The sequence below is a fragment of the Cupriavidus sp. GW821-FHT07C08 genome, assembly GCF_059419025.1.
On sequence record NZ_JBWKQZ010000018.1, the window covers coordinates 1 to 56,606 of the forward strand.

Annotated in this window: 50 protein-coding genes and 1 rRNA gene (1 of these 51 running past the window's edge); 16 read left to right on the forward strand and 35 right to left on the reverse strand. The window is 67.6% G+C overall.

Annotation, left to right across the window (positions count from 1 at the left end):
• Nucleotides 1-166 precede the first annotated feature (166 nt).
• Nucleotides 167-279, forward strand: a 5S ribosomal RNA gene (rrf, locus tag AC07UK_RS21645).
• Between the two features lie 62 nt (nucleotides 280-341).
• On the opposite strand, the gene AC07UK_RS21650 is transcribed toward rrf, so the two are convergent.
• From AC07UK_RS21650 to AC07UK_RS21685, 8 genes are all read right to left on the reverse strand, one after another.
• The gene (locus AC07UK_RS21650) at nucleotides 342-1,520 is read right to left on the reverse strand and encodes an MFS transporter (RefSeq protein WP_436223879.1); all 1,179 of its coding nucleotides are present in this window, start codon (nucleotides 1,518-1,520) and stop codon (nucleotides 342-344) included.
• Between the two features lie 281 nt (nucleotides 1,521-1,801).
• Nucleotides 1,802-2,809: a tripartite tricarboxylate transporter substrate-binding protein gene (locus AC07UK_RS21655; RefSeq protein ID WP_436223878.1), complete on the reverse strand. Its 1,008-nt coding sequence runs from the start codon at nucleotides 2,807-2,809 to the stop codon at nucleotides 1,802-1,804.
• 174 nt (nucleotides 2,810-2,983) lie between these two features.
• Nucleotides 2,984-5,713, reverse strand: coding sequence for a molybdopterin-dependent oxidoreductase (locus AC07UK_RS21660; protein WP_436223877.1), 2,730 nt, complete (start codon nucleotides 5,711-5,713; stop codon nucleotides 2,984-2,986).
• A 45-nt stretch (nucleotides 5,714-5,758) separates the two neighbouring features.
• Complete coding sequence (locus AC07UK_RS21665) at nucleotides 5,759-7,000, reverse strand: NAD(P)/FAD-dependent oxidoreductase (RefSeq protein WP_436223876.1); 1,242 nt, start codon at nucleotides 6,998-7,000, stop codon at nucleotides 5,759-5,761.
• Nucleotides 7,001-7,058: 58 nt separating this feature from the next.
• Nucleotides 7,059-7,442 (reverse strand): nitrite reductase small subunit NirD, encoded by a 384-nt coding sequence (nirD, locus tag AC07UK_RS21670; protein WP_436223875.1) that lies wholly within the window; start codon nucleotides 7,440-7,442, stop codon nucleotides 7,059-7,061.
• 26 nt (nucleotides 7,443-7,468) lie between these two features.
• A complete protein-coding gene (gene nirB / locus AC07UK_RS21675) occupies nucleotides 7,469-10,030 on the reverse strand; it encodes a nitrite reductase large subunit NirB (protein ID WP_436223874.1) in 2,562 nt (853 codons plus the stop codon).
• 65 nt (nucleotides 10,031-10,095) lie between these two features.
• On the reverse strand, nucleotides 10,096-11,415 hold the full coding sequence (locus tag AC07UK_RS21680) for an MFS transporter (RefSeq protein ID WP_436223873.1): 1,320 nt from the start codon (nucleotides 11,413-11,415) through the stop codon (nucleotides 10,096-10,098).
• Between the two features lie 320 nt (nucleotides 11,416-11,735).
• The gene (locus AC07UK_RS21685) at nucleotides 11,736-12,221 is read right to left on the reverse strand and encodes a winged helix-turn-helix transcriptional regulator (RefSeq protein ID WP_436223872.1); all 486 of its coding nucleotides are present in this window, start codon (nucleotides 12,219-12,221) and stop codon (nucleotides 11,736-11,738) included.
• A gap of 78 nt (nucleotides 12,222-12,299) precedes the next feature.
• Between AC07UK_RS21685 and AC07UK_RS21690 the strand changes: the two genes are divergently transcribed.
• Nucleotides 12,300-12,881, forward strand: a complete 582-nt coding sequence (locus AC07UK_RS21690) for a GNAT family N-acetyltransferase (protein ID WP_436223871.1) — start codon at nucleotides 12,300-12,302, stop codon at nucleotides 12,879-12,881.
• Nucleotides 12,882-12,890: 9 nt separating this feature from the next.
• On the opposite strand, the gene AC07UK_RS21695 is transcribed toward AC07UK_RS21690, so the two are convergent.
• Both AC07UK_RS21695 and AC07UK_RS21700 read right to left on the reverse strand, forming a co-directional pair.
• The gene (locus AC07UK_RS21695) at nucleotides 12,891-13,766 is read right to left on the reverse strand and encodes an EamA family transporter (RefSeq protein ID WP_436223870.1); all 876 of its coding nucleotides are present in this window, start codon (nucleotides 13,764-13,766) and stop codon (nucleotides 12,891-12,893) included.
• A gap of 131 nt (nucleotides 13,767-13,897) precedes the next feature.
• Nucleotides 13,898-14,320, reverse strand: coding sequence for a Fur family transcriptional regulator (locus AC07UK_RS21700; protein ID WP_494686423.1), 423 nt, complete (start codon nucleotides 14,318-14,320; stop codon nucleotides 13,898-13,900).
• A 99-nt stretch (nucleotides 14,321-14,419) separates the two neighbouring features.
• Here AC07UK_RS21700 and AC07UK_RS21705 point away from each other — a divergent pair, with 99 nt between their 5' ends.
• Together AC07UK_RS21705 and AC07UK_RS21710 are read left to right on the forward strand one after the other, a co-directional pair.
• Nucleotides 14,420-16,603, forward strand: a complete 2,184-nt coding sequence (locus AC07UK_RS21705) for a TonB-dependent siderophore receptor (RefSeq protein ID WP_494686424.1) — start codon at nucleotides 14,420-14,422, stop codon at nucleotides 16,601-16,603.
• A gap of 2 nt (nucleotides 16,604-16,605) precedes the next feature.
• Nucleotides 16,606-16,893 carry a hypothetical protein gene (locus AC07UK_RS21710; protein ID WP_436223867.1) on the forward strand — a complete coding sequence of 96 codons (288 nt, stop codon included), beginning with the start codon at nucleotides 16,606-16,608 and terminating at the stop codon, nucleotides 16,891-16,893.
• A gap of 28 nt (nucleotides 16,894-16,921) precedes the next feature.
• Here the strand turns inward: AC07UK_RS21710 and AC07UK_RS21715 are convergent, their stop codons facing one another.
• The 11 genes from AC07UK_RS21715 to AC07UK_RS21765 all read right to left on the reverse strand — a co-directional run bounded on the left by AC07UK_RS21715 (nucleotide 16,922) and on the right by AC07UK_RS21765 (nucleotide 31,288).
• The gene (locus AC07UK_RS21715; protein WP_436223866.1) at nucleotides 16,922-18,709 is read right to left on the reverse strand and encodes an efflux transporter outer membrane subunit; all 1,788 of its coding nucleotides are present in this window, start codon (nucleotides 18,707-18,709) and stop codon (nucleotides 16,922-16,924) included.
• 39 nt (nucleotides 18,710-18,748) lie between these two features.
• On the reverse strand, nucleotides 18,749-20,710 hold the full coding sequence (locus tag AC07UK_RS21720; protein ID WP_436223865.1) for a glycosyltransferase: 1,962 nt from the start codon (nucleotides 20,708-20,710) through the stop codon (nucleotides 18,749-18,751).
• Between the two features lie 2 nt (nucleotides 20,711-20,712).
• A complete protein-coding gene (locus AC07UK_RS21725) occupies nucleotides 20,713-22,059 on the reverse strand; it encodes a hypothetical protein (RefSeq protein WP_436223864.1) in 1,347 nt (448 codons plus the stop codon).
• 27 nt (nucleotides 22,060-22,086) lie between these two features.
• A complete protein-coding gene (locus tag AC07UK_RS21730; protein ID WP_436223863.1) occupies nucleotides 22,087-23,478 on the reverse strand; it encodes an HlyD family secretion protein in 1,392 nt (463 codons plus the stop codon).
• A gap of 516 nt (nucleotides 23,479-23,994) precedes the next feature.
• Nucleotides 23,995-25,461 (reverse strand): MFS transporter, encoded by a 1,467-nt coding sequence (locus AC07UK_RS21735; RefSeq protein ID WP_436223862.1) that lies wholly within the window; start codon nucleotides 25,459-25,461, stop codon nucleotides 23,995-23,997.
• Nucleotides 25,462-25,505: 44 nt separating this feature from the next.
• Nucleotides 25,506-27,419: a TRAP transporter large permease gene (locus AC07UK_RS21740; protein ID WP_436223861.1), complete on the reverse strand. Its 1,914-nt coding sequence runs from the start codon at nucleotides 27,417-27,419 to the stop codon at nucleotides 25,506-25,508.
• Complete coding sequence (locus AC07UK_RS21745; protein WP_494686425.1) at nucleotides 27,416-28,045, reverse strand: TRAP transporter small permease subunit; 630 nt, start codon at nucleotides 28,043-28,045, stop codon at nucleotides 27,416-27,418. Before AC07UK_RS21745 ends, AC07UK_RS21740 begins: the two co-directional genes overlap by 4 nt.
• Nucleotides 28,046-28,065: 20 nt before the next feature.
• Nucleotides 28,066-29,109 (reverse strand): TRAP transporter substrate-binding protein, encoded by a 1,044-nt coding sequence (locus AC07UK_RS21750; protein WP_436225324.1) that lies wholly within the window; start codon nucleotides 29,107-29,109, stop codon nucleotides 28,066-28,068.
• A gap of 366 nt (nucleotides 29,110-29,475) precedes the next feature.
• On the reverse strand, nucleotides 29,476-30,177 hold the full coding sequence (locus AC07UK_RS21755; RefSeq protein ID WP_436223859.1) for an intradiol ring-cleavage dioxygenase: 702 nt from the start codon (nucleotides 30,175-30,177) through the stop codon (nucleotides 29,476-29,478).
• Nucleotides 30,178-30,244: 67 nt separating this feature from the next.
• Entirely contained in the window at nucleotides 30,245-30,454 is a 210-nt protein-coding gene (locus AC07UK_RS21760; protein ID WP_041228569.1) for a hypothetical protein, read from the reverse strand.
• 366 nt (nucleotides 30,455-30,820) lie between these two features.
• Nucleotides 30,821-31,288 carry a nucleoside deaminase gene (locus AC07UK_RS21765; protein ID WP_436223858.1) on the reverse strand — a complete coding sequence of 156 codons (468 nt, stop codon included), beginning with the start codon at nucleotides 31,286-31,288 and terminating at the stop codon, nucleotides 30,821-30,823.
• A 264-nt stretch (nucleotides 31,289-31,552) separates the two neighbouring features.
• On the opposite strand from AC07UK_RS21765, the gene AC07UK_RS21770 reads away from it, so the two are divergent.
• A complete protein-coding gene (locus AC07UK_RS21770; RefSeq protein ID WP_436223857.1) occupies nucleotides 31,553-32,224 on the forward strand; it encodes an ankyrin repeat domain-containing protein in 672 nt (223 codons plus the stop codon).
• A gap of 75 nt (nucleotides 32,225-32,299) precedes the next feature.
• Entirely contained in the window at nucleotides 32,300-32,830 is a 531-nt protein-coding gene (locus AC07UK_RS21775; protein WP_436223856.1) for a MarR family winged helix-turn-helix transcriptional regulator, read from the forward strand.
• Nucleotides 32,831-32,869: 39 nt separating this feature from the next.
• On the opposite strand, the gene AC07UK_RS21780 is transcribed toward AC07UK_RS21775, so the two are convergent.
• The 10 genes from AC07UK_RS21780 to AC07UK_RS21825 form a co-directional block, all read right to left on the reverse strand.
• Complete coding sequence (locus AC07UK_RS21780) at nucleotides 32,870-33,385, reverse strand: aromatic-ring-hydroxylating dioxygenase subunit beta (RefSeq protein WP_436223855.1); 516 nt, start codon at nucleotides 33,383-33,385, stop codon at nucleotides 32,870-32,872.
• A gap of 36 nt (nucleotides 33,386-33,421) precedes the next feature.
• Nucleotides 33,422-34,711, reverse strand: a complete 1,290-nt coding sequence (locus AC07UK_RS21785; protein WP_436223854.1) for an aromatic ring-hydroxylating dioxygenase subunit alpha — start codon at nucleotides 34,709-34,711, stop codon at nucleotides 33,422-33,424.
• Between the two features lie 12 nt (nucleotides 34,712-34,723).
• Nucleotides 34,724-36,004, reverse strand: a complete 1,281-nt coding sequence (locus AC07UK_RS21790; RefSeq protein WP_436223853.1) for an NAD(P)/FAD-dependent oxidoreductase — start codon at nucleotides 36,002-36,004, stop codon at nucleotides 34,724-34,726.
• An 11-nt stretch (nucleotides 36,005-36,015) separates the two neighbouring features.
• Nucleotides 36,016-36,321, reverse strand: coding sequence for a non-heme iron oxygenase ferredoxin subunit (locus AC07UK_RS21795; protein ID WP_013952434.1), 306 nt, complete (start codon nucleotides 36,319-36,321; stop codon nucleotides 36,016-36,018).
• Between the two features lie 82 nt (nucleotides 36,322-36,403).
• Nucleotides 36,404-37,450: a branched-chain amino acid ABC transporter permease gene (locus tag AC07UK_RS21800; protein ID WP_436225323.1), complete on the reverse strand. Its 1,047-nt coding sequence runs from the start codon at nucleotides 37,448-37,450 to the stop codon at nucleotides 36,404-36,406.
• The gene (locus AC07UK_RS21805; RefSeq protein WP_436223852.1) at nucleotides 37,450-38,334 is read right to left on the reverse strand and encodes a branched-chain amino acid ABC transporter permease; all 885 of its coding nucleotides are present in this window, start codon (nucleotides 38,332-38,334) and stop codon (nucleotides 37,450-37,452) included. Before AC07UK_RS21805 ends, AC07UK_RS21800 begins: the two co-directional genes overlap by 1 nt.
• Before the next feature lie 11 nt (nucleotides 38,335-38,345).
• Nucleotides 38,346-39,083, reverse strand: coding sequence for an ABC transporter ATP-binding protein (locus AC07UK_RS21810; protein WP_436223851.1), 738 nt, complete (start codon nucleotides 39,081-39,083; stop codon nucleotides 38,346-38,348).
• On the reverse strand, nucleotides 39,080-39,886 hold the full coding sequence (locus tag AC07UK_RS21815) for an ABC transporter ATP-binding protein (RefSeq protein WP_436223850.1): 807 nt from the start codon (nucleotides 39,884-39,886) through the stop codon (nucleotides 39,080-39,082). Before AC07UK_RS21815 ends, AC07UK_RS21810 begins: the two co-directional genes overlap by 4 nt.
• A gap of 7 nt (nucleotides 39,887-39,893) precedes the next feature.
• Complete coding sequence (locus AC07UK_RS21820; protein ID WP_436223849.1) at nucleotides 39,894-41,111, reverse strand: ABC transporter substrate-binding protein; 1,218 nt, start codon at nucleotides 41,109-41,111, stop codon at nucleotides 39,894-39,896.
• A 170-nt stretch (nucleotides 41,112-41,281) separates the two neighbouring features.
• Entirely contained in the window at nucleotides 41,282-42,886 is a 1,605-nt protein-coding gene (locus AC07UK_RS21825) for an MFS transporter (protein ID WP_436223848.1), read from the reverse strand.
• A 438-nt stretch (nucleotides 42,887-43,324) separates the two neighbouring features.
• On the opposite strand from AC07UK_RS21825, the gene AC07UK_RS21830 reads away from it, so the two are divergent.
• Genes AC07UK_RS21830 through AC07UK_RS21865 form a run of 8 tightly spaced genes read left to right on the forward strand, consistent with a single transcriptional unit; the run spans nucleotide 43,325 to nucleotide 52,039 of the window.
• The gene (locus AC07UK_RS21830) at nucleotides 43,325-44,287 is read left to right on the forward strand and encodes an amidohydrolase family protein (protein WP_494686426.1); all 963 of its coding nucleotides are present in this window, start codon (nucleotides 43,325-43,327) and stop codon (nucleotides 44,285-44,287) included.
• A 21-nt stretch (nucleotides 44,288-44,308) separates the two neighbouring features.
• Nucleotides 44,309-45,061, forward strand: a complete 753-nt coding sequence (locus AC07UK_RS21835; RefSeq protein ID WP_436223846.1) for a maleate cis-trans isomerase family protein — start codon at nucleotides 44,309-44,311, stop codon at nucleotides 45,059-45,061.
• Nucleotides 45,062-45,070: 9 nt separating this feature from the next.
• Complete coding sequence (locus AC07UK_RS21840) at nucleotides 45,071-45,898, forward strand: alpha/beta fold hydrolase (protein WP_436223845.1); 828 nt, start codon at nucleotides 45,071-45,073, stop codon at nucleotides 45,896-45,898.
• 16 nt (nucleotides 45,899-45,914) lie between these two features.
• Nucleotides 45,915-46,970 carry a 2,5-dihydroxypyridine 5,6-dioxygenase NicX family protein gene (locus AC07UK_RS21845; RefSeq protein ID WP_436223844.1) on the forward strand — a complete coding sequence of 352 codons (1,056 nt, stop codon included), beginning with the start codon at nucleotides 45,915-45,917 and terminating at the stop codon, nucleotides 46,968-46,970.
• 2 nt (nucleotides 46,971-46,972) lie between these two features.
• Nucleotides 46,973-47,599, forward strand: coding sequence for an N-carbamoylsarcosine amidohydrolase (locus tag AC07UK_RS21850; protein WP_035819447.1), 627 nt, complete (start codon nucleotides 46,973-46,975; stop codon nucleotides 47,597-47,599).
• Nucleotides 47,600-47,632: 33 nt separating this feature from the next.
• The gene (locus tag AC07UK_RS21855) at nucleotides 47,633-50,029 is read left to right on the forward strand and encodes a xanthine dehydrogenase family protein molybdopterin-binding subunit (RefSeq protein WP_494686427.1); all 2,397 of its coding nucleotides are present in this window, start codon (nucleotides 47,633-47,635) and stop codon (nucleotides 50,027-50,029) included.
• A 3-nt stretch (nucleotides 50,030-50,032) separates the two neighbouring features.
• A complete protein-coding gene (locus tag AC07UK_RS21860) occupies nucleotides 50,033-50,860 on the forward strand; it encodes an FAD binding domain-containing protein (RefSeq protein WP_494686428.1) in 828 nt (275 codons plus the stop codon).
• Between the two features lie 9 nt (nucleotides 50,861-50,869).
• Nucleotides 50,870-52,039, forward strand: a complete 1,170-nt coding sequence (locus AC07UK_RS21865) for a xanthine dehydrogenase family Fe-S subunit (RefSeq protein WP_494686429.1) — start codon at nucleotides 50,870-50,872, stop codon at nucleotides 52,037-52,039.
• A gap of 35 nt (nucleotides 52,040-52,074) precedes the next feature.
• Here AC07UK_RS21865 and AC07UK_RS21870 read toward each other — a convergent pair whose 3' ends face one another.
• On the reverse strand, nucleotides 52,075-52,671 hold the full coding sequence (locus tag AC07UK_RS21870; RefSeq protein WP_436223840.1) for a helix-turn-helix domain-containing protein: 597 nt from the start codon (nucleotides 52,669-52,671) through the stop codon (nucleotides 52,075-52,077).
• A 104-nt stretch (nucleotides 52,672-52,775) separates the two neighbouring features.
• Between AC07UK_RS21870 and kbl the strand changes: the two genes are divergently transcribed.
• Nucleotides 52,776-53,975: a glycine C-acetyltransferase gene (kbl, locus tag AC07UK_RS21875; protein ID WP_436223839.1), complete on the forward strand. Its 1,200-nt coding sequence runs from the start codon at nucleotides 52,776-52,778 to the stop codon at nucleotides 53,973-53,975.
• Nucleotides 53,975-54,931 (forward strand): L-threonine 3-dehydrogenase, encoded by a 957-nt coding sequence (locus AC07UK_RS21880; protein WP_436223838.1) that lies wholly within the window; start codon nucleotides 53,975-53,977, stop codon nucleotides 54,929-54,931. The genes kbl and AC07UK_RS21880 overlap by 1 nt, the downstream gene beginning before the upstream one ends.
• Before the next feature lie 4 nt (nucleotides 54,932-54,935).
• Here AC07UK_RS21880 and ccmI read toward each other — a convergent pair whose 3' ends face one another.
• The 3 genes in view from ccmI to AC07UK_RS21895 are tightly spaced (each overlapping or abutting the next) and all read right to left on the reverse strand, a layout consistent with a single transcriptional unit that may run on beyond the window.
• A complete protein-coding gene (gene ccmI, locus AC07UK_RS21885; RefSeq protein ID WP_494686430.1) occupies nucleotides 54,936-56,141 on the reverse strand; it encodes a c-type cytochrome biogenesis protein CcmI in 1,206 nt (401 codons plus the stop codon).
• Entirely contained in the window at nucleotides 56,138-56,605 is a 468-nt protein-coding gene (locus tag AC07UK_RS21890) for a cytochrome c-type biogenesis protein (RefSeq protein ID WP_436223836.1), read from the reverse strand. Before AC07UK_RS21890 ends, ccmI begins: the two co-directional genes overlap by 4 nt.
• Nucleotides 56,598-56,606: the 3' portion of a DsbE family thiol:disulfide interchange protein gene (locus tag AC07UK_RS21895; RefSeq protein ID WP_494686431.1), read on the reverse strand. It continues 534 nt past the right edge of the window; 9 of the gene's 543 nt are visible here — the last part of the coding sequence; its start codon lies beyond the right edge, outside the window; its stop codon occupies nucleotides 56,598-56,600. The genes AC07UK_RS21890 and AC07UK_RS21895 overlap by 8 nt, the downstream gene beginning before the upstream one ends.

Consider the following 56,606-nt stretch of genomic DNA (forward strand, 5'->3'; position numbering starts at 1 on the left):
GCGCAGTAATGCGTTAAGCTAACCAGTACTAATTGCCCGTAAGGCTTGATCCTATAACCAGTGTGTTTTGCCTGGTGAGTCGATCGCCTTGTGCCAGATACGCACAACCCCAACTACATCCCTATTCGCAGCGTTGACCTCAACCTCAGCGCTGCAACCCCTTATGCCTGGTGACCATAGCGAGCTGGAACCACCCCTTCCCATCCCGAACAGGTCCGTGAAACAGCTCCGCGCCGATGATAGTGCGGATACCCGTGTGAAAGTAGGTCATCGCCAGGCTCTTATACCGCAGAACCCCCAGCCCCAAAGGCTGGGGGTTTTTGCTTTGGCGCGGCGGAATATCACACCCGCGCCCCTCGTGCCGTCATCAGCCGGTCCGCAACAGTCAGCGCAACGCCGGCCAGGCAGCAGCCTCCAACCAGCAATGCGGCTGGCACTGTACCGTGCACTGCCAGTGAACCGGCCGCGACCGGCATCAGCATCAGCACAGCCAAGTTGTTGAAGCTTTCCGAGATGGCCAGAACCTGTCCCTTTGCCGCGGCAGCCCGCCGAGCCAGTATGGCGGTGCTCGATGGCGCCGCGATGCCGATTGCCGCGCCCCATGCCAGCAGGCAGACAAGCGACCCGGGCAACCCCAAGATGGCTGCCGTGAACAGGGTCATGGCCACGGTGACAAGCGCGGTGGCCAACATCAGAACACTTTCCTCGCGCGCGAAGCACTGGCTGGCACGTCCTGCCAGCAGATTGCCGACGGCCATGCCGAGGCCGAACACCGACAGTGTCGCGCCGATGCCGGCCACGTCGAGCCCGTAACGCAGCCGCAGCACTTCCCCCGCCAGTACATAGCCCGCCAGTACATAGCCCGCGACGGCGCTTCCATTCCAGGCGCCTTTCGCGATCAATGGCAGCAGAATGCCTGAAGATGTTTGGGCGTTCCTGAATTTTTCCTGGGAATCGCCGCTACGCGGGAAATTGCGCGGAAGTACGTGGCAGCCGGCAAGAAAGGCTGCCAGGCAACCACCGGCGGTGACAAGGAAGGGTGCGCGCCAGCCGAATCCATCGGCCAGCACCCCAGCCACTGCCGGGCCTGCGGCAATGCCAGCGGTCATGCCCAGCATGACGCCGCCCATGGCGCCGGCCTGCCGTGCCGGAGGAACCAGATCTGCGATCAATGCGAAGACGGTGGGAATCGTGGCCGCGGCAGCGAGCCCGCCGAGGATACGCAATGCCATGGCGACATGCAGCGTAGGCGCGAGCGTAAGGGCAATGCCATCCAGCGCGAACAGCAGCAATGCAGTCAGCAGCACGCGGCGCCGTCCTGCACGATCGGAGAACCAACCCATCAGCGGCGCGGCGACGGCATAGGAAAGGGCATAGGCGGAGACCAGTCCTGATGCGCGTGCCGGGGTGGTGGCAAAGGCGTCTGCAAGTGGCGCCAGCATCGGTGACAGCATGAATTCGGCAGCGCCGACCATGCACACGGCGAGGGCAAGCACGGGCAGCAGGCAGGGAAATGCCATGGGGGAAGCCTCCTCGGACTTCAACATTGAGGGAACGTGGCGATACCGGCCGAGGCGCGCAAAACGCGACGCAACAAGACGGCATCACCGCCTAACAGTGGGTAAATCCGGAAAGTGAATGCACCGCTGAGTCGGGCGCGAAGAGGCGGTGCGAGCTGGCACCGGGTACGGCGAGAATGGGCGATCCAGAAAGATCGCCGAGAAGTCGGGGACGATTCTATCGTATTGCCAGCAATTAGGGCCACCGGTTCCTGGCACCGGCGGCATGACCGATAAGAGGCTTAATCGGCTTCGATCTGCATCGACTTCAGCAGCGGCTGCCACTTGTCGCTTTCAGCCTTGAGCAGCGTGCGCAGGCCTTCCGGCGTCTGCTTGTCGACCGGCACGATTTCCGCGCCCAGGCCATCGAGCTTCTTGATCACCACGGGATCTTGCAGCCCCTTCTGCAGGGCCTTGGTCAGCCGCGCCACCACAGCGGGCGACGTGCCCTTGGGCGCGTAGATGCCATGCCAGACCTTGACGTCAAAGCCCTTGAGACCGCCTTCCTGCAGCGTTGGCGCACTGGGCAGCGCCTTGATCCGCGCCGGCGTGGTCACGCCGAACAGGCGTACGCGGTCGGCCTGGATATGCGGCAGCGTGGCCGTGGTCTGGTCGCACAGCAGGTCGACCTGGCCGCCCAGCAGCGCGGTCAGCGCGGGGCCGGCGCCCTGGTAAGGGATCGCATTGAGCTTTACGTGGACCGATTGCTCGAACAGCACGCCGCATAGCTGCGACACGGCGCCCAACCCGGCATTGGCCAGCGACACCTTGTCCTTGTTCTGCGTCACGTAGCGGATCAGTTCCGGCACGGTCTTGGCTGGCAGGTCCTTGCGGCCCATCAGGGTCATCGGCACGTCCGCCACCTGGCCGACATACTCGAAGTCCTTCAGCGGCGTGTAGGACAGCTTCTTGTACAGTGCCGGCGCGGTCGCCATGCCGTTATGGTGGATCAGCAGCGTATAGCCGTCCGCCTGTGCGCGGGCGACAAAGGCGGCAGCCACAGTGCCGCCGGCGCCGGTGCGGTTTTCCACCACCACGCTCTGGCCGAGATCCTGCGACATCGCCTGCGCCAGTGTGCGTGCCACGACATCGGTCGGGCCGCCGGCGGAGTAGGGGACGACCAGCGTGATCGGCTTGCCGGGGTAGGCGTCAGCCGCCGCCGCACCGCTTGTGCCAGCCAGCGCCGAAGCCATCACCATCACGCCCGCCAGCCATCGTGGCGCGGCGTGCAAATCCTTCGCATCCTTCATTGCTGTCTCCAGATTGGTGCCGCACCGTGAGTCCGGGGCGGCTTGTCGGGGGTGCGCGGCTAGCATGGGGGCATGCCGCGGCGACCACAATCTGGTTCTCGTGAAGGGTGCCTAATCCCTGATGAAAGATCAGGCCGGCTGGCTGCTAACCCGGTTGCCTCGCTACCGCACCGCTCAGGCGACTTCGGCCACGCGCACTTCCACCAGCAGCTTTTTCAGTTCCGGCACGCACGAGCCGCAGTTGCCGCCGGCCTTGACGCAGGCGGTGATCTCCGCAGGCGTCTTCAGGTCGTGCTTGCGCACGGCGTCGCAGATGGTGTTGCGGCCCACGCCAAAGCACGAGCACACCGTCGGGCCGGTGTCGGCGCCTTTCTCCATCGGCTGGCCGAGCAGCAGGCCGATGCGGTCGGCGTCTTCCAGCCGCTCGCGGCCGAACAGGCCGGCGAGCCACGCGCGCGAGGGCAGCTCGGGCCGCGTCGACACGTAGACGCACGCTTCAAGCCGGTCGTTGACTACATAGCCCGCATGGTAGACGCCGGCGGTGCGGTCCTCGTACTCGAGCCAGTCGGCGTCCGGGTCGGTCACGCCGAGCAGCGCTCGGGCCCAGGCGGTGCGGTCGGCCACGGTGTCGCGGCCGGCGAATTCATAGCGCTGGAACTGTCGGCCCTGCACGCGCGTCCAGTAGGTCAGCGCTTCAGCAGGCAGCGCGCCGCGGCTCAGCACGAAGCCATGCCAGTTCACGCCGAATGGCTCCACGCGTACCGGCGTGTGCTTGAATTCGGGCTCGCCGGAAACGGGATCGACCACAGGATTGACCAGCGCGCCGACGCGTGCGTCAGAGCTGAACTGGCCGTTCCAGTGGATCGGCACGAACACGCTGCCGCGCGGGATGCCACCGCCATGGCGCACGCGTGCCACCATCGCGCCCCAGCGCGTGCTGACGCGCGCGAGCTTGCCTTCGCCCACGCCGGACAGCAGCGCGTCCTGCGGGTGCATGTCGACGAAGGGCTCGGGCAGGTGGTCGGCCAGCTTGGCCGACTTGCCGGTGCGCGTCATGGTGTGCCACTGGTCGCGCACGCGGCCGGTGTTGAGGATCAGCGGGAAATCGTCGTCGGGCGCGTGGGCCGGCGCGCGCGGCGGCGTGGCGACAAAGCGGGCCAGGCCGTCGGCATGGGCGTAGCGTCCGTCGGCAAACAGGCGCTGCGTGCCGGCGCCGGCCGGTGCGCCCGCGGGAAGCGGCCATTGCACGGGCTCCAGCGCGTCATAGTGCGCCTGGTCCAGCCCGACCAGCCCGCCGATGTCGAACACGCGCGGTGCGGCATCGTTGCGCCAGGCGCTCAGGCGCGCGTGCTCGTCGAAAATTTCATGCACGCCCGCATATTCGAAGCCGTCAAAGCCCATGCGGCGCGCGACGTCGCACAGGATCCGCCAGTCGGCGCGCGCCTCGCCAGGCGCGGGCAGGAAGGCTCGTTGACGGGAAATGCGCCGTTCCGAGTTGGTAACGGTGCCGTCTTTCTCGCCCCAGCCCAGCGCGGGCAGCAGCACGTGCGCAGCGGCGTTGGTGTCGGTGCGCTCGATGATGTCGCTGGTGACTACCAGTTCGCACCTGGCCAGCGCGCGGCGCACCTGGTCGGCGTCGGGCAGGCTCACCACGGGGTTGGTGGCGATCACCCAGACCGCCTTGACGCGGCCGGCTTCGATGGCCTCGAACAGTTCCACCGCCTTCAGGCCCGGGCGGTCGGCCACCACCGGCGATTGCCAGAAGCTCTGCACGACGTCGCGATGCAGCGGGTTGGCCAGTTCCATGTGCGCGGCCAGCATGTTGGCCAGGCCGCCGACCTCGCGCCCGCCCATTGCATTGGGCTGGCCGGTGAGCGAGAACGGTCCCATGCCCGGGGCGCCGATGCGGCCGGTCAGCAGGTGGCAGTTGATGATGCTGTTGACCTTGTCGGTGCCGGCCGACGACTGGTTGACGCCTTGCGAGAAGGCGGTCACGGTCTTTTCGGTCTGCGCGAACAGCTGGTAGAACGCCAGCACGTCCTGCACGTTCAGCTTGCAGGCGCGGGCCACGGCAGCGGGATCGGCGCAGGCCGCATCCGCGGCCTGCAGGGCTTCGTCCAGCCCCGCGGTGCTGGCGGCGACGAAGGCTGCGTTGGTGCGGCCTTCGCGCGCCAGGTAGCTCAGCAGCCCGTTGAACAGCCACACGTCGGTGCCCGGGCGGATGGCCAGGTGCAGGTCGGCCAGTTCGCAGGTGGCGGTGCGGCGCGGGTCGATCGCCACGATCTTCATGTCGGGGCGCGCTTCCTTGGCCTGGGACAGGCGCTGGAACAGGATCGGATGGCACCACGCGGTGTTGGAACCCACCAGCACCACCAGGTCGGCCAGTTCCAGGTCTTCGTAGTTGCCCGGCACCAGGTCTTCGCCGAAGGCGCGCTTGTGGCCGGCCACGGCCGACGACATGCACAGGCGCGAGTTGGTGTCGATATTGGCGCTGCCGATGAAGCCCTTCATCAGCTTGTTGGCGATGTAGTAGTCCTCGGTCAGCAGCTGGCCCGAGACATAGAGCGCGACCGAATCCGGGCCGTGGCGGCGGACGATGTCCGAGAAGCCTTGCGCTACGGTGTCCAGCGCATGGTCCCAGGAGACTTGCTGCAGCGAGCCATCGGTGCCGCGCACCTTGGGGTGGAGCAGGCGGCCTTCCAGGTCCACGGTTTCACCGAGCGCCGAGCCTTTCACGCACAGCCGGCCGTGATTGGACGGGTGCTGCGCGTCGCCCGCGATCTCGACCTGGCCGTCGGCACGCACGGTGGCGCGCACGCCGCAGCCGACGCCGCAGTACGGGCAGGTGGTGGCGGTGGTGGTGGTCAGTGTCGCCGAGACGACCGGGATGTCGGACAGGTTCACGCGTTCTCCGTGCGGGGGCGTTGTATAGCTTACTTACGGTGATGCTTATGCGGCGAGCGCTTCGCACTGCGCCTGACCGAACAGCAGGCGCTGGCGCAGCGCGCCCACCGGCGTGCGGCGCTGGATCATGTCGAAGTACCAGGGGCCGTCCTGCACGTCGCCGTACAGCACGGCGCCGACCAGATAACCGTCCTGCAGCACCAGGCGCTTGTAGACGCCGCGGCGCGGATCGCGCAGCACGAGGTCTTCACTGCCTTCGGCGCCGATGAAGTCGCCGGCGGAATACAGGTCGACGCCGGTCACTTTCAGTTTAGTCGCGGTGGCCTGCTGCACGTAACGGCGATGGCCGGCACCGGCGAGGTGCGCGGCGCACACGCGCGCCTGGTCCCAGATCGGCGCCACCAGGCCGAAGGTGGCCTGGCGATGCTGCACGCACTCGCCCACGGCGTAGATGCGCGGATCGTAGGTCTGCAGCGTGTCGTCGACGACGATGGCGCGCTCGCAGTGCAGGCCGGCGCCGGCCGCCAGCTCGATATTGGGGCGCACGCCCGCGGTCATCACCACCAGGTCGGCGGGGATCTCGCAGCCGTCCTTGAAGCGCACGCCGGTGACGCGGTCGGTGCCGAGGATCTCCGCGGTCTGCGCGCCCAGCAGGAAGCGCAGGCCCTTGCGTTCGAGCGCGCTCTGGAGCAGCGTGGCGGCGGGCTTGTCGAGCTGGCGCTCCATCAGGCTGTCGGGCAGGTGCACCACGGTCACGTCCATGCCCTGGCGCAGCAGCCCGTTGGCGGCCTCCAGGCCGAGCAGGCCGCCGCCGATCACCACCGCATGGCGGTGGTCGCGCGCGGCTTGCTGCATGGTCTCCACGTCCTGGATATCGCGGAAGGCGATCACGCCTTCGAGCTGGTGACCCGGCACCGGCAGGATGAAGGGCTTGGAGCCGGTGGCCAGCAGCAGGCGGTCGTAGCGCACTTCGCGCCCCGAGGCTGAACGCACGATGCGGCGCGGGCGGTCGATGGCCACCACCGGATCGCCGGCAAGCAGTTCGATGCCACGCTCGGTGTACCACTCGCGCGTATTCAGCATGATGTCCGCCACCGACTTTTCGCCGGCCAGCACCGGCGACAGCAGGATGCGGTTGTAGTTGCCGTGCGGCTCGGCCCCGAACACCGTGATGTCGTACAGGTCCGGGGCGAGCCTGAGCAGCTCCTCCACAGTGCGCATGCCGGCCATGCCGTTGCCGACGACGACCAGGCGCGGGCGGGCTTGGGGGTTGGCGGAAGGCGTCATGCCGGCATCTCCGTTGGCGTGGCTTGAGGACAGGGGGAACATCAAATGGGCGCCGGTGTCAGGCGGCGAGTTCTTCCTCGGCCTCGCTCACGGTCACGCCGGCGGCAATCCAGACCTTGCCGTCATAAACGCGTGCGGCGTAAGCGTTGACCGAATGCTCGGGGGCTTCCAGGCACTCGCCGGTGCGCAGGTCGAAGTGATGCTTGTAGATCGGCGAAGCCACCACCAGGCGCTCGCCCAGGTTGCCGACCAGCCCGCGCGACAGCACCGCGGCCTGCGAGTTGGGATCGAAGTTGTCGATGGCGTAGACCTCGTCGCCACGGCCGATGCGGAACACGGCGACCTGCTTGTCGTCCACCAGCGCGCACACACCAGTGTTGGGCACGATATCGCGTACGGTGCAGACGGCGGTCCAGGTCTCAGGATGGTGGGGATGGCTCATCACGTTCTCCTTGTTTGCGGGCACGGTCAGGCTGCTTTCGCGGGCATGGACACCACGGGAATGTGGCTCAGGCGGGAACGATGCAATTTCCGTTCCTCCGGCGTGGCCGGGCGGATCTGCCCGCGCTCTTCGATGAAGGCGACGTTGTCGTCGCGGCGGTCGCTGTTGACGAAGTGGCGGAAGCGCTTGCGTGTCTCGGGATCGGTCACGGCCTTCTTCCACTCGTCTTCGTAGGTGTCGACCACGTGCTGCATCTCGGCTTCCAGTTCGGCGGCGAGGCCCAGCTTGTCGTCCAGCACCACGGCCTTGAGGTAGTCCAGGCCGCCTTCCAGGTTGTCGCGCCAGACGCTGGTGCGCTGCAGGCGGTCGGCGGTGCGCACGTAGAACATCAGGAAGCGGTCGATGTAGCGCACCAGCGTGTCGTGGTCCAGGTCGCTGGCCAGCAGCTCTGCATGGCGCGGCTTCATGCCGCCGTTGCCGCACACGTACAGGTTCCAGCCCTTGTCCGTGGCGATCACGCCAACGTCCTTGCCCTGCGCCTCGGCGCATTCGCGGGTGCAGCCGGACACGCCGAACTTGATCTTGTGCGGTGCGCGCAGGCCCTTGTAGCGGTTCTCCAGCTCGATCGCCAGGCCCACTGAATCGCCCACGCCATAGCGGCACCACGTGGAGCCCACGCACGACTTCACGGTGCGCAGCGCCTTGCCGTAGGCATGGCCAGATTCAAAGCCGGCGGCGATCAGTTCTTCCCAGATGAAGGGCAGTTCCTCGGCGCGTGCACCAAAAAGATCCACGCGCTGGCCACCGGTGATCTTGGTGTACAGGCCATATTTCTTGGCGACCTGGCCGACCGCGATCAGGCCTTCGGGCGTGACTTCGCCGCCCGGCATGCGCGGCACCACCGAATAGGTGCCGTCCTTCTGGATGTTGGCCAGGTAGTAGTCGTTGGAGTCCTGCAGGCTGGCGTGCTCTTCCTTGAGCACGAACTCGTTCCAGCACGAGGCCAGGATGCTGCCCACCGCGGGCTTGCAGATGTCGCAGCCCATGCCCTTGCCGTGCGCTTCCAGCAGCGCGTCAAAGGTCTTGAACTTGCCAACGCGCACCAGGTGATACAGCTCCTGGCGCGAGTAGGGGAAGTGCTCGCAGAGATGGTTGTTGACGGCCATCCCTTGCTTCTTCATCTCGGCCTTCATGATCTGCGTGACCAGCGGCACGCAGCCGCCGCAGGCGGTGCCGGCCTTGGTGCAGGTCTTGAGCGCGCCGATGCTGGTGGCGCCGTCGCACACGGCCGCGCAGATCTCGCTCTTGGAGACGTTGTTGCACGAGCAGATCTGGGCAGTGTCGGGCAGGGCGTCGGCGCCCAGCGCGGGCCTGGCCTTGCCGCTGCTGTCGGGCAGGATCAGGAATTCGGGCGACTCGGGCAGCTCGATCTTGTTCAGCATCATCTGCAGCAGCGTGCCGTACTCGCTGGCGTCGCCGATCAGCACGCCGCCCAGCAGGTACTTGCCGCAGTCGGACACCACCAGCTTCTTGTAGACCTCCTTGCGGTCGTCGCAGAACTGGTAGAAGCGCGCGCCCGGCACAGTGCCGTGCGGGTCGCCGATGCTGGCCACGTCCACGCCCATCAGCTTGAGCTTGGTGCTCATGTCGGCGCCGGCAAACTCGGCGGCTTCGCCCTGCAGGTGGCGCGCGGCGACGCGGGCCATGTCATAGCCCGGCGCCACCAGGCCGTAGATCTTGCCTTGCCACAGCGCGCATTCGCCGATGGCGTAGATGTCGGGGTCCGAGGTGAGGCACTGGTTGTCCACCACGATGCCGCCGCGCTCGCCCACCGCCAGGCCACTGGTGCGCGCCAGTTCGTCGCGCGGGCGGATGCCGGCCGAGAACACGATCATGTCGGTGTCGAGGTGGGTGCCGTCGGCAAACACCATGCGGTGGGTGCCGTCTTCGCCGTCGATGATCTCCACCGTGTTCTTGCCGGTATGCGCGGTCACGCCCAGGCCATGGATCTTCTGGCGCAGCATGCGGCCGCCGCCTTCGTCGACCTGCACCGCCATCAGGCGCGGCGCAAACTCCACCACGTGCGTCTGCAGGTCCATGTCGCGCAGCGCCTTGGCGCACTCCAGGCCGAGCAAACCACCGCCAACCACCACGCCGGTCTTCGAGCGCGCACCGCATTCGCGCATCGCTTCCAGGTCTTCGATGGTGCGATAGACAAAGCAGTCCTTGCGGTCCTTGCCCGGCACCGGCGGCACGAAGGGGTAGGAGCCGGTGGCCAGGATCAGCTTGTCATAGGAGAGGGTCTCGCCGGTCGACACCTTCACCGTGCGCGCGGCGCGGTCGATCTCCACCGCACGCGCGTTCAGGCGCAGCAGCATGTTGTTGTGCTGCTCGAAGAAGCCGGCAGGCACCAGCGACAGGTCCTCGGCTGACTTGCCGGCGAAGAATTCGGACAGGTGCACGCGATCGTAGGCGGGACGCGGTTCTTCGCACAGCACGGTCACTTCCACGTTCTGCGCGCCGGCTTCCGCCAGGCATTCCAGGAACTTGTGACCCACCATGCCGTGGCCGACGATGATCAGTTTCATGATGCTTTCCTTGTCCGGTAGTCAGTCTTTGCTGCTTGTTGTGCTGTGGGGGCGATGCTTCAAAATCAGTTGGCCAGCGCGCTGTCGTACAGCGCCTGCTCCTGGGCCTTGTGCTCGGCGCTGAAGCGGATGGCGATGGCGCACAGTGCGGCGATGGTGGCGAGCACGCCCAGCACCGTCAGCGTGTGCTGCAGGTCGCCCAGGCCCTTGAGCAGGAAGCCCGCGGCGACGGCGCCCACGTTGCCGCCCGCGCCGATGATGCCGGCTACGCCGCCCAGCGCCTTGCGGTCGATAAAGGGCACCAGGGCGTAGGTCGCGCCGCAGGCCATGTGGGTGAACAGGCCGAACAGCAGCATCGCGACCACGGCCAGCGTCACGTTGCCGGCCTGCGCGAACCACAGCAGGCCCAGGCCTTCGCCCAGGATCAGCACGAACAGCAGCGTGGCGCGTGCGTCCAGGCCGCGGCGGCGCGCCGCCTTGTCCGACAGCCAGCCACCCAGGGCGCGGGCAAACAGCGCCAGCAGGCCAAAGCTCGCGGCGGCCATGCCGGCGGCCTTCAGGCTCAGGCCAAAGCGGTCCACGTAATACGAGGCGGCGATGTTGTGGATGAAGATCTCAACGCCGAAGCAGGCGCCGTAGGTGATGAACAGCAGCCACACGCGATAGTTGGCGCTGGCGGCGCGGAAGCTGGCCCAGCCGCCGCCCTTGCCGCCGTCCTTGCCGGTGATGGCGATGCCGCGGGCGCGCAGGTCCGAGTAGTTGCCTTCCGGGCAGTCCTGGGTGAAGCGCCAGTAAATGACGGCCATGATCAGCATCAGCACGCCCGGCACCAGCAGGGCGAAGCGCCAGCCGAACGCGTGGTCGGCGCCGAGCATCAGCACGGCAGCCAGCAGCAGCGGCATGATGGCCTGCGCGGCGCCGCCGCCGGCATTGCCCCAGCCGGCCGCGGCCGCGTTGGCGGTGCCGACCACGTTGGGCGCGAACATCACCGAGGTGTGGTACTGCGTGATCACAAAGCTGGCGCCGACTGCGCCGATCAGCAGGCGGAAGGTCAGGAAGGTCTCGTAGTTCTGCGCCAGCGCCACGCCCAGCACCGGCAGCGCGCCCAGCGCCAGCAGGCCGGTATAGGTCTTGCGCGGGCCGAAGCGGTCGCACATCGGGCCGATCACCAGGCGCACCAGGATGGTCACCGCCACCGCCGCGATATTGATGTTGGCGATCTGGCCCGGGGTCAGGCCGAACTCGCCCTTCAGTACCGGCATCAGCGGGGCGCAGGCAAACCACGCAAAGAAGCAGACGAAGAACGCCATCCAGGTCAGGTGGAAGGCGCGCATCTGCGGGGTCTTAAAGCTCAGCAGCTCGATGCGGGTGGCTTTGGCGGTCATCGTCCTTGGCTCCAAAAAACAAATGGCGTCCCGCAGACCAGGCCGCTCAGGCCTAGTTCAGGGGACGCCGTTGTCCTGACAGCCACTACATGGGATAGGGGCTGCGTATGTGGGGTGGGCCGGTCGCCGTTGACGGGCCCGTACCCTGTTACGCAAGGGGTGTGCCAGGCCGGTATGTGACGGTGAGTGGGGGTTTGTTGCGCTGAGGTGCGGCGAAGTGATGCCGGGATGCGCTGTGGTGGGGCGGCCGCCGGGCTGGCAGCACACTCATGGTGCAGTGCGGTGGGCTGCGCTGGTGCGGTGCAATACCGCGGTCGGTGCTACTGGTCCGAAGCCGGCGACTGGGCGTTGACGGGGACGATCCGCATATCGCGCGGCGATACTTCCGCGCCGTCCTCGTCGACCAGTGCCGCGCGCACCAGCTTGCCGCTGGCGCGCGAGCGGATCTGCACCGGGCCTTCGCCGGACGGGGCCATGTGGCTGTCGCCCCACTGCATCAGGCCGACCAGCACCGGCAGCAACTCCACGGCGGCGCGGGTGGGGCGGTATTCGGAGCGTTCGCGCTCGCCAGGCTCGCGGTAGCCGACCTTGCGCAGCAGACCGGCGTCGGTCAGCGTCTTCAGGCGAGCGGACAGCACCGCGGGCGAGCATTCCAGCCGGCGCAGGAAGTCGTCGAAGCGCGTCACGCCGTGGAAGACGTCGCGCAGGATCAGGATTGTCCACTTTTCGCCGATCAGCGACAGCGTGGCGGCAATCGAGCAGTGGCGGAGGTCAGACGCATTGGGGGTCATGATGCGGGCAAGCATAGCATGCTGACTTCATTTGCAAAAGTCAGGTTATCTCCTATACTCTGACTACAAAGTTTGAATCCAGATGGTGCCAGGATGGATGATCAAAGCGAAGCCCGCACGGGCAAGGCGGAAAGCTGGATGGTGGGACGGGGCGTGCAGGTCACGCTGCGCCGCACGCGGCCACAGGATGGCGGGGCGCTGCGCGCGCTGGTGGACGGTCTCTCGCGTGAAAGCCGCTACTTCCGGTTCCTGAGCGGCGGGCGCGTGGTGGACCAGATTGTCGACGGCCTGGCCGCGCCAGGACCTGGCGGGGTGGCGCTGGTGGTAGAGGCGCCCGACGACGAGGGCATATCAGCCATTGTCGCCAGTGCGGAATACGTGGTGTCCGGGCAGGTCGGGGAATTTGCCGTGGTCGTTGCCGACGGCTGGCAAGGGCAGGGACTGGGGCGGCGCCTGATCGCCAGGCTGTGCGAGCTGGCCCGCGCGGCCGGCCTGCGCACCCTGCGCGGCGACGTGCTCAGCGAGAATCGCCGCATGCTGGCCATCCTGCGCGGCCTCGGCTTTGCCAGCCGCCGCAATCCGGAGGACAGCTACCTGCATGAAGTCACGCTGGCGCTTGGCCAGCCGGCGCGCAGCGAGCTGCGGCTGCCGGCGGACTGGTTCAGCGCGCCCTGATCCCAGCGGTCAACCGGCTTCGCGCTTGCCGCGCGAGGTCATGGTGCAGCCGACCGAGGCCGTGATGATGCTGGCAATCGCCAGCCATTGCAGCGCGCTCAGCTGTTCATGCAGGAACGCCAGCCCGGCCAGCGCGCCCATCGCCGGCTCCATGCTCAGCAGGATGCCGAAGGTGCGCCGGTGCAGGCGCTTGAGCGCCACCATCTCCAGCGAATAGGGAATCGCGCTCGACAGGATGCCCACCGCCAGCCCGAACAGCAGCAGCGTCGGGCTGAACATCGCGGTGCCCGCATGCGCCAGCCCGAACGGCAGCACCACCAGGGCCGCCATGGTCAGCCCCAGCGAGGTGGCCTGCCCGCCGTGGGCGTTGCCCGCCATCTGCCCGAACACGATATACAGCGCCCAGCCCACGCCCGCGGCCAGCGCATAGCCGATGCCCACCGGATCGAGCGTGCCGGCGGCATCGCCCACCGGCAGCAACAGCAGCAGCCCGGCCACGGCAAATCCAATCCACAGGAAATCGATCGCGCGCCGCGACGACAGCACCGCGACCGCCAGCGGCCCGGTGAACTCGATCGCGATCGCCAGCCCCAGCGGGATGGTGCGCAGCGACATGTAGAACAGCAGGTTGGTCGCGCCCAGCGCCGCACCGTACAGCGCGATCGCGCGCGCGTTGGCCCGCGTCAGCGGGATGCGCCACGGGCGCCAGACGCACAGCAGGATCAGCGCCGAGAAACTCACCCGCAGCGCCGTGGTGCCCTGTGCCCCAAGCGCCGAGAACAGGCTCTTGGCAAACGAGGTGCCGATGCACAGCGAAGCCATCGAGCCGGTCAGGGCCAGCACGGCGATCAGGGTCGAGCGACGGTGGGCGGCGGTTTGCGGCAATTTGGAAATCCTGTTTGATGGCGTGGCCTGTGCAATGCTGCCGCATCATGCGGCAAGCACGGCGCAAGCGCCATATACAGGTGTGGACCAGTGGCTCAGTACAGTTGGCCGTGCCCCGAGCACGCCGCTGTTCAGTGGTCCAGAGCCGCCGCCTTGCGCCGCTTGCCGGACTTGCTGGCGCAGTCCGGGCAACGCCCCAGCAGCGTCAGCTCGTGGTGCTCCACCTCGAAGCCCGGCGGCGTGATGTCTTCCATATGCCCGGGGCACCCTTCCAGCGGAAATACGCGATCGCACGTCAGGCACTGGAAGTAGTGGCGGTGCGTCACGGCACCGGGTTCGTCCGCCAGTTCATAGCGGTCGGGCTGGCCCGGCAGTTCCACCGCATGCACCTGCGCATCGTCCAGCAGGGTGCGGATGTTGCGATAGACCGTGGCCAGACCCAGGGACGGCACCTGGCGCTGGGCCGCGGCCAGGATCTCGGCCGGGCTCAGGGGCCGGCCGGCTTCGCGCAGCGCGTCGATGACGGCGCCGCGTTGACGGGTCATGCGTTCCATGCCTAAAGTCTTAATGAGAAATTATTATCATTAGTGAGTCGCTGCGGTTTGCCAGTCGGATGGCCGCCGCCGCGACTCGTTTTTATTGGGGTGTTCCTTATGCTGCTTGCGCAGCCCAGCCGTGCCCGGCACCGCATGCCGTTTTCGTTCCTGCCTGCTGTACCAGACTTGCGCCCGGTCCAGGCGCGCTCATTGCGGCCGGTGGCCGCCCTGATGCTGGCGATGTCCGGTCTGGCCGAGGCGGCGGATACCGCCGAGGCCTCCGATATTACGCTGCCGGCGGTGTCGGTGGTCGGCACGGCCTCCGCATCATACAACCCGCCCGACGCCTCCGGCGCCACCCGCACCGACACGCCGCTGCGCGAAATTCCGCAGTCAGTGCGCGTGGTGCCGCGCGCCATGCTGGACGACATTGCCGCGACCCGTTTCGACCAGACCTTCGACTATGTCAGCGGCATCGCGCGCCAGAACAACTTCGGCGGGCTGTGGGACAACTTCGCCATGCGCGGCTTCACCGGCCATGAGAACACCGGCGCGGGCTACCTGGTCAACGGCTTTGCCGCCAACCGCGGCTATACCGCGCCGATGGACGCGGCCACCATCGAGCGCGTGGAAGTGCTCAAGGGTCCGACGTCATCGCTGTACGGCACCAGCGAGCCGGGCGGCACCTTCAACGTGGTCACGCGCCAGCCGCAGTTCCGGCCCGCGCAGCGCTATGGCTTCGAGCTTGGCACGCGCGACGGCTATCGTGTCACCGTCGACGTCACCGGCCCGCTCGGCGAGAACGTGGCCGGCCGGCTGATCGCCGTGGCCGACCACCAGGGCAGCACGCGCGACTACATCAACAGCCAGCGCTACCTGGTGGCGCCGTCGTTCACCTGGACGCTCGGTAACGACACCGTGCTGCAGTACGCGGCTGAATTCCAGCGCTACACCACGCCGATGGACCGCGGCGTGGTGGCCGTCAACGGCCAGCTGGGGCGCATCCCGCGCTCGCGCTTCCTGGGCGAGCCCGGCGACGGCGACATGCGGCTGGACAGCCAGTCGCACCAGCTCAGCGTGGAGCACCAGTTCAATCCAAACTGGAAGGGCAGGCTCGGCCTGTCGTATCGCGGCGGCGCACTGACGGGGCACAGCAGCGAGGCGGCTTCACTGGCCGCCGATGGCCGCACGCTCTGGCGCCAGCGCCGCTACCGCGACTTCCAGTCGGACGATGTCTCGCTGCAGGCCAGCGTGACCGGCAAGTTCAGCACTGGCCCGGTCGGGCATGAGCTGCTGATGGGGGTGGATGCCTACCGCTTCGGCAATACCATGGCGATCCTGCGCAAGAACCCCAGCGCCGCGGCGCCGTACGCGATAGACATCTACGAGCCGGCCTACGGCCAGCCGGCGCCGCCGATGCTGTGGAACATGGACACGTACGAGCGCCAGCGCAATCTCGGCGCCTACGCGCAGGACCAGCTGAGCCTCGGCGAGCGCTGGCGCGTGCTGGCCGGCGTGCGCTTCGACGTCTTCGACCAGTCGCTGGACAACCACCTGCGCGGCACGCGCACCACGCAGCACCAGGACGCGGTGTCGCCGCGCGTGGGCGTGAGCTACCTGGCCAGCCAGAACGTGTCGCTGTTTGCCAATGCCAGCCAGTCATTCCGCCCCAATGCCGGCGCCGACGCCGCGGGCCAGCCGTTCGACCCCGAGCGCGGCCGCGCCGTGGAGGCCGGCATCAAGTTCGACAGCGAGGACCGCCGCACCGGCGCCACGCTGGCCATCTTTGAGATCCGCAAGCGCAATGTGCTGGCCGCCGACCCGTCCGATCCGTCCTTCTATATCGCCGCCGGCGAAGCCCGCAGCCGCGGCCTGGAGCTGGACGTGGCCGGGCAGCTTGGCTCCCACTGGCGGGTGTCGGGCAGCTTTGCGCTGACCGATGCCGAGATCACGCAGGACACGCGACTTGCCGCCGGCACGCCGCTGTCCAACGTGCCGCGCACCAGCGGCAGCGTGCTGGCGGTGTACGAGGATGCCGCGCCGGTGGGCCAGCGCTATGGCGTTGGTGCCGGCCTGCGCTACGTGGGGCGGCGTACGGGCGATGTGCAGGACAGCTTCTCGCTGCCAGCCTATGTTCTGGTGGACCTGCATGGCTACTGGCAATACAGCCGCAACGTGCGCGTGTCGCTCAACGTGGGCAACCTGTTCGACAAGACCTATTACGCCAGCTCGTACAGCAGCCTGTGGATTGCGCCGGGCGCGGGCCGCACCGTGCGGCTGGGCGTGCAACTGAGCTATTGACGATGCTGCCAGCCAAGGCGCGCACTGCCGCGCCGCTGTCCTTTCCGACAGTCTTCCCTTCTGCCGCGGTCGCGCGGCCGGCCGGCGGCAGGCTCTACGTGCTGCAGGGGCTGTACCAGGCCTGCGTGCACCGCTGGGGCCTGAACAAGGGCAAGGTGTTCGGTCTCGACCACATCTGGCAGCTGTGGCTGGGGGCGGCCGTGCTGGCCCTGGCGCTGTGGCCGGCGGTGCGCTGGTTCGCGGCGCTGAAGGCAAGGCGGCGGGACTGGCGCTGGCTGAAGTACTTCTGACCAGCGCCTGGGTCCCGCACGCCCCGGCTCAGCGCGGCGTAGCCGCGACGGGTGCCGGCTGTGCCGCCGCCGGGGATTGCGCCGGAGCCTGGGGTTGCGCTACGGCCTGGGGCTGGGCTGCGGCCTGAGCCGGTGCCACGGCTTGCGGCTGTGCGGCGGCTTGAGGCTGCGCCACGGCCTGGGGCCGCGCTACGGCTTGAGGTTGCGCCACGGCTTGAGGCCGTGCTGCCGCCTGGGGCTGTGCCGCGGCTTGCGGCCGCGCGGCGGGTGCCTGGCGTGCGCCGCCATTGGTCGCCGGGGCGGCCTCGGTCACCTCGCGCCAGCCGCCGCCCAGCGACTTGTACAGCGATACGCGGCTGGTCAGGCCGGCCAGCTTGTACGTGATCAGCGCCTGCTGCGCGGTGTAGAGCTGGCGCTGCGCGTCGAACACGCCGAAGTAGTCGTCCACGCCGTTCTTGAAACGCATTTCCGACAGCCGCCGGGTCTCGCTGCCTTCGCGCACCAGGGCTTCCTGCGCCTGCACCTGGCGCTCATAGGTGGCGCGTGCCGCCATGCTGTCAGCGACCTCGCGGAACGCGGTCTGGATGGTCTTCTCGTAGTTGGCGACGTTGATGTCCTTGCGCACGTTGGCCGCATCCAGCCCGGCACGGTTGCGCCCGGCGTCGAAGATCGGCACGGTCAGCTGCGGCGCGAACACCCATGCCATGCCGCCGGAGAACAGCCCCGCCAGGCTGCTGCTGGCCACGCCCAGCGCGCCGGTCAGCGAGATGCGCGGGAAGAACGCCGCGCGCGCCGCGCCGATATTGGCATTGGCCGCCTTGAGGCGGTGCTCGGCGTTGAGGATGTCAGGCCGGCGCACCAGCACGCTGGACGGCAACCCTTCGGGGAACTCGCTCACCAGGGTGCGCGCGTCCAGCGGATCCTGCGCGGCCGCGTTGGCGTTGGCAGTTGCCGCGCCGGCATCGGTCACGGATTTCGGCAACGGGCCGCCGATCAGCAAGGACAGCGCGTTCTCATCCTGCGCCACCTGCCGCGTGTATTGCTCAACGCCCACCTGCGAGGTCTGCACCTGGGTTTGCGCGCGATGCTGGTCCAGTTGCGCCATCGCACCGGCTTGCCGCCCGCGCCGCACCATCTCTGCCGCGTCCTGCTGCGTCTTCAGCGTGTCCTGCGACAGCTTCAGCAGCGCGCGGTCGGCCAGCAGCGTCAGGTAGGCGTTGGCCACCTCGGACACCAGGCTGATCTGCGCGCTGCGGCGCGCTTCTTCCGTGGCCATGTATTCCTCGAGCGCGGCATGCTTGAGGCTGCGCACCCGGCCGAAGAAATCAAGCTCGAACGCGGTGAAGCCGATGCCCGCGTTGTAGGTGGTGATCTGCGGCGACTGGCCCGCCGCGCGCAGCCGTTGCGGCAGCCGCTGCGAGACCATGCCGGCATTGCCCTCCACCGTGGGGAATTGCGCCGCGCGCTCGATCTGGTACAGCGCGCGCGCTTCGTCGATGGCAAGCGTGGCCATGCGCAGGTCGCGGTTGTTGGCCAGCGCCAGTTCGATCAGCTGGCGCAGTTGCGGGTCGACGAAAACATCGCGCCATCCCAGGTCCGCGGCCGAAGGGCCGGCGGGTTGGGCCGGCTGGCCCGGCTGTGCCGCACCGGCCTGCGGGGTGCGGTAGGCAGCGCCCTCCGGCCACGCCGACGGGACCGGCGCGTCGGGGCGCTGGTATTGCGGTTCGAGCGAGCAGGCCGCAAGGGCCAGCACGAGCGCGGCGGGCAGCAGCAGGCGCGGCGGGGGCAGGGTACAGGGGCGTGGCAAGCTTCGCATGGATGGTTCCGGAGAGTGGGGATTGTTATCTGGCATGGTTCAGCCCAGCAGCGCGCGCCGCACAAAGCGCGACAGCGCCAGCTTGGGCCGCCCCTGCCGGGCGATGTTGTGTGCGGGATCGGTGAACAGCAGCCGGATCAGCGCGTGGCGCGCCGCCATGCCGGCGTTCAGGGCAATGCCCAGCAACTGGCCGTCGCGGCGCACCACGCGGCACGGGATCCAGCCGGTCTGCGCCAGCCACAGCGCGCCCTCGGTGCCGGCGGGGATGGCCGGCGCCAGCGGCGTGGTGACGGCAACGCCGTTGCAGGACAGGTCCCTGGTGGTCACGCGGTATTCCTTGCCATCCACGCGCAGCAGCGCCGCCGCGCGGTGCGGGAAGCGCTCTTCCTTGCGCGGGCGCGGCAGTTCCACGCAGACCAGCAGCGAGGCCAGGTACAGCATCAGCGCCACCCCGGTCCAGATGGTGTTGAAGGCGAGTCCTTGCGCATCGGGGTCCACCACCAGGGCGCGGCCCAGTCCCAGCGCGGAGAAGCCCAGCAACCCCGCGTACAGCGCAACGAACTTGCCGTGGATCACGAGCTTGGAGCGGTCCAGCCCCTTGTTCGTCACCTTGAATGGCCGCCCGAATGGCTTGAACATCGCGCTCACCAGCGACGCGGTAACGGCCAGCGCCGCCACGATCTGCGTGACTTCGGTGAAGATCGGCAGCGCGCGCTGGCCGGTGATCCAGATGCTGTACGCCCAGTACGCCACCAGCGCCGGCAGGCCGTAGGCGAGGAACTGCAGCGGCTCGCCGTACAGCGTGGAGACGCCGAGGTACCAGTACAGCAGCGGTCCTGCCAGCAGCATCAGCGTGAATGGCCGCGACAGCCAGTGCAGCAGGCCGTGCACATAGTGCAGCCGCTGCATCCCGGTGTAGCCGCGCCCGCGCAGCGGACCGTCCGCGGTCAGCGCCACCTGGATCGTGCCCAGCCCCCAGCGGCTGCGCTGGCTGATGTACTCGGGCAGGCCTTCGGCGGACAGCCCAACGCTCAGGCGCTCATTGAGCCAGCGCGTGATATAGCCGTGCGGCAGCAGCCGGTAGGTCAGGTGGATGTCCTCGGTCACCGTGCCGGTGGGGAAGCCGCCGATCAGGTCGATCAAATCGCGCCGCACCACGAACGAGGTGCCGATGCAGAACGCCGCGCCCCAGGCGTCCTTGGCCGGCTGCATCACGTCGAAGAAGGCGCGTTGCTCATCGACCCAGCATTCGGTGGCGCGCAGGTTGTACTGGATTGGATCCGCGTTGTAGTAGAACTGGGGCGTCTGCACCACGCCCACGCGCGCATCGCTGAACAGGCCCACGGTGCGCAGCAGGATATTGCGATGCGGCGCGAAGTCGGCGTCCAGCACCAGGATGTAGGGCGCGCCGCCGGCCGCGGCGCTGTGGCGCAGGCCGTTGTTGAGATTGCCGGCCTTGGCGTGGGCATTGTCCGGGCGTGTCACGTAGTGCGCGCCGACGCGTTCGCAGAACTCGCGCAGCCAGTCGCGGCGGGTGTCGTCCAGCACCCAGACGCGGAAGTCGGGGTAGTCGATCGCCAGCGCCGAGACAATGGTCTTCTCCAGGATGTCCAGGCCTTCGTTGTAGGTGGCGATGAAGATGTCCACCGGCGGCACCTGCTTGGCGCGGCGCAAGGCGGCCTCGCCCGCGTCGGCGTCGGGGGTGTGGTTGCTGGTGCGCGCCAGCACCACGATCGACAGCAGCGTATAGGTCAGCGTCATGCATTCGAAGGCAAAGAACACATGGGCCCATACGCTGGCGAAGGTCATCTGCCAGTCCGGCAGCGTTTCGCGGATGCGCCAGGTCAGGTACACCGCCAGCAGCAAGGCGGCGACGCCGCCGAACAGCACGCGGTCCGCCGGCCGGTCATGCCGGCACAGCATCGAGAGCAGCACCATCGCCAGCAGCACGCCGCCGTTGATGACCAGCAGCGTCTGGTTTTCCAGGAAGAGGGCGAACATCGTCAGTCCTTGGTGGTGTTGGTGCTTGCATTGGCCGGCGCGGCCGCAATGGCCGGAGGCGGGCAGGACGGTTCCAGGCATCCGCCCGGACGGAAGGGGTTCCAGCGCGCCGCGGCCAGCACGGCCCATGCGGTGGCGCCCAGGTGGGGCAGGTGGAAGTAGTGGAAGTCCTCCGTGGTCGAGGTGGGCCCGATCGACAGCCCGGTGCTGATGCGTGCCTCGGGCGTGGCGTAGAGCATCCCGGACGGCGCCCGCTGCGACAGCAGCAGCTGCCACAGTGGCTGCGCCTGTTGCGCCTGCCCGGCGGCTTGCAGCACCAGCGCGGCCTGCCCGGTGCCTTCGGTCCAGATGCCGTCGGGGCCGCCTTTGAAGCCATAGCCTGGGCCGGCGCGGTGCTTGGCCTCCACCCACGCCAGGTTGCGGCGCCAGTCCTGCGGCGGGTCCGGGATCGCAATCAGCGGCCACAGCACCGCATCCAGCGCGGACGGGCCGGCGTTTGGCGCGCGGCCATCGTCGCGCGTGCCGATGATGAAGCGGCCCTCGCGCGCCTGCCACATGGCGCCGACAAAGCCGCGCGAGCGCGCCGCGCCATCGCGCCAGCGCGCATCATTGCGCTGGCTGGCGAGCCAGCTGAAGGCGGCGTAGGTATCGACGTTGTGCTCGGTGGACTTCCAGCCCTGGCGGGTCTGCTTCGGCTCATGGCCGAAGAAGCCGCCGATATAGCCGGCGGGCGCGCCGGTGTCGGGCACGGTGGCATGCACCCAGCCCATCAGCGCGGCGGCTCCATCCAGGTAGCGCGCATCGCGCGTGGCGTCATGCACGGCCAGCAGCAGCAGCGCGGCCCAGGCCACGTTGCCGGTGGCGGTGCCGGCCTGGTAGGCATCTTCAAACCAGCGCTTGCTGGGTTCGTCCCACCAGCCTGGCAGCGGCACCGGGCCAGCCGGCAGCGGGCCGGCGCGGTAGGCGTTGCGCAGGCGCGCATCGCGGAAGTGGCGGTCCTGGCGGGTCGCCTGCAGCACGGCGTCGGCAATGCGGCGCGCTTCGGCGGGACGCTTGCAGGCCACCAGCGCGATGCCGGCCAGCGCGTTGTCGTAGACGAAGGCGGCATTGCGCAGCGCCGGGGCCAGAGGCTCGCCGCCCGGCGCGGGTTCATAGCTGGCGAGGAAGACGGGGCCGTTGCCGCTTTCACGGCTGACGCGCTCGGCCAGCGTCTTGCAGCCGTCGGCCAGCAGCGTCTGCTGGGCAGGCTCGGCAGCGCGCGTCGCGCATGGCGCCAGCGCGAGCACGGCGGGAAGCAGCGCGCCGGCAACCAGGCGGGGCAGGCGTGCAGTCGGGATCGGCAGTCGCATCCGGGTCTCCTTTGCCTGCGTCGGCGGTTATGTCAGCGATGCCCGCAGCTGGCCCAGCCAGCTCTGGTTCAGCGTCACGCGCGCCCAGCGGCCCATGCCGCAATGGCCGGACTGGCTTGGCCCTGCCGCTGCCCCTGCCGCTGCCCGTGTTGCTGTCCCTGAGGCAGCAGCCTTGCCCGGCACGTTGTCCAGCGGGCGGTCGAGCTTGGCGATCACGTAGATCTCGTTCTTCTCGATCGGCGGGAATGGCACGAAGTAACGCGCCTGGTCGCCGTCCGGCGCGCGCGGCAGCACCTCTGCCACCGATGCCGGCAACGCCGTGGGCACGCCGTCGACATGCACGTTCAGCCGTGCACCGGGCAGCAGGTTGTCGCTGAGGCTGCGCGGGAACACCGCCACCACGCGCGTCTGCGCGCAGTTGCTGGCGCGCGCCAGCGTGGCGCCGGCGGCCACGCGCATGCCAGGCTGCGCGATCAGGTCTTCGATGGTGCCGGGTTCGGTCGAGCGGATCTCCAGGTTCGAGAGCCGGTCGAGGCGTTCCTGTTCCGTGGCGATCATCTCGTCGACCGACTTGCCATAGGCCTCCAGTTGTTCCAGCTCTGCCGTCAGCTGTGCCGATTCCGCGCTCAGTACCTGGCGCCGCTGGGCCAGCGTGGCACTGGGGCCGTCGGTGGACGAGGCATAGACCTTGTTGCGCGCGGCCTCGCTCACGCCGACGGCGTTATCCAGCTCGGCCTTGGCCGCCGCCTTGGCATTGGAAAGCATCGACAGCTGGTAGCGCGAGGCATTGGTGTAGGCCTCGCTGACCGCCCCGGCCCACTGCATGTTCTGGTTGCGGTTGACCACTTCCTGCTGCTGGTCTTCCTGTGCCTTGGCCGATGCCAGGCGCGCCTCCAGCGCGCGTACGCGCGCCCCGTGCTCGCGTTGCGCAGCGCTGTTGTAGCGCTGCAGGTCCTGCTCGGTGGCGGCCATCAGCCGGCGGTTGCTTTCCAGCCGCGCCTTGGCAGAGTCATAGCGCTGCTGGTTGTCGAGCTTCTTGCCGGTCAGGTCGACCAGCAGCGAACGGTCGATGTTCGGGTTCTGCACGATCATCAGCGCCTGGTTGGCCGAGAACGGCTGGTCCGCGGCCACCATCTGCTTCATCACGATGCCTTCCACGGGAGACGTCACCAGGCTGACCGGGCTGTTCACCACGGCCCGCTCCGATGAGCGCGTAAACACATTTGGAAACATGATTGTCAGCACGGCCCAGATGATGAACAGCACCACGCCGTAGCCCGCCATGCGCGGCACGATGTGCCACAGCGGTACGGGAACGGGCTGCGGGCGTTGCACCAGGCCGTCGCCGTGGGGCTGGCGCAGCGTAGCCGGTGTCAGCGGGTGTTGTCTTGGTGGCGGATTATTGCGCTGGTCGCCCATGGTGTTGTTCTCCGGCAAGCAAAGTCAAAAAGCGTCCCCGCCGGCATGCACAGGGTGCAGGCCGGGCGAGCGAAATTCCAGGCAAGCGGGTAGCGTCGCGCAAGGGCTGTCGCGCGGTGCCCGGCTTGCATGTCCCCAATTCAGTTTGTTGTCTGCAGCACGCGCGATGTGGCCAGGCCGTATCGGCGCACCTTGCAATCGGGCCGACAAGCAGCCCATGGATTAGCCCGGCTTCATCCGGGCAGAGTTGAACAATGGCCAGTCAATGACCAAGAAGTGGCAGCCCGCTGACGCAAAGATTCATGCACTCAGGCCGCCGCGTGTGAGTTAAAGGCTAGTCAGTTGCCCCGTCCCTTGCTGTAAAAATGTGTAAGGGGAGGCTGTAGCACTGCTTAACACGGCGGTAACATGGCATGCGATGAACGACGAATGCAGCACACATTGACGGGGTGTTGACGCCGGTGAAGGCGTTGAGTCCGGCAGCGATGGCAGTTGCCCAGCGCTGCGGTGACGCGGCTAATCGTCGGCAGCGAGCGGCGGCGCGATGTGCTCCAGCGGCCGGCGTTCGGCGTCGATGCCGAAGCGCAACGCCAGCAGCCCGGCAACGATCACCAGCACCGCGCCGAAGCCGTAGCCTGCCGCCACGGCTTCGCGGCTGCCGCTTTCAATCAGCGCGCCCAGCAGCACCGGCGCGATAAAGCCGCCGGTGCCGGTGCCCACGGCATAGAACACCGAGATCGCCAGCGCGCGCATTTCCAGCGGGAATACTTCGCTGGCGGTCAGGTAGGCGGAACTGGCCGCGGCCGAGGCCAGAAAGAACACCGCTGACCAGCACAGCGCCTGGGCGCGCGCATCGAGCCAGCCTGCAACGAAGGCCCAGCCGGTCAGTGCCAGGCCGATGCCGGACAGCACGTAGGTGGCGCCAATCATGCGCCGGCGCCCGATATGGTCGAACAGCGGGCCAAGCAGCAGCGGTCCCAGGGCGTTGCCCAGCGCAAAGGGAAAGATATACAGCGCCACGCGCGCTTCCGGCACGGCATAGAAGCGCGTCAACACCAGCGCATAGGTGAAGAAGATCGCGTTGTAGAAGAAGGCTTGCGCCACCATCAGCGCCAGCGTGATCACGCTGCGGCGGCGGAAGCGCCGCAACAGCAGGCGCATGACTTCGCCCACGCCCGGCGCGGCGCGCCGGCGCATGGCCATCGCCACGCAATCGGGTGCCACCGGCGGCAGCGGGCCGTGGCGGGCGCGCACCTCGGCCTCGATCGCGGCGATCACGCGCTCGGCCTCTACCAGGCGGCCGTGAGTGGCAAGCCAGCGCGGGCTCTCCGGCACATGCCTGCGCACCAGCACGATTGCCACGGCCAGCACCGCGCCCAGCGCAAAGCAGACGCGCCAGCCCCAGACCGGGCCGAACACGCGCGCATCGAGCAGCACCAGGCTGAGCCCCGCGCCCAGCGCCGCGCCCAGCCAGAAGCTGCCGTTGATGGCCAGGTTGACGCGCCCGCGCACGCGCGCGGGGATCAGTTCGTCGATGGCGGAATTGATGGCCGCGTATTCGCCGCCGATGCCAAGGCCGGTGAAGAAGCGGCAGGCCGCAAAGAAGGCAAAGCCGGGTGAGAATGCGGTGGCCAGCGTCGCCACCATGTAGACCGCGAGCGTGGCCAGGAACAGCCGCTTGCGCCCGAGGCGGTCGGCCATGCGCCCGAACACCAGCGCCCCCAGCACCGCGCCGGCGATATACAGCGACCCCGACCAGCCCACCTGCGTCGCGGTCAGGCCAAGCGTATCGGGGCGCTCCAGCACGGCGCCGACCGAGCCCACCAGCGTGACTTCCAGGCCATCGAGCACCCAGGCAATGCCCAGCGCAATCGCCACGCGCCAGTGCCAGCGCGACCATGGCAGGCGGTCCAGCCGCCCGGGAATGTCGGTGCGGAATGCGGTGTCGACGGGAAGGCTGGCGAGGGCGGTATCGGTTGGCATCGCCAACCAGTATAGGAAACGGGCGCAAACGGGTGCCGCCGCGCTCAGCGGTACAGCACCGTGGGCAGCCAGAGGCCGATGCCGGGGAAGACGTAGAGCAGCACCAGCGCAATCAGCTGGATGCCCATGAACGGCAGCATGCCCAGGAAGATCTGGTTCAGCGTGACATGGGGCGGCGCGACGCCCTTCAGGTAGAACGCGGCCATTGCCACCGGCGGCGACAGGAAGGCGGTCTGCAGGTTCAGCGCCACCAGCAGCCCGAAGAACAGCGGGTCAATGCCGAAGTTGTCCAGCAACGGGATAAAGATCGGCATGAAGATGATGATGATCTCGGTCCATTCCAGCGGCCAGCCGAGCAGGAAGATGATCACCTGGGCCAGGATCATGAACTGCACCGGCGACAGGTCCAGCGACAGCACCCATTGCTCGACCAGCGCCTGTCCGCCCAGCAGCGCGAACGCGGCAGAGAAGATCGACGAACCCACGAACAGCCAGCACACCATGGCGCTGGTCTTGGCCGTCAGCAGCACCGATTCCTTGACCACGCGGAAGTTCAGCTGCCGGTACGCGGCCGCCAGCAGCGCGCCGCCGAGCGAGCCCACCGCCGCGGCCTCGGTCGGCGTGGCCAGTCCGAACACGATCGAGCCCAGCACCGCTAGGATCAGCAGCGCCAGCGGGAAGAACGATGCCAGCAGCATCTTGAAGATTTCCAGCCGCGCGAAGCTGAAGCGCCAGTAGAAGTACACCAGCACCGCCGCCACGGCCGCCAGTGTGATCCAGAACCAGCGCGGTGCAGATACCGCGGCCGCCGCCGGCGCTGGCTGCGCCCCGGCTGGAGCTGCGGTCGTGGGTGCAGGGGTGGCAGCGGCGGAGGCGGCCGGTGCGGCGGGCGCAGCGGATTCTTCCACCGGTGGCGCCTGCAGGTCGTCGAGTGCCGCGCTGCTTTCCTCGGTGCCGCCCAGCGACAGCGGTGCTTCCACGGCGACGCTGGCGGCGGGCGCGGTGACCGCGCCGTATAGCGTTCCCATCACCAGCACCACGGCGAGCGCTGGCAGCAGCACGATGCCCAGCTGGCGCGCGAACACTGCCGTCGGCAGGTCGGCATTGCGCGGGCCCTTGAGCGCGCGCATCAGGCCGGCACCGAGCGCAGGCAAGGCATGGGTGGCGCCGCCGGCTTCCAGCGTGCGCGCCACCGGTGGCAACGGCACCACCCGCTCGGCTTCCGGCAGCGGCGGCGCCAGCGCAGGCTTGAGCTTGGCCACGATCAGGATGTAGACGATATAGAGGCCGGTCAGCATCAGGCCCGGGAAGAACGCGCCCGCATAGAGCTGCACCACCGACACGCCCGCGGTGGCGCCGTAGACGATCAGCAGCACCGACGGCGGGATCAGGATGCCCAGGCATCCGCCCGCGGTGACCGCGCCGGCCGACAGCGACGTGCTGTAGCCCGCGCGCAGCATGGCGGGGAAGGCCAGCAGCCCCATCAGCGTGACCACGGCGCCGACGATGCCGGTGGCGGTCGCGAAGATCGCGCAGGTCACCAGCGTGGCGACCGCGAGCGAGCCGGGAATCCACGCCAGCGCAAGGTGCAGGCTGCGGAAGAGCTTCTCGATCAGGTTGGAGCGCTCGACCAGGTAGCCCATGAACACAAACAGCGGGATCGAGATCAGCACGTCGTTGGTCATGACGGCATAGGCTCGCTGCACCATCAGGTCCAGCGTCTGCTGCACCGCGATCGAGGGGTCGGCGTGGCGGTAGGCCAGCCAGGAGAACAGCACGCCCATGCCCATCAGCGTGAACGCGGTGGGGAAGCCCAGCATGATCGCCACCACGATCAGCGCCAGCATCAGCAGGCCGAGGTGCCCGTTGGTCCAGTCCGCCGGCGCGGGCATGAACCAGACCACGGCGCCGACGATCAGCACCATCAGGGAAGCGCCGAACCACAGTTCCTTCCTCAACGGCCGGCTCCGGGCTGGTCGTCGCGCGGCGGCGGTGACTCGGCCTGCGCAACGGTAGGGGTGCCTTGCACCATCTCCTTGAGCTGCTCGACATCGACTTCCTCGACATCGCCTTCGCGCGGCGGCCAGCTGCCGTTTGCCAGGCACAGGATGCAGCGGATGGTCTCGGCCACGCCCTGCAGCAAAAGCAGCGCGCCGGCCACGGGAATCACCGCCTTGAACGGATAGATCGGGGGGCCGTCGGCGGCGATGGAAGAGTGTTCGTTCTGTGCCAGCGAGACCTCGAAGAAATCGATGCCGGCCCAGGCCAGCGCGATCACCCCGGGGAAGAAGAAGCCCAGGTAGAGCACCAGGTCGATGGACGCCTGCATCCGCGGCGACAGGAAGCCGTAGAGGATGTCGCCGCGCACGTGGCCGCGCTTGGCCAGGGTATAGGCGCCGGCCAGCATGAACAGCGTGCCGTACAGCATATTGCTGGCATCGAACACCCAGGCGTGCGGCGTGCCCAGGGCATAGCGCGAGAACACCTCGTAACTGATCATCAGCGTGAGCCCGATGATCAGCCACGAGGCGGCCTGGCCAATGAAGGTGCTGAGCCAGTCGATGCCCAGCAGCAGGCGTTGCACGGCGTGCGTCCCGGCGCGGCTCAGCTGCGCTTGGAGAAGTAGTAGCTGGATGCCAGCCGGTAGTCGACGTTGGTGTCGTTCTGCCAGCGGGTGGAGCGCTCAGCGAAGGCCTTCATCGAATCATTGACCTTCTTGAACATCGGGTTTTCTTTTTCCTTGCGCGCCACGATCTCGTCCCATACCTTCAGCTGCGCCTGCAGCACCGAGTTGGGAGTGGCGTAGAACTTCACACCTTGCTTCTGCAGCGCCTGGTAGTCCTTGGAATAGCGGTCGATCGCCTTCATCGACATATCCGCGGATGCCGCCTCGACCGCGTTGGCGATCAGCGCCTTGAGCTTGGCCGGCAGCGCGTCATAGCGCTTGCGGTTGAACAGGATCTCGAACTGCTCCGAGGGCTGGTGGAAGCTGCGCAGCATGCAGACCTTGGACACGTCCTGGAAGCCCAGCGCGCGGTCCGAGCTGGCGTTGTTGAACTCCGCCGCATCGAGCAGACCGCGGTCCAGCGCCGGCACGATCTCCGCGCCCGGCAGCGCATTCACCGCGGCGCCCAGACCGGTGAAGATGTCGATCGACAACCCCACCGTGCGGAACTTCAGCCCCTTGAAGTCTTCCGGCTTGGTGATGGGCTTCTTGAACCAGCCCAGCGGCTGGGTCGGCATCGGGCCATACAGGAACGACACCACGTCCAGGTTCAGGCTGCGGTAGATCTCCTGCTGCAACTCCTTGCCGCCGCCGTACTTGTGCCAGGCCAGCAGCATGTTCGGGTCCATGCCCCAGGCCGGGCCCGAGCCCCACAGCGCCAGCGCCGAGTTCTTGCCGTACCAGTACGCGATCACGCCATGGCCGCCGTCCAGCGTGCCCTTGCTGACCGCGTCGATCAGGTCGAAGGCCTTGACCACCGCGCCCGCGGGCAGCAGCTCGATCTTCAGATCGCCGCCCGACATATTGTTCACCTTGGTGACGAAGTCGCCGGCGAACTCATGGAAGATATCCTTGGTGGGCCAGGTGCTCTGCCAGCGCATCGTGACCGGGCCTTGCGCCTTGACGATGGCCGGGAAGCCCATTGCCGCGGCGCCCGCGGCCGCACCGGCGGCCCCGCCAAGGAAGCCGCGCCGGGAAACGCCTGGCCTGGTTTCCGCTTCAGATTTTGCCGCGCCTGCTTTCCTTGTCCTGGATGCCATGACTGCCTCCATTTGCTGAGTGTGTGACTACCCACGAGCGCCGGCCATGGGGGCCGAGACAACTCGCCACTGACGCGAACATCGGAAAAGTCGGGAAATCTGGAGCATGCCGGGCCAGTGGCCGCGCGGCAGGGGCGGGCGTGCAGGTGGCCCGTGATTCCCTTCATGGTAGGAAAGGGACGGGGAACCACAATCTAGGGATTACCCGCGCAGTGTGGGCCCGAGCACTTTTTGGCGGAGTCTGGCGGCTCAGGTGCGGGCGATGCCGACCGTGAACTCGGCCTCCAGCAGCCCCGCTGCATCGGCGGCCTGGCGCACGCGCATCTGGTTCGGGTGGGATCCCGCGATCGGGTCCTGCGCGGTGGCGCGCGACGGCACACCGCGCGCGCGGTAGGCCGGGTGGCTGCCCAGCACCTCGCGGTTCAGGCTATCGCTGAAGTACAGCTGGCTGGTCAGTGCTTCCGACTGCCCGAGCAGCACCTTGAAATGGATATGGATGGCGCGCGGCGCGTACCAGCCGGGATAGATCGTCATGAACGTGGCCACGCCGTCCTGGCTGGTGGGCTGGACGCCGCGCAGGAAGCGCGCCTGGCGGTTGCCGCGGCCTTCGCCGCTGTAGCTGCCGTCAGCATCGCAATGCCAGATGCTGACCAGCGCCCCCGGCACCGGCGTGCAGCCGCGCCCGGCATCCACCACCCGGATGCGCAGGCGTAAGGGTTGTCCGGGCCGGTCGTCGCGGATGTCGGCGCGTACCTGGGCGTCGTCAAGATAGAAGGGGCCTTCGGTGGCGGCAGGCGTCAGCAGGCAGGCGGCGGGGGTGGCTGCTGCCGCTGCCGCGCCGGGCGCGATGCCGGCCGCGGCAAGCAGGCCGCCCAGCTCATGCAGGAAACGGCGGCGCGCCGCGTCAGTGTCTGCCGTGCCGTCGGCGCCAACTGCTGGGCGCTCCGTCATCGTGGGCTCCGTGGTGTTCCGGGTGCGCCTTGCGGCGCGTGGTGCTGCCGGGCTGGCTTTGGGGGCGTCAGCGTCTCATCGCCTTGAGCATCGAGTAGCCGTGGCTGGTGATGCGCGGCTCCTGCCGGCTGCCGTGCAGGATGTCAAGTTGTACGAGTTGCTTTTCGACCAGTGCCTTCAGGTCGATGGGATCGATCTGGCGGGAATCGCTGGAATCGAGGGAATCCGGACCATCGCTCAACAATAGCAGTGTGGCAAGTTCATGCGGGCTCAGCACGTTCGTCTCCTTGGCTAGAGGGGGGCGTTTGCTGGGAGTCTGCGCGGCGCAGCGGCGCCGGCGCGGGAAGAGGTCAAAAAGTCCTGGAGACGATGCAGCACATGCCGCGTGCATGTGCTGCGCCGCGGTGGAATGCTGCGGCGCCGCATCCTGTCTCCGGCGACTAATTTGTTTGACGAGGCCGGCAGCATGCGGTTCCGTGCAACGGCTCACCGTTACATGTGACCGGGCGTAGCACCGCCGGCATCGTGATTCACTATTAACCTGTCACGATGACAATGTGATGGCCATGCCGATGCTGTGCAATCGGGGCGGCAGCCTCCCGCCCTTTGCACCGGCTGCACCGCTTGCGCCGCATGGTGGCGTCTATTGGCCCTGCTGCTCGCGCCACGCTTCGTACAGATCGATGCCCTCGTCGCGCGCCGGTACGTAGGCCAGCGTCATCTCCCGTTGCTCCAGCGGCCGGGCCAGCTCGATATAGCCGCGCTCCGCGGACAGGTCGTAGGGTTCGCCGTCTTCATTGGAGTAGGCGTAGTAGACCGCCTTCACGCCGGCCAGGTACATCGCCGACAGGCACATCGGACAGGGGTAGCCGCTGGCGTACACCGTGCAGCCGCTCAGGTCCGGCTTGCCCAGCGCCCGGCTGGCGGCGCGCACCGCCTGCATTTCGGCGTGCGCGCTCGGGTCGCAGTTGGCCTCCACCTCGTTTACCGCGCGGGCCAGCACCTTGCCGTCCCTGACGACCACGGCGCCAAAGGGCCAGGTATTGCGTTCGCGCACGTTCTCCATGGCGAGGCGGATGGAATCAACCAGATAGGCTTCTGTCGTGGACACGCGTTGTCTCCAGTGAGGCCTGGCCCGTGCAGGCGGACGATGGTTCGGGCCTCGGGAATATAGGCCAGCGCGCGCCGGCATGGTGGCGTGGGTTGTTATAGGGCGTATTTGGGCCGTGCGCGTGCAGTACCGGCTATTGGCGATGGCACTGGCGCGCATTCGAATCCATCACTTCGCGTGGCGTGGCCGGCATGACAGAATGCATCGGACCCATCGATACCCCCATACCCCTTGCACCTGACGCATCCGCACGGAGGAAAGAACATGCTGGCGGCGCGCCTGTCCATCTGCCTTGCCCTGGTCATTGCCATGCTGACACCCACCTTAGCCGCCGCCGGCGGCCCGTCCGAGCAACAGCTGCGCGAGGCCGCGGCCAGCGGCAACGCCGCGCAGGTCACCGCATTGCTTGGCCAGGGCGCCAGCATCGATGACCGCGATGCGCAGGGACGCACGGCGCTGCTGCTGGCCACGCACCACAACCGCGTGCAGGCGGCCAGGGTCCTGATCGATGCCGGTGCCGACGTGAATGCGAAAGATGCCATCCACGACAGCCCCTACCTGTACGCCGGCGCGCGCGGCTACAACGAGATCCTGCGCCTGACGCTGGCCCATGGCGCGGACCTGCGCAGCACCAACCGCTACGGCGGCACCGCGCTGATTCCCGCCGCCGAGCGCGGCCATGTCGAGACCGTGCGCACGCTGATCGCTGCCGGCGTGGCGGTGAACCACGTCAACAAGCTCAAGTGGACGGCCTTGCTCGAGGCCATCATCCTCGGCAACGGCGGGCAGGCCCATACCGAGATCGTGCGCCTGCTGGTCAAGGCGGGCGCCGACGTGAACCTGGCCGACGGCGACGGCGTCACGCCGCTGCAGCATGCGCGCCAGCGCGGCTATACGCAGATCGAGCAGATTCTCACCGCCGCCGGCGCACGCTGAACCTTGCGCCGCAAGGCGGCTCGCGCTCGTCCGCCTCATATATACTGTCAGTGTGCATACAAAATGGTGAGAGCGATGTCTGCGAGAGCGAAACGCAACGCAACGAGCGGCAGTCATGAGGCGGCGGATGCCGTGCCGGAAGCCGATCCGGCAAAGGAGTTGCTCTGGGCACGTCCGGGGTTCCTGGTGCGGCGCTTGCACCAGATCCACGTCGCGATGTTCTTCGAGGAGTGCAAGTCGCCGAATATCACGCCCGTGCAATATGCCATCCTGACGGTGCTGTCGGTGCTGCCGGGATTGGACCAGACCTCGCTCGGGCAGGAGGTCGGCCTGGACCGGACCACGACCGCCGACGTCGTGCGCCGGCTCGAAGAGCGCGGGCTGGTAGAGCGCCGCGACAACCCCGCCGACCGGCGCACCCGCCATGTCTACCTGACGCGGGAAGGCAAGAGCGTGGTCACGGCGCTGCGCGCCGACATGGCACGTGCGCAGGAGCGCATGCTGGCGCCGCTGAAGCCAGCTCAGCGCGAAGTGTTCATGGACCTGCTGGCGACGCTGGTGGAAGCCAACAACCAGTACAGCCGCACCGTGCTGCGCAGCATGTAAGCCCGGCGGCGGGCGCAAGTCCCGCCGCGCCCACGCGCGCTAGACCGGGTAGACCAGGTCGTTGGCGATGATGGTGGTGTCGTAGACGACCTGCCGCTCGCGCAGCAGCAGCCTGCCACCCTGGCGGCGGAAGCGGTCGTAGTAGGTCCCCGCCAGGTGGATCGTGGTGGGGCCCTCCACCAGCGTCTGCAGCAGCATGTAGTTGGCCTGTGCCAGGATATCGCCGTCCGCGGTTTCCTCGCTGACGCGCGTGTTGGTCACCAGGTGCAGGTTGTAGCGCGGCGCGAACATCTGGGTATTGGCAATCGCAGCGGCGCGGTCGCGCATCATGCCCACCCCTTCGGCGTAGACCAGCCCCACCGGCAGGTTGCGCTCGGCATTCTCGCGCGCGGTGATCCGGTAGAGCGCGTCCTCGGTGAAGAAGCGGGGCCATTGCTCGACCAGGTCGGCGTCGAGCACCGCGCAGTATTCCGCGTGGAAGGCCTCGATCTCCAGTCGCAGTTCAATGGCGCGCGCGGTGCCGAGGGCGCTCTCGCGATAGAGGGAATAGTTCATCGGTTTCATGTTCTGGGGAATCCCGTTAGCCGCCGTTCAGAATCCCATCACGCCGCGGTAGTACTGGTACATCGCACGGATGGCGGATTCGGAGATCAGGGAGTTGGAGGTGCCGACCTGGTCCGGATCCAGCTTGAGCACATTGAGGTCGCTGCTGGAGCGGCGCACGCCTTCCTGCACGAACTTCATCGCCTCGTTGTCCTCCAGCCCCAGGAAGCCTGCGGGGCCCATCAGGTTGCCCTGGCGCAGGCGGTGTTGCGTCATCTCCTCGGTATCGTCCTCGTAGCCGAACATGGTCCACAGCATCAGCATGCTGTCCGGCCCGTTGGGCACGATCTGGCGCACGCCGAGGGTGTTCATTTCGCGCTGCACGATCAGGTTCGGCCAGATCGTCTGCATCGTCACCGACCACGGCGAATCGAACTCTTTCACATACTCCAGGAAGCGTTCGTCTTCCAGGCGCATGCTCTCATGGTATGAGCGCATCTCCTTCTTGTTCTCGTCGCTGACGGCCGCGTACTTGTCCTCCTTTTTCGCCGACGCCATGGTGCCGTGCCGCCCGTGCACCGGATCGGCGATCATGGCGCTTTCATTGCCCGCCACCAGCAGCCCGAACACCACCAGGAAGGAGTGCAGCAGCGTGGCGTGGTACGGGTCCTTGAGGTTCTCGTGGTACATCTTCCAGTTGCACGGGAGTTCGTTCTTGTAGTACCCGAGCACCTTGAGCGGCTTGCCGTTGAAGACAATGTCGAAGTCCTTGAGGATCTCCGGCGTCAGATAGTCTTCCAGGCTTTCCATGTCCGCCGCGTAGGAGGCGAAGACCACGCCGTTGCGCGTGGCCACGTTCAGCTTGACCAGGCCGTGGTCCTCGTTGCGGAAGTCCCTGGGCATGCCGCCCGCACGATTGACGCCGCGCTTGAACGGAACGCCCTGCAGGTTGCCCTTGAGATCGTAGGACCACTGGTGATAGGGGCAGACGAATTCCTTCGCATTGCCCTGGCTGTGGCGGCAGAATTCGGCGCCGCGGTGCGCGCAGCGATTTTCGAAGACGTTGACCGAGCCGTCTTCGGCGCGCGACACCACCACCGGCGTCGCGCCGACATAGGAGCGCTTGTAGTCGCCGGTGTTGGGGATTTCCGCTTCGAGCGCGACATAGTTCCAGGAGCGTCCGCGAAAGATCTTCTGCAGCTCCAGGTCATGCACCTCCTTGCTGGTGTAGACCCAGTCCGGGATGTAGTGCAGGCTGTCTTCGGGCCAACGGCAGTCGGCCAGGCCGGCGTCTTTCTTGCCCAGCGTGTGCTGGATCACCGCTTGTGTCTGGTACATGTGGGAGTCCTTTCAGAGTGTAGTGGGGCTGGCCGCTGGCGCAGGGAGGTCGCGCACCAGCTGTCGCAGCGGGACGGCGTCGTCGCACAGCCGCGGCAGCAGGTCTTCGACGGCATGGCCGAAGAGCGCGCGCACCGGCCGCAAGTCGCCGCCGGCATTGATGGCAATGGCGTGGCTGAGCCGGCCGTGCCGGGTGCCGAGCAGCATGAACCTGGGGCAGGGCGCGTCGCTGGCGGCGATGCCGCGCCAGGCATAGCGGGTATCGGGAGTGGCCGCGCCGAGCATCTGCACGTTGCAGCCGAACTGGTCGGTCCAGAACCACGGCATCGCCGCGGGTTCGGCCTGCACGCCCAGCATGGCCGCGGCGGCGATGCGCGCCTGCTCGTTGGCGTTTTGCCAGGATTCCAGCCGCATGTGGGCGCCGAACAGGGGCTGGTACTGGCTGCAGCAGTCGCCCGCGGCATAGATGCCGGCCGCGCTGGTGCGGCCCTGCTGGTCGACCTGGATGCCGCCGTTGGCGGGGTCCAGCGCCAGGCCGGCGGCGGCGCCAAGCGCCACCTCGGGCGTCAGCCCGATTGCGACCACCACCAGCGGCGCCTGCAACGCCGCGCCATCCGCCAGCCGGACCTGCACGCCATCGGCCTGTGGCACCAGGGCCGCGATGCCGCAGCCGAGCCGCAGCTCGACGCCTTGCGCTAGCACGCGCTGCGCCAGCCAGCTGCCAAGCTCAGGCGGCAGCGCGCGGCCGAGCAGCCGGTCGGCGCTTTCGATCAGCGTGACCCGGAGGCCAATGCCGGCCGCGGTCGAAGCCGTTTCCAGGCCAAGGAAACCGCCGCCGATCACGATCACCTCGCGCGCGCGCTGCATGGCATCGCGCAGGCGGGCGGCGTCGTCGAGTGTGCGCAGGTAGTGCACATGGGGCGTGCCCGGCGGCAGCGCGGGCAGGGCGCGGGCATTGCCGCCGGTGGCGAGCAGGCAGGCGACGTAGCGAATGGCCTCGCCATCGGCGCAGTGCGCCACGCTGTGCGCGGGGTCCAGCGCGGTGACCGTGGTGCCAAGCCGCAGCTCGATCTCCTGCCCGGCATAGAAGCCGGCGGGGTGCACGCCGATCTTGCCGTCCTGCGCGGCGTCGGCGAGCACGGACTTGGACAGCGGCGGGCGTTCGTACGGTGCATGGCGCTCGCCGCCGGCCATGACGATGCGGCCGCGATGGCCGAGCCTGCGCAGTTCGGCAGCGGCCATCGCGCCAGCCTGGCCGGCGCCGACAATCAGGATGGGCGTGTCTTGTGACATGCTCGGCTCCTTCAAAGCTCGACCCACACCCGGCTGTCTTCGAACTTGACCGGGTAGGTGCGGATGTCGCTGGTGGCAGGCGCGCACATCGCCTTGCCGGAGCGGATGTCGAAGCGGGCCTGGTGCAGCGGGCACTCGATGCAGCCGTCTTCCAGGTAGCCGTCGGACAGCAGCGCGTACTGGTGCGTGCAGACGTTGTCGGTGACGAAGTACTGGTCGTCGCTGCGATAGACGGCGAGCTGGCGGTCCCCCAGCGTGAGCGGCATGACCTCGTCGTTCTGCAGGCCGTGCGCGGCGTCGATTTCAATCCATGCCATGGCGATCTCCGTGAATTGGATTTGTCAGTATGCTGAATATATAAGATCAGTGTACTGATGTTTTTTGCTCGCAGTATTCTGGTTAACCCTGGCCGGGGTTGGCCGCGCCGGACCTGGCTGGCCCCAACGCGGGCGCGCCGGCCTGCAGCGATGGGCGGGCTTGCCAGCGAGCCAGGATCTCGCCCATGATGCCGCGGCGGAACGTCAGCACGCACACCACGAAGATCAGCCCCGTCACCATGCTGACCGATTCGCCCAGCGCTTCGAACCAGCCGATGCCGGTCATGGCCGCGAGCGCGTTGCCGGCGTCGCCCAGCTTGTTTTCCAGCGCCACGATCACCAGCGCGCCGACCAGCGGGCCCGACAACGTGCCCATGCCCCCAACCAGCGTCATCAGGATGACCGTGCCCGACATCATCCAGTGCACGTCGGTGAGCGTGGCAAAGCCCAGCACCAGGGTCTTGAGCGCGCCCGCCAGCCCGGCCAGCGCCGACGACAGCACGAACGCCAGCAGCTTGAAGCGGTCCGCGTCATAGCCCAGCGAGATGGCACGCGGCTCGTTCTCCTTGATCGCGCGGAGGATCTGCCCGAACGGCGAGTTGACGATGCGCATGATGCCGAGGAAGGCCGCCGCGGTGATCACCAGCACGACGTAGTACATGGTGTGGTCCGACGCCAGCGGCAGCACGCCGAACAGGTCGCCCCGCGGTACCGCCTGGAGGCCGTCTTCGCCACCGGTCGCGGGCGTCTGCAGGCAGAAGAAGTAGAACATCTGCGCCAGCGCCAGCGTGATCATGGCGAAGTAGATGCCCTGCCTGCGAATCGCCAGTGCGCCAAACACCAGGCCGAGCAGGGCCCCGAACGCGGTGCCGGCCAGCAGGCCCAGCTCCGGCGTCAGCTGCAGGGACTTCATCGCATAGCCGCAGGCATAGGCGGCGCCGCCGAAGAAGGCCGCATGGCCGAACGACACCAGCCCGGTGTAGCCCAGCAGCAGGTTAAAGGCGCAGGCAAAGAGCGCGAAGCACAGCAGCTTCATCACCAGCACCGGATAGGCGCCCAGCCAGGGCGCGAGCAGCAGGACCGCCAGCAGCAGTCCGTAGGCGAAGGTTGCACGCTTTCCGCTTGCCATCATTTTTCCTTTCCAAAGAGCCCGGCGGGGCGCACCAGCAGCACGCACACCATGGCGACGAAGACCACCGTCGCGGAGGCTTCGGGGTAGTAGACCTTGGTGATGCCCTCGAAGACACCCAGCCCAAGTCCGGTGAAGATCGAGCCCAGGATCGAACCCATGCCGCCGATCACCACCACGGCGAAGACCGTGATGATCAGGTTCTGGCCCATCAGCGGCGAGACCTGCATCACCGGCGCGGCCAGCACGCCCGCCAGCGCGGCCAGGCCCACGCCGAAAGCGTAGGTCAGCGTCACCAGCAGCGGCACGTTGACGCCGAAGGCCTCGACCATGCGCGGATTCTCGGTGCCGGCGCGCAGGTAGGCGCCCAGCCGGGTCTTCTCGATCATGAACCAGGTGGCAAAGCACACTGCCAGCGACGCCAGCACCACCCATGCGCGGTAGTTGGGCAGCACCATGAAGCCCAGGTGGCTCACGCCGGACAAGGCTTCCGGCGTGGGGTAGGGCAGGCCGGAGACGCCGTAGACCGAGCGCAGCGCACCTTCGATCAGCAGGCAGATGCCCAGCGTCAGCAGCAGCCCGTACAGGTGGTCGAAGCGGTAGAGGTGGCGCAGCATGGTGTGCTCAAGCACCACGCCGAGCGCGCCGGCCACCACCGGCGCCAGCACCAGCATCAGCCAGTAGTTGAGCCCGAGGTAGTTCAGGCCCATCCAGGCCAGCACCGCGCCGAGCATGAACAGCGCGCCGTGCGCAAAGTTGATCACGTTGAGCAGGCCGAAGATCACGGCCAGCCCCAGGCTCAGGATCGCGTAGAACGAGCCGTTGACCAGCCCCAGCAGCAACTGGCTCAGCAGCATGGGCAGGGGCACTCCAAACAATTCCATGAAAAATCTCCTTAAACGCCCAGCAAGGCGCTGAGCGTGGGCATCTTGCGTTCGAGCTCATCGGCGCCGAAGGCCTCGACGATGCGGCCGTGCTCCATCACGAAGAAGCGGTCCGCCAGCGGCGCGGCAAAGCGGAAGTTCTGCTCCACCATGACGATGGTGTATCCGCGGCTGCGCAGCATGGCGATCATCTTCGCCAGCTTTTGCACGATCACGGGCGCCAGGCCTTCCGAGATCTCGTCGAGCAGCAGCACGCTGGCACCGGTGCGCAGGATGCGTGCCACCGCCAGCATCTGCTGCTCGCCGCCCGACATGCGCGTGCCCTGGCTCTTGCGCCGCTCATGCAGGTTGGGGAACATCTCGTAGATCTCGCCCAGCGTCATCGGCTCGCGCAGTCCGACTGCGTCCGGGGTGCAGGCGAATTGCGGCGGCAGCAGCAGGTTCTCCTCGCAGGACAGGCTGGCGAAGATGGCGCGTTCTTCCGGGCAGTAGCCCAGGCCCAGCGGCGCGATGCGGTGCGTCTTCATGCCGATGGTTTCCTGGCCGTGCACGCGCACCGAACCCTTGCGCATGCCGACCAGGCCCATGATGGCGCGCAGCGTGGTGGTGCGTCCGGCGCCGTTGCGGCCGAGCAGCGTCACCACCTCGCCCGGGTTGACGGTCAGGTCCACGCCGTGAAGGATGTGCGACTCGCCGTACCAGGCGTGCAGGCCGCGCAGTTCGAGGGCAGGGGACGTCGTCCTGGTCATGATGCCTCCGCGCTCAGCGCCGCCGCGGCTGCGTGGCGGTCTTCGGGTTCGTCGGTGGTTCCCATATAGGCTTCCCTTACCTGCGGATTGCGTGAGATCTCGTCATAGGTCCCTTCTGCCAGCACCGCGCCGCGCTGCAGCACGGTGATGCGGTCCACGATGGACGACACCACGCTCATGTTGTGCTCCACCATCAGCACCGTCCGCCCTGCCGAAACGCGCTTGATCAGGGCGGTGACGGTCTCCACGTCTTCATGGCCCATGCCTTGCGTGGGTTCGTCCAGCAGCATCAGTTCCGGATCGGTCGCCAGCGTGGTGGCAAGCTCCAGCGCGCGCTTGCGCCCGTAGGCCAGCTCCGCCGTGCCCAGGTCCGCGAAGCCTGCCAGGCCGACCGCATCCAGCAGTTCCATGGCGCGGCCGTCCAGCCGCGACAGGGAGCGCTTGCCGCGCCAGAAATGCCAGGAGGTCCCGAGCCGGCGCTGCAGCGCGATGCGCACGTTCTCCAGTACCGTCAGTTGCGGAAATACCGCCGAGATCTGGAACGACCGGATCACCCCCATGCGGGCGATCTGGGCCGGGCGCAGCGCGGTGATGTCCGTGCCGTTGAAATGGATCGAGCCGGACGAGGGGGCATGGAACTTCGTCAGCAGGTTGAAGCAGGTGGTCTTGCCGGCGCCGTTGGGGCCGATCAGCGCATGGATCGAGCCCCGCCGCACGGACAGGCTGACATCGCTGACTGCGGTAAAGCCCTTGAACGCCTTGCTCAGTCCCTGCGTCTGCAGGATTACATCGGTGTCAGGCATGGCGCGCTCACTTCTTCACCAGGGGGCAGTCGCTGGCCGACAGCGGCCGGAAGGCTTCGTCGCCGGGGATCGTGCCGATGTACCTGACCAGGTCCCACGGGCCCTTGGACTCGGCCGGGGTCTTGGCCTGGGCCAGGTACATGTCATGCACCATGCGGCCGTCGACACGCACCTTGCCGTTGCGCACGAAGGCATCGTTGACGGGCAGCGCGCGCATCTTCTCCGCCACGGCCGGGCCTTCCACCGTCTTCGCGGCTTCCACCGCCTTCAGGTAATGCATCACGCCGGAATAGACGCCGATCTGGCCATGTGTGGGATAGGCCTTGTGGCGCTTGTAGTAGCGCTCGACGAAGTCCTTCGACTTGCCATCCAGGTCGAGCTTGAACGGGTCGACATAGGTCAGCCCCTGCGCAGCGTTCAGGCCCAGGCTCTTGATATCGGTGATGAAGGTGGAGGGCGTGATCACGGTCTGGCCGGCCTTGATCAGGCCGAACTCGCCGGCTGCCTTGACCCCGTTGATCATGTCGTTGCCCGCGTTGGCCAGCACCACCACCTTGGCCTTGGAAGCCGAGGCGGCCACCACCGGGCTGCTGAAATCGCTGGCGTTGAGCGGATGCCGGGTGGCGCCCACGTTCTTGCCGCCGCCGGCGTCCACGGCCTTGCGGAAATCTGCCTCCAGCGACTGGCCGAAGGCGTAGTCCACGGTGATGTAGTACCAGCTGTTGCGGCCCTGCTCGATCATGCGCCGCACCAGCGGGTAAGACACCGAATACGTGTCCCAGGACCAGTGAAAGCCGGTTGGCGAGCAGTTCTGGTTGGTCAGCGCCATGGCGCCGCCGGTCGAGACGATGTCGATCTTCTGCTTTTGCCGCGCCACTTCCTGCACGGCCAGCGCCGTCGACGAGTTGGGGAAGTCGATCACCATGTCGACGCCATCGGTATCGAACCAGCGGCGCGCCAGCGACGAGGCGATATCCGCCTTGTTCTGGTGATCGGCGGAAAGCACCGTCACCGGCTTGCCGAGTGCCTTGCCGCCGAACTCTTCCACGGCCATCTGCGCGGCAAGCACGGAGCCCTTGCCGGAGAGGTCGGCATAGGAGCCGGACATGTCGGTGATGACGCCGATCTTCACGCCATTGGCGTCGGCCAGTGCGGGCGTGGCGGCGGCCAGGCCCAGCAGGGCGGAGGACGCAGCGAGGGTGCGGAGGATGCGAGAGGTGGACATCAGGGGCTCCAGGTTGTCTACGCGAAAAATTGGAATGGTTGCGATGACTGCGTCGGCAGACCGCGGCGCCATCGCTGCGCGCGGTAGCACGGGTAAATTCAGTATGCTGAATAGTTGGCTGGGAAAAAGGGCGGATCTCTCCGCCCTTCAGCCGCGCGCGGTTGCGCGGTTCAGGTGGCCAGGTCGCGGCCGCGCGTCTCCGGCACGAACAGCATGCCGATGACGAAGGCCAGGCCGGCGATGATCACCGGGTACCACAGGCCGAAGTAGACGTCGCCGCTGGCCACGTTCATGGCCGTGACCACGAAGGACAGCATGCCGCCGACCCAGCCCGCGCCGAGGTGGAAGGGCAGCGACAGCGAGGTGTAGCGCACCCGGGCCGGGAACAGTTCCACCATGAAGGCCGCCATCGGCCCGTACACCATGGCCAGGAACAGGATCGGGACCAGCAGCAGCACGAATACCATCGGCGTGTTGATCTTCGCGGGGTCGGCGCGCTCGGGCCAGCCGGCCGCCACCAGCGCGCCCTTGATGGCGTCGCGGTCAAAGCCCTGCAGCGTGCGATCCGCGATGCGCACTTCCGCCTGCGCCGGATTGGTGGCCGGCACGAAGGTGTAGCCCACGCCCAGGTCAGTCAGGTAGCCGCGGATCTTGTCGCAGGCGGACACCGGCTCGCCGAACAGGCGCGCCTTGCAGTCGCCGGCCGTCACCTGCACGGCGCCTTGCTGCTGGAACTGCTCGAGCGCCGGATTGGCATAGTGCGTCAGGCCCTTGAACACCGGCTGGATGCACACTGCCGCCAGCAGGCAGGCGGCCATCATGATGTACTTGCGGCCGATGCGGTCGGACAGCCAGCCGAACAGCAGGTAGCAGGGCGTGGCCACCACCAGCGCGATCCCGATCAGCTTGTGGACCGTTTCGAGCGGCACGTGCAGCGTCTTGTTGAGGAAGAACATCGAGTAGAAGTGGCCGGTGCCGAAGATGGCGCCCAGGCCCGCCGCCACCACGAACAGCAGCAGCACCGACCTGAGGTTCTTCCAGTTGGTGAAACTCTCGCGGATCGGCGCCCTGGAGGTGGTGTTGGCGGCCTTCATCCGGGCAAAGACCGGCGATTCATGCAGCTTGCCGCGGATGTAGACCGAGATCACCAGCATCACCAGCGACACGATGAAGGGAATGCGCCAGCCCCAATCACGGAATTCGGCCTCGGTCAGGAAGGTCTTGAGCAGGTAGACGACCAGCAACGAGGACAGCAGGCCCAGCGTTGCCGTGGTCTGCAGCGAACTGGTATACAGCCCGCGCTTGTGCACGGGGGAGTGCTCGGCCACGTAGGTAACCGCGCCGCCGACCTCGCCGCCCAGCGCCAGGCCTTGCAGCAGCCGCAGCAACACCAGCAGCACGGTGGCGGTGATGCCGATCTGCTCATACGTGGGCAGCACGCCGACGCCGACGGTGGCAACACCCATCAGCAGGATGGTGACCAGGAAGGTGTACTTGCGCCCGATCAGGTCGCCCAGGCGGCCGAACAGCAGCGCGCCCACCGGCCGTATCAGGAAGCCCGCGCCGAAGGTGGCCAGGCTGGCCAGGAAGGCGGCAGTCTCATTGCCCTTGGGGAAGAACAGTGCGCCGAAGTACACCGCCAGCGCGGCGTAGATGTAGAAGTCGTACCACTCCATCAGGGCGCCGAAGGAAGAGGCAAGGATGACCTTGCGCTCCTCGGCAGTCATGCCGGAAGCGGGGGCGCTCGTCTCACTGCGAGTCAGGCTGAACGTCATGGCGGGGGTCCTTTGGTCTAGCTATTGTCTCTATATGTCTGCTCGTCCCGGCGGTGCCGGCGCCGCTGGCCAGGGCCTGTCGGTCCCTCGCGCAGTGCAGCGCCGCATCCTTCCGGTGCATCAGTCAGTATGCTGATGAGAAACGCAGTAAGCTGAGCAAAATGTGGCCAGTCCACAATGTGCCGGAATGCCCGAAATCGCCTATTTAAATGGTCTTTTAATATCGTCAGCATACTGAGCATCTGGGCTCAGTGTACTGAGGGTATATGGCCATCGTTATAGGTGTTAACCCTCCGCGCCGCTTCTAGACTTTTGGAATTTCGCTGACTAGAATCCGAAACTAATCAGTGTACTGATCAATTGCATCGGCGCACGCCGCATGCCATGCAGGACGCGCCCGCAGCGAAGCGATTTCACCAATCAGGAGCCCCCACCAGCATGACCAAAGTGAAGAAGATCGCCCTCGAAGAGCATTTCATGACGCCGGGATTCCAGGCCTATTCCAAGGCGTTCACGCAGCATATCGATCCGGCGGTGTTTGCCGAACTGGGCCGCCGCCTCGCCGATTTCGACGAGGACCGCCTCGCCGAGATGGACCGTGCCGGCATCGACATCACAGTGCTGTCGCAGACCGGCCCGGGCGTGCAGGGCGAGCCCGACGCCGGCCTTGCCGTGGCGCGGGCGCGCGAAAGCAATGACTTCCTGGCCGCGCAGATCGCGCGCCATCCCACGCGCTTTGCCGGCTTTGCCGCGCTGCCCATGCACGACCCGGAACAGGCCGCGCGCGAGCTGGAACGCGCGGTGCGCGAGCTTGGCTTCAAGGGCTCGCTGGTGAACGGCCATACCCACGGGCGCTACTACGACGACCCTGCATACGATGCTTTCTGGGAACGCATGCAGGCGCTGGACGTGCCCATGTACCTGCACCCGACCGACGCGCTGGTTCAGCCGCAGGTCCTGGCGGGCCACCCCGAGCTGACCGGCGCGGCGTGGGGCTGGGGCGTCGAGACCGCATCGCATGCGCTGCGGCTGCTGTTCGGCGGCGTGTTCGACCGCTTCCCGCGCCTGAAGCTCATCCTCGGCCATATGGGCGAGGGCCTGCCGTACCAGCGCTGGCGCTTCGACAGCCGCTTTGCGGTCTATTCGCACGGCGTCCGGCTGGCGCGCGCGCCTTCGGAATACATCGGCACCAATATCGTCATCACCACTTCGGGGGTGTGCTCGCACGGTGCGCTGGCCGGTGCCATTGCCGAGCTCGGCGCGGAGGCCGTGATGTTCTCGGTCGACTATCCCTACGAATCCACTGAAGTCGCGGCGAAGTTCATCGAAGACGCGCCGCTCGACGACACCACGCGCGCGCTGGTCTGCCACGGCAACGCGCAACGCCTGCTCAAGCTGTAACCGTACAACCCGAGGACCCTCATGCAAAAAGTCTTTCGCATCGGCCAGATCGTTCCCAGCTCGAACACGACCATGGAAACCGAGATTCCCGCGATGCTGCTGGCGCGCCAGCAGATCCGTCCGGAGCGCTTTACCTTCCACTCCAGCCGCATGCGCATGAAGAAGGTGGTCAAGGAAGAGCTGGCCGCCATGGATGCCGAATCCGACCGCTGCGCGGTGGAGCTCAGCGACGCCCGCGTCGACGTGCTCGGCTACGCCTGCCTGGTTGCCATCATGGCCATGGGCCACGGCTATCACCGCAAGTCGGAGCAGCGCCTGAAGGCCCACACCATCGAGAATGGCGGCGACGCGCCGGTCATCACCAGCGCCGGTGCGCTGGTGGATGCGCTGCGCGTGATCGGCGCGCGCCGCATCGCGGTGGTGGCGCCATACATGAAGCCGCTGACCGAGCTGGTGGTGGACTACATCCGCAACGAAGGCTATGAGGTGGTGGACTACCGTGCGCTGGAGATCCCGGACAACCTGGAGGTCGGCCGCCACGATCCGGCGCGGCTGCCGGGCATCGTGTCGCAAATGAACCTGGCGGATGTCGATGCGATCGTGCTGTCGGCCTGCGTGCAGATGCCGTCGCTGCCGGCCGTGGCAAAGGTGGAGGCGATGACGGGCAAGCCGGTCATCACCGCCGCTATCGCCACCACCTACGCCATGCTCAAGGCGCTGGACCTGGATCCGGTCGTGCCGGGCGCCGGCGCGCTGCTGTCGGGCGCCTACTGAGGGCATGCCATGACGACCTTCCTTTATGGCGGCCATGTCCATGCCAACGGCATCCGCCAGCACTACCTGCGCTATGGCGGCAACGACGGTGCGCGTGCCGCGCGCGATCCCGTGATCATCGTGCCAGGCATCACCAGCCCGGCAGTCACCTGGGGCTTCGTCGGCGAGCGCTTTGGCGCCAGCTTCGATACCTATGTGCTGGACGTGCGCGGGCGTGGCCTGTCGTCGGCCGAGGCCGGGCTGGACTACAGCCTCGACGCCCAGGCCCGCGATATGGTGGCCTTTGCCGAGGCGATCTGCCTGCGCCGCTACAGCGTGGTTGGCCATTCGATGGGTGCGCGCATCGGCGTGCGCGCCGCGGCGGGCAGGCCTGACGGCCTTGCCAGGCTGGTGTTGGTGGATCCACCGGTGTCGGGACCCGGGCGCCGCGCATATCCCGCGCAACTGCCGTGGTATGTGGACTCCATCCGCCTGTCGCGCCAGGGCACCGACGTGGAAGGCATGCGCCGCTTCTGCCCGACCTGGACCGACGAGCAGCTGCGCCTGCGCGCCGAATGGCTGCATACCTGCAACGAAGACGCTGTGGTGCGCAGCTTCGAGGATTTCCATCGCGACGACATCCATGCCGACATGCCCAGGATCACGGTGGCGACGCTGCTGATGACCGCCGGGCGTGGCGACGTGGTGCGCGCTGAAGACGTGGCGGAGATCCGCACGTTGCTGCCGGGAGTGCTGGTCAGCCACGTTGCCGGTGCCGGCCACATGGTCCCGTGGGATGACGAAGCGGGCTTTTACGCGGCGCTGGGGGATTTCCTCGGCGCGCCGCTGACGCAATGACAAGCAAGGAGGCGACATGCCGGTAAGTGACCACCAGATGATCGAGGCCTGGCGCAAGGTGCTGAAGCTGTCCCGGCTGGAGCCGGGACAGACCGTCACCATCCTGACCAGCGCCGCGACCCACCCGCAGACGCTCTCCACCGCGCTGATCGCCACGCAGGCGATGGGTGCCATCGTCAACCGGCTCGACCTGCCGCCCGTCAACGGCGAAAAGGCGCTGAGCCGCGACGCGCTGGCCTACCTGGGCACGACCCCGCTCACGGGCAACCGTGCCGCGATTGCCGCGCTCAGGGAAAGCGACCTGGTGCTGGACCTGATGACGCTGCTGTTCTCCCCCGAGCAGCACGACATCCTGAAGGGCGGCACCAAAATCCTGCTGGCCGTCGAGCCGCCCGAGGTGCTGGCGCGCCTGGTGCCTTGCGAGGCCGACCGCGAGCGCGTCAAGGCCGCCTCCGAGCGGCTGGCCCGCGCCAAGGAAATGCATGTGGTGTCGCCGGCCGGCACCGACCTGCGCTGCCCGCTGGGCGAGTTCCCGGCCATCAGCGAGTACGGCTTTGTCGACGAGCCCGGGCGCTGGGACCACTGGCCCAGCGGTTTCGCGCTGACCTGGCCCAACGAAGGCGCTGCCAACGGCACCATCGTGCTGGAGCGCGGCGACATCCTGCTGCCGCAGAAGACCTACGTCACCGAGCCGGTCACGCTGACGGTGGAGGGCGGCTTTGCCACGCGCATCGAAGGCGGCTTGCACGCCGACCTGCTGAGCGAGTACATGGCCTCCTTCAATGACCCGCAGGCCTATGCCATCTCGCATATCGGCTGGGGGCTGCAGCCGCGCGCGCACTGGTCCACGCTGGGGCTGTACGATCGCGAGGCAACCATCGGCATGGACGCGCGCGCGTTCGAGGGCAACTTCCTGTTCTCGCTCGGCCCCAATAACGAAGCCGGCGGCAGCCGCACCACGGCCTGCCATATCGACATTCCCGTGCGCAACTGCACCGTCCGCCTGGACGGCGTGGATGTGGTGAACCGCGGCAAGGTCACGGACGGGTTCCGCTACCCGGAGGAGAAGTAGCCATGCACAAGGAGATCGGCGCGTACCAGCGCCAGGGCTTTGGCAACGACCTGGAACTGGCGGGCCCGTTCGGGCTGCTGGTGGTCGATTTCGTCAACGGCTTTGCCGATCCGGAGGTGTTCGGCGGCGGCAATATCCGCGAGGCCATCGCCAATACCGTGCCGCTGCTGGCCGTGGCACGGCGCGAAGGCTGGGCGATTGCGCACAGCCGCATCGTCTTTGCGGACGATGGTTCGGACCACAACATCTTCTCCATGAAGGTGCCGAACATGCTGTCGCTGAAGGAGCGCGAGCGCAACAGCGCCATCGTCGAAGAACTGGCGCCGCGGGCGGGCGAGCTGGTGGTGCGCAAGACCGTGCCGTCGGCATTCTTCGGCACGTCGCTGGCCGCGTGGCTGACGCAACGCGGCGTGCGCACGCTGGTGGTGGCCGGCGCGGTGACCAGCGGCTGTGTGCGCGCCAGCGTGGTGGACGCCATGCAGTATGGCTTCCGGCCGCTGGTGCTGTCGGATTGCGTGGGCGACCGGGCGCTTGGACCGCACCAAGCCAACCTGTTCGACATGGAACAGAAATATGCGACGGTCACCACGCGCGCGGAAGGGCTGGCGGCCATCGGGGTGCGCGAATGAGCGCTTGCATGAATCATCGGGACGGATAAAACAATGACATCGTCGATGGAACCGGATCATTCGGAAGGAGGGCGCGGCCAGGGCGTGGGAGCCCGGGTGGCGCGCAAGGAAGACGCCAGGCACTTGTATGGCAAAGGGCGTTTCGTCGCGGACATTGCCATGCCGGACTTGCAGGAGGTGGCATTCCTGCGCAGCCCTGTTGCACATGCCAAGCTGTTGTCCGTGACCAAGCCAGCGCGACACGAGCAAGCGGTGATCGTGCGCGATGACATGGCGGCGGCGCGGGACATCGTCGCGGATTCGGCGTTCCCGTCCTACCAGCCGTCGGCGCAGGCGCCGCTGGCCAGCGGCAAGGTGCGTTTTGTCGGCGAGCCTGTTGCCATGGCCTTTGCCCCGACGCGCGCCGAAGCCGAGGACATCGCCGAGCAGGTGGTGGTCGAGTTCGACGAGCTGCCCGCGCTGACCGACGTGGCGCAGGCCCGCCAGCTCGCCGGCGAGGTGCGCGTGCACGAACACTGGCGCGACAACACCTTCCTGACGCTGAATATCGACAAGAACTTCGAGGCGCGCCAGCGCGAGGCCTCCGTCGTCGTCCACCGCAAGGTCAACCTGGCGCGCCAGTGCATGGTGCCGATGGAGGGCAAGGCGGTGCTGGCCTACTGGGACCACCAGTTTGACCAGCTGGTGGTGTACAGCGCCACCCAGGTGCCGCATATGATCCGGACCATCCTGAGCCACTGCCTGGACCTGGATCAGGCGCGCGTGCGCGTGATCTCGCCGGACGTGGGCGGCGCCTTCGGCTACAAATGCGTGCTGCAGCAGGAAGAGCTCTGTATTGCCTGGCTGGCGCTGACCTACAAGCGGCCGTTCCGCTTTATCGAGGACCGGCGCGAGCACCTGACCGCCGGCGCCAACTCGCGTGAGCATCACTACGAGCTTAGCGCCTATGCCGACAAACGCGGCCGCCTGCTGGCGCTGGACGCGAAGATCGCCATCGACGGTGGTGCCTATTCGGTCTGGCCATTCACCATCGGGCTGGAGCCGGGGCAGGCGATCGGCAACCTGCCCGGCCCTTATGCCTTCGACGGATACCGCTGCGAGACTACCTGCGTGGCCACCAACAAGCCGGGCTTCGTGCCGTATCGCGGCGTGGCCCGGACCGGCGTCTGCTTCGCCATGGAACTGATGATCGACGCGATCGCGCGCGAGGTGGGGCGCGAGCCGTGGGAAGTGCGCTGCGAAAACCTGGTGCCGCCGCAGGCCATGCCTTACGTCAACGTGACCAACAAGCACTTCGACGGCGGCGACTACCCGGCCAGCGTGCGCCAGGCGATGGAGATGATCGACCTGCCCGCGATCCGCGCGCGGCAGCAGGCGGGTCCGCAGGGCAGCCGCTATGTCGGCGTGGGCTTTGGCACCTACACCGAGCAGTCGGCGCATGGCACTTCGGTATTCGCTGCCTGGGGCACGCCGGTGATCCCCGGCTTCGACTCGGCCACGGTGCGCATCACGCCGGACGGCGGGCTCGAAGTGCGTGTCGGCGTGCATTCGCATGGCCAGGGCATGGAGACCACGTTCGCGCAGATTGCCCACGAGATCCTGGGCATCGATATCGGACGGATCAAGCTGGTGCACGGCGATACCGGGCTCACGCCGTTCTCCACCGGCACCTATGCCTCGCGCTCGCTGGTGATGTCGGGCGGCGCGGTGTCGCGGGCATGCAAGGCGCTGCTGCCGCGGCTGCGGAAGATTGGCGCGCATATGCTGCGGCAGCCGGTGGAGGCGGTGACGTTTGCAGCCGGCGCGGTTCGTGCGGGCGATGCCAACGTCATCGACATCGGCCGCATTGCCGACGCCTGGTACATCAATCCCCACCTGCTGCCGCACGACGTGGATGCGCAAGGGCTGGAGGTCACCATGGGCTTCAAGCCCGCGGTCGATACCGGCAGCTTCACCTACGCCACGCACGCGGTCGCGGTGGAAGTCGACATCGATTCCGGCCATGTCGAGATGCTGGACTACGTGGTGGTGGAAGACTGCGGCACCATGATCAATCCGATGGTGGTCGAGGGCCAGACCTACGGTGGTGTGGCGCAGGGTATCGGCACAGCGATGTTCGAAGAGATGCGCTATGACGGCAACGGGCAGCCGCTGGCCTCCACGCTGGCGGACTACATGCTGCCCGGGCCGACCGAGATTCCGTCGATCCGCATCCATCATTTCGAGACGCCGTCGCCGCACACGGAATTCGGCGCCAAGGGGATGGGCGAGGGCGGCGCCATCGCACCTCCGGCGGCGATCTTCAACGCGGTGAACGACGCCTTGCGCGACTTCGGCGTCGAACTGCAGGAAACGCCGCTGACCCCGAGAAAGATCCTTGAGGCGCTGGATGCGGCAGTAGCCGGCGCACAAAGCAAGAAGGCAGCCTGACCGATGAAAGCCGTCGCTTTTTCCTATCATGCGCCCGGCTCGCTGCCGGAGGCGCTGGCCCGCCTCGGCGCGGGCACCGATGTGGCCAAGACCATGGGCGGAGGCCAGTCGCTCGGCCCGATGCTGAACCTGCGGCTGACCCGTCCCGACACGGTGATCGATGTGTCGGGGCTGGCCGAACTGCGGCAAGTCGCATCCACCCCCGACGGCATCCGCATCGGCGCCTGCGTGACCCATGCGCAGATCGAGGACGGCGTGTTCGCGCCGCTGCGCGGCACCATGCTGCAGGCCGTGGCGGGCGGCATTGCCTACCGCGCGATCCGCAACCGCGGCACGGTGGGCGGCAGCCTGGCCCATGCGGACCCGGCCGCGGACTGGGTCGTGGTGATGACCGCGCTGGGTGCGCGCATCGAGATTGCATCAGGCACCGGCACGCGCGAGGTGCCCATGGAAGCCTTCATGATCGGCGCCTACACCACGGTGCTGGCCGACGGCGAGCTGATCGCCGCCGTGCGCGTGCCGCATGCCACCGCGCACAGCCGCTGGGGCTACCAGAAGCTGTGCCGCAAGACCGGCGAGTTTGCCGAAGCCAGCTGCGCTGCGTACTTCGATGCCAGCCGCCGCTTTGCACGCATCGTGCTCGGCGCGCTGGACGGGCCGCCGGTGGTGCTGCCCGGACTCACGCGCGCGGTCGCCGCGCAAGGCGCCGCAGCGCTCACCGCCAGTGCCGTGGACGAAGCGGTGGCGCAGGCCGCGCCAGGCAAGGACGCCATCGACCGCAAGCTTTACCGTACCGTCGTGATGCGCTGCGTCACGCAAATGCTGAACTGAGGAGCGCCCGTGCAGACCATCGAATTCAACGTCAACGGCAGCCGGGTTTCCGGCGCGTGCGCGGACCGGACGCACCTGGGCGACTTCCTGCGCGACACGCACCGGCTGACCGGCACCCACCTCGGCTGCGAGCACGGCGTGTGCGGCGCCTGCACCGTGCTGCTCGACGACAAGCCGGTGCGGTCGTGCATCACCTTCGCGGCTGCCTGCCAGGGCGCTGACATCGTCACCGTCGAAGGCTACCAGGACGATGCCGTGATGGCCGACCTGCGCGCGGCGTTCAACCAGCATCATGCCCTGCAATGCGGCTTCTGCACGCCGGGTATGCTGGCGACCGCACGCGACATCGTGCTGCGCCTGCCTGACGCCGACGACGCCACCATTCGCCATGAGCTGTCAGGCAACCTGTGCCGCTGCACCGGCTATATGGGGATCGTCGCCGCCATCCGCTCGATACTGGACGCACGCCGCGACGCAGCCGGCGTGATTGCGCGGCACGTCGCGGGCGCGGCGCCGGCCGAAGCGCCGTTCACCGGTTTTGCCGTTGCTGACGAAGCGCTCGGCACGCTGCCGCACCTGGCCGCCGGCACCGGCGCCGAGGCGGAACGGTCAGCCGACCGCAAAGGCTGGTCGCGCATCGAAGGCAGCTTCACCGTCCCTTACGCGCTCGACGCGGTATGGGCCTTCATGGCTGACCTGCCGGCCGTGGCGGGCTGCCTGCCGGGCGCGGTGCTCACTGAAATGGCGGGGGAGAAGGTCAAGGGCCATATCGCCATCAAGTTCGGTCCCATGTCCGCCAGGTTCGAAGGCGCCGCGCGCCTGCAGCGCGACGATGCGCACAAGCGCGGCGTACTGAAGGGCGCGGGGCAGGACTCGCTCAGCAACTCCAAGGCCGCGGGCGATATCGCCTACGAGCTGAAGGCGCTCTCCGCACACGAGACCGAAGTCGCGGTCGACCTGCAGTATTCGCTGCAAGGGCCGCTGGCGCAGTTCTCGCGGTCGGGGCTGGTGCGGGATTTCGTGAGGCGCATGATTGCCGATTTCGGCAAGTCGGTGGCGCGCCGGATGGACCCGACACTGAGCGATGCCGAACGCAACCAGGCGGTACGCCTCAATCCCGTGGCGATGTTCTTCGGCGTGCTGTGGGAGCGGGTCAAACGGTGGTTCGGCGCCCGCTGAACCCGCCCGCCGGGCTGTCGCAACCCTTGCCCGCGTCAGCCCGGATGCACTACAACCAGTAGTGCGGTGGCAGTGGTCTTGCCGCCATTGGAGATCGCATGTGCGACATCGGCCGCATAGCGCGCGGTCTCGCCGTGCCTCAGCTTCTTCTCATCGGCGCCCGCGCGCACCGTCATCGATCCGCTCAGCACCGACAGGTGTTCCTGGGTGCCGGCCTCGTGCGGCTCGGAGGCCAGCACGCCGCCGGCCTGGATGGTCAGTTCATACCATTCGAAGCGCCCGGCCAGGTCGATCGGGCCCAGGATGCGCAGGTCGCAGCGGGTATCGGGGCTTTTCAGCGACGGGATCGCGTGCGGCTGGACCACGGTGATGCCGCCGCCGGGGCGCTCAGGGGCGCCTCCGGCGAGGAAGTCCGTCAGGTTCACGCCCAGCGCATTGGCCAGGCGCCACAGCACCGCCACGGTGGGGTTGGCCAGGTTGCGTTCGATCTGCGACAGCATCGACTTGGAAACCCCGGCACGGCGCGACAGTTCATCGAGCGACAGCCGTTGCTGCTGGCGCAGCGCCTGCAGCGCCATGCCGACGGCGGGCGGGCCATCGGCCTGCGGGGTCTGGGCGAGGGCTTGCGTCATGGGTTGATGTTCGTTATATTGCTCAAAATGTTCGATATACAGAACGTGTTCGATTTATCGATCGAATCCTAGCACATCCCTCGCACACCAACGGGAGCCAAGCCATGTCGAATGCCGAGGCATTCTATGCATCCATCCGTACCGAACTCGAAAGCATCCGCGCGGCGGGGCTGTTCAAGAATGAGCGCGTGATCGCCACGCCGCAGGGTGCGCGGGTGCGCACCACCGACGGCCGCGAGGTCATCAACCTGTGCGCCAACAACTACCTTGGCCTGTCGTCGCACCCGCGGGTGATCGAGGCCGCGCACGAGGCGCTGCGCACGCATGGCTTCGGGCTGAGCTCGGTGCGCTTTATCTGCGGCACGCAGGACCTGCACAAGACGCTGGAGGCCCGGCTGTCTACCTTCCTCGGCACCGAGGACACCATCCTCTATGGCTCGGCCTTCGACGCCAATGGCGGTTTGTTCGAAACGCTGCTGGGCGCGGAAGACGCGGTCATCAGCGATGCGCTCAACCATGCCTCGATCATCGACGGCATCCGCCTGTCCAAGGCACGCCGCTACCGCTACCAGCACAACGACATGGACGACCTGCGCGTGCAGCTGGAGCAGGCGCGGGCCGACGGTGCGCGCTACACGCTGGTGTTTTCCGACGGCGTGTTCTCGATGGACGGCACCGTGGCGCGGCTGGACCAGATGCGCACGATCTGCGATGAGTACGGCGCGCTGCTGGGCATCGACGAATGCCATGCCACCGGTTTCATGGGCCAGCGCGGGCGCGGCACGCATGAGGCGCGCGGCGTGTTCGGCAAGATCGACATCATCACCGGCACGCTGGGCAAGGCGCTGGGCGGCGCCTCGGGCGGCTTCACCAGCGCGCGCAAGGAAGTCGTGGCGCTGCTGCGCCAGCGCTCGCGGCCCTATCTGTTCTCCAACACGGTGGCGCCGGCCATCGTGGGCGCTTCGATCGCGGTGCTCGATATCCTGGAAGCCAGTACCGAGCTGCGTGACCGGCTGGAGGGCAATACCAGGTTCTTCCGCGCGGGACTGGACCAGCTGGGATTCGACGTCAAGGCGGGCGACCACCCCATCATCCCGATCATGGTCTACGACGCCGACAAGGCGCAGCAACTCGCGCAGCGCCTGCTGGAGCTGGGCGTGTACGTGGTCGGCTTCTTCTACCCGGTGGTGCCCAAGGGGCAGGCGCGCATCCGCGTGCAGATGAGCGCGCTGCATGACGAAGCCACGCTGCAGGCGGCGCTGGAAGCCTTTGGCCAGGCTGGCCGCGAACTGGGGCTGATCTGATGGAAGATGGCAAACCGAAGATCCTGATCGTCGGCGCCAACGGCCAGATCGGGTCTGAACTGGCACTGGCGCTGGCCGAGCGCTACGGGCGCACCAACGTGATCACCTCCGACGTGGTGCCCACCGGCCGCCATGTGCACCTGACGCACGAGATGCTCAACGCCACCGACCGCGGCGAGCTGGCCACCGTGGTCGAGCGCCATGGCATCACCCAGGTCTACCTGCTGGCCGCCGCGCTGTCCGCCACCGGCGAAAAGGCGCCGCAGTGGGCCTGGAACCTCAATATGACCAGCCTGCTCAACGTGCTGGAACTGGCGCGGCAGACCGGGCTGGAGCGGGTGTTCTGGCCAAGCTCGATTGCAGCCTTTGGCCCGACCACGCCTGCCAGACAGACACCGCAGAAGACCGTGATGGAGCCCACCACCGTCTACGGCATCTCCAAGCAGGCGGGCGAGGGCTGGTGCCGCTGGTATCACGCCAACCACGGCGTGGATGTACGCAGCGTGCGCTATCCGGGTCTGATCTCTCACAAGACCCCGCCCGGCGGCGGCACTACCGACTACGCGGTCGACATCTTCCATGCGGCGGTGAAGGGCGAGCCCTACACCTGCTTCCTGAAGGAAGACGAAGCCCTGCCGATGATGTATATGCCCGATGCGATCCGCGCCACCATCGAACTGATGGAAGCGCCGGCGGACAAGCTCGGCGAGCGCGGCAGCTACAACATCGCCGGGATGAGCTTCACGCCCGCGCAGATCGCCGCGGCCATCCGCGAGCAGGTGCCAGGCTTCCAGATCCGCTATGAACCCGACTATCGCCAGGCGATTGCGCAGGGTTGGCCGGATTCGATCGATGATTCGGTCGCGCGCGCGGACTGGGGCTGGAAGGCCGAGTACGGCTTGAAGGAGATGGTGGCGGACATGCTGGCCAACCTGAAGGCGACGCTGCCCGCCTGAGCCACTATGGCGCGATCGTGCCGTCGATGGCGATGCGGATGCCCTCGGTGCCGACTGCCACCGGTCCGGTGCGCCCCACCAGGTCCCCGGCCTTCGGCAAGGCGCTGCCGCTGGCCGAAATCCGCGCTTCCAGCATGACCTGTTGCTGCCCTGACAGCCGGTGGTCGGGCCGCATCGCCATCGCATCATCCAGCGTGAACGACAGCGGCAAATCGCGCGCCTGCCGGCGCAGTACTGCCAGCGGCATGCGTGAGCCGTCAGCGGGCAGCGCATAGACAAAGAGGGTGTCGCCCGGTTGCGGCGTGCGTCCGGCCTGTTCGCTGAGCGTGACCATGCCGGTGATCTTCGGGGTTTGCGCCGCGGCAGCCGTGCCGCGCGCGGCCGCAAGGTTGGCGGCGATGCGCGCCGCGGTCTGCGAATCCGCCGGCAGCAGCCGGTACAGGTGCTCCCAATATCCGATCGCCGCCTGCTTGTCGCCGCGTTCGGCCGCGGCGCTGGCGGCCAGCGCCAGCGCCTTGGGGTCGTCCGGGTCCAGCGCCAGGGCCTGGCGCACTTGCGCCATGGGCGGGCCTTCCAGCGAGCCGCCGTTCAGGCTGGCCAGCACATCGGCGTAGTCGGAGCGCAGCGCGGCCACGTCCGGCGCCAGTTCGACGGCCCGCGCGTACGCCGCGGCAGCATCGGCATGGCGTTCCATCACGCTGTATGAGCGCGCCAGCATGGCCCAGCCCTGTGCGTCGCCGGGCGACTCGCGCAGGCGCTGCGCGAGCTGGTTCACCATGCCCTCGACCTGCGCGCCGCTCAGCTGGTGCTGGCTGCCGGTGCTTTCGGGCAGGTCGTCGGCACGCCAGAGCGCGACCGGGTTGCCCAGGTGCAGGTAGAGCAGGATGGCGGCGCTGGGCAGTACTGCGAGCAGCAGCGCGGCGAGCAGCGGCGAGGTGCCGGCCCGTCCTGCGCCGGTGGCGGCGCCGGCGGCGTCATCGAGCAGCCGGCGGCCGAGCTCGTCGCGGGCTTCGGCGTGGCGCGCCGCGGTGAGGGAGCCGCCGCGCAGGTCGGTGTCGAGCTCGCGCAACTGGTCGTGGTACAGGTCAACCAGCAAGGTGCGTTCCGGCGTGCCCGGATCTGGCGCTGCCCGGCGGCGCAGCAGCGGCCACAGCAGGCAGGCCGTGGCGGCGGCGATCAGCGCGGCGGCGAGCAGCCAGAAGGTGGTCATGGCTGGCGGTGCTCCATTGGCGTGGCCGATTCGTCCAGCAAGTCCGCAAGCTGGCGCTGAGCGCTGGCGTCCAGCGTCGCATCGGCCTGGCGATTGCGCGAGCGCGCGCGCATGATCGCGGCCGCCACGCCGGCCACCAGCAGCAGCGGGCCGAACCACAGCAGCCACGTCAGCGGCCGCAGCGGCGGCTTGTACAGCACGAAGTCGCCGTAGCGCTGCACCAGGTAGTCCTTCACCGCCTCGTCGCTGGCGCCGCCGCGCAGCTGCGCGCGGATCTGGCGCCGCAGGTCGACCGCCAGGTCGGCGTTGGAGTCGGCCAGGGTCTGGTTCTGGCACACCAGGCAGCGCAACTCGTTGGACAGCGCGTGCACGCGGGCATCGAGTTCGGCTTCCGTCAGCGCCATCGCCTGCAGCGAGACGCAGCAAAGCCACACGGCAAGCGTTGCGCGGATCCGGCTACGCATG

Bases quoted from the DNA above. Each gene is read 5' to 3' on its own strand.
- AC07UK_RS21650 (WP_436223879.1), bottom strand. From the start codon at position 1,520: ATGGCATTTCCCTGCCTGCTGCCCGTGCTTGCCCTCGCCGTGTGCATG.
- AC07UK_RS21655 (WP_436223878.1), bottom strand. From the start codon at position 2,809: ATGAAGGATGCGAAGGATTTGCACGCCGCGCCACGATGGCTGGCGGGC.
- AC07UK_RS21665 (WP_436223876.1), bottom strand. From the start codon at position 7,000: ATGACGCCTTCCGCCAACCCCCAAGCCCGCCCGCGCCTGGTCGTCGTC.
- nirD (WP_436223875.1), bottom strand. From the start codon at position 7,442: ATGAGCCATCCCCACCATCCTGAGACCTGGACCGCCGTCTGCACCGTA.
- nirB (WP_436223874.1), bottom strand. From the start codon at position 10,030: ATGAAACTGATCATCGTCGGCCACGGCATGGTGGGTCACAAGTTCCTG.
- AC07UK_RS21680 (WP_436223873.1), bottom strand. From the start codon at position 11,415: ATGACCGCCAAAGCCACCCGCATCGAGCTGCTGAGCTTTAAGACCCCG.
- AC07UK_RS21685 (WP_436223872.1), bottom strand. From the start codon at position 12,221: ATGCTTGCCCGCATCATGACCCCCAATGCGTCTGACCTCCGCCACTGC.
- AC07UK_RS21690 (WP_436223871.1), top strand. From the start codon at position 12,300: ATGGATGATCAAAGCGAAGCCCGCACGGGCAAGGCGGAAAGCTGGATG.
- AC07UK_RS21700 (WP_494686423.1), bottom strand. From the start codon at position 14,320: ATGGAACGCATGACCCGTCAACGCGGCGCCGTCATCGACGCGCTGCGC.
- AC07UK_RS21705 (WP_494686424.1), top strand. From the start codon at position 14,420: ATGCTGCTTGCGCAGCCCAGCCGTGCCCGGCACCGCATGCCGTTTTCG.
- AC07UK_RS21710 (WP_436223867.1), top strand. From the start codon at position 16,606: ATGCTGCCAGCCAAGGCGCGCACTGCCGCGCCGCTGTCCTTTCCGACA.
- AC07UK_RS21715 (WP_436223866.1), bottom strand. From the start codon at position 18,709: ATGCGAAGCTTGCCACGCCCCTGTACCCTGCCCCCGCCGCGCCTGCTG.
- AC07UK_RS21720 (WP_436223865.1), bottom strand. From the start codon at position 20,710: ATGTTCGCCCTCTTCCTGGAAAACCAGACGCTGCTGGTCATCAACGGC.
- AC07UK_RS21725 (WP_436223864.1), bottom strand. From the start codon at position 22,059: ATGCGACTGCCGATCCCGACTGCACGCCTGCCCCGCCTGGTTGCCGGC.
- AC07UK_RS21730 (WP_436223863.1), bottom strand. From the start codon at position 23,478: ATGGGCGACCAGCGCAATAATCCGCCACCAAGACAACACCCGCTGACA.
- AC07UK_RS21735 (WP_436223862.1), bottom strand. From the start codon at position 25,461: ATGCCAACCGATACCGCCCTCGCCAGCCTTCCCGTCGACACCGCATTC.
- AC07UK_RS21750 (WP_436225324.1), bottom strand. From the start codon at position 29,109: ATGGGCTTCCCGGCCATCGTCAAGGCGCAAGGCCCGGTCACGATGCGC.
- AC07UK_RS21755 (WP_436223859.1), bottom strand. From the start codon at position 30,177: ATGACGGAGCGCCCAGCAGTTGGCGCCGACGGCACGGCAGACACTGAC.
- AC07UK_RS21770 (WP_436223857.1), top strand. From the start codon at position 31,553: ATGCTGGCGGCGCGCCTGTCCATCTGCCTTGCCCTGGTCATTGCCATG.
- AC07UK_RS21775 (WP_436223856.1), top strand. From the start codon at position 32,300: ATGTCTGCGAGAGCGAAACGCAACGCAACGAGCGGCAGTCATGAGGCG.
- AC07UK_RS21780 (WP_436223855.1), bottom strand. From the start codon at position 33,385: ATGAACTATTCCCTCTATCGCGAGAGCGCCCTCGGCACCGCGCGCGCC.
- AC07UK_RS21785 (WP_436223854.1), bottom strand. From the start codon at position 34,711: ATGTACCAGACACAAGCGGTGATCCAGCACACGCTGGGCAAGAAAGAC.
- AC07UK_RS21790 (WP_436223853.1), bottom strand. From the start codon at position 36,004: ATGTCACAAGACACGCCCATCCTGATTGTCGGCGCCGGCCAGGCTGGC.
- AC07UK_RS21795 (WP_013952434.1), bottom strand. From the start codon at position 36,321: ATGGCATGGATTGAAATCGACGCCGCGCACGGCCTGCAGAACGACGAG.
- AC07UK_RS21800 (WP_436225323.1), bottom strand. From the start codon at position 37,450: ATGGCAAGCGGAAAGCGTGCAACCTTCGCCTACGGACTGCTGCTGGCG.
- AC07UK_RS21805 (WP_436223852.1), bottom strand. From the start codon at position 38,334: ATGGAATTGTTTGGAGTGCCCCTGCCCATGCTGCTGAGCCAGTTGCTG.
- AC07UK_RS21810 (WP_436223851.1), bottom strand. From the start codon at position 39,083: ATGACCAGGACGACGTCCCCTGCCCTCGAACTGCGCGGCCTGCACGCC.
- AC07UK_RS21815 (WP_436223850.1), bottom strand. From the start codon at position 39,886: ATGCCTGACACCGATGTAATCCTGCAGACGCAGGGACTGAGCAAGGCG.
- AC07UK_RS21820 (WP_436223849.1), bottom strand. From the start codon at position 41,111: ATGTCCACCTCTCGCATCCTCCGCACCCTCGCTGCGTCCTCCGCCCTG.
- AC07UK_RS21825 (WP_436223848.1), bottom strand. From the start codon at position 42,886: ATGACGTTCAGCCTGACTCGCAGTGAGACGAGCGCCCCCGCTTCCGGC.
- AC07UK_RS21830 (WP_494686426.1), top strand. From the start codon at position 43,325: ATGACCAAAGTGAAGAAGATCGCCCTCGAAGAGCATTTCATGACGCCG.
- AC07UK_RS21835 (WP_436223846.1), top strand. From the start codon at position 44,309: ATGCAAAAAGTCTTTCGCATCGGCCAGATCGTTCCCAGCTCGAACACG.
- AC07UK_RS21840 (WP_436223845.1), top strand. From the start codon at position 45,071: ATGACGACCTTCCTTTATGGCGGCCATGTCCATGCCAACGGCATCCGC.
- AC07UK_RS21845 (WP_436223844.1), top strand. From the start codon at position 45,915: ATGCCGGTAAGTGACCACCAGATGATCGAGGCCTGGCGCAAGGTGCTG.
- AC07UK_RS21850 (WP_035819447.1), top strand. From the start codon at position 46,973: ATGCACAAGGAGATCGGCGCGTACCAGCGCCAGGGCTTTGGCAACGAC.
- AC07UK_RS21855 (WP_494686427.1), top strand. From the start codon at position 47,633: ATGACATCGTCGATGGAACCGGATCATTCGGAAGGAGGGCGCGGCCAG.
- AC07UK_RS21860 (WP_494686428.1), top strand. From the start codon at position 50,033: ATGAAAGCCGTCGCTTTTTCCTATCATGCGCCCGGCTCGCTGCCGGAG.
- AC07UK_RS21870 (WP_436223840.1), bottom strand. From the start codon at position 52,671: ATGACGCAAGCCCTCGCCCAGACCCCGCAGGCCGATGGCCCGCCCGCC.
- kbl (WP_436223839.1), top strand. From the start codon at position 52,776: ATGTCGAATGCCGAGGCATTCTATGCATCCATCCGTACCGAACTCGAA.
- AC07UK_RS21880 (WP_436223838.1), top strand. From the start codon at position 53,975: ATGGAAGATGGCAAACCGAAGATCCTGATCGTCGGCGCCAACGGCCAG.
- ccmI (WP_494686430.1), bottom strand. From the start codon at position 56,141: ATGACCACCTTCTGGCTGCTCGCCGCCGCGCTGATCGCCGCCGCCACG.
- AC07UK_RS21890 (WP_436223836.1), bottom strand. From the start codon at position 56,605: ATGCGTAGCCGGATCCGCGCAACGCTTGCCGTGTGGCTTTGCTGCGTC.